General features: G+C 68.7%; 39 protein-coding genes and 3 pseudogenes (1 of these 42 running past the window's edge). 12 read left to right on the top strand and 30 right to left on the bottom strand.

From position 1 onward, the window contains the following. The 3 genes in view from FXN61_RS09525 to FXN61_RS09515 are tightly spaced (at most 10 nt apart) and all read left to right on the top strand, a layout consistent with a single transcriptional unit that may run on beyond the window. Positions 1-4,166, top strand: partial view of a glycosyltransferase gene (locus tag FXN61_RS09525; protein ID WP_167972338.1) — the 3' portion only. 3,796 nt of this gene lie to the left of the window's left edge; 4,166 of the gene's 7,962 nt are visible here — the last part of the coding sequence; the start codon falls outside the window, past its left edge; the stop codon is at positions 4,164-4,166. 2 nt (positions 4,167-4,168) lie between these two features. Next, positions 4,169-13,459, top strand: a complete 9,291-nt coding sequence (locus FXN61_RS09520; RefSeq protein ID WP_167972336.1) for a hypothetical protein — start codon at positions 4,169-4,171, stop codon at positions 13,457-13,459. 10 nt (positions 13,460-13,469) lie between these two features. Beyond that, complete coding sequence (locus tag FXN61_RS09515) at positions 13,470-14,315, top strand: XRE family transcriptional regulator (RefSeq protein ID WP_223165370.1); 846 nt, start codon at positions 13,470-13,472, stop codon at positions 14,313-14,315. Positions 14,316-14,383: 68 nt separating this feature from the next. Here the strand turns inward: FXN61_RS09515 and FXN61_RS09510 are convergent, their stop codons facing one another. From FXN61_RS09510 to FXN61_RS09450, 15 genes and pseudogenes are all read right to left on the bottom strand, one after another. After that, positions 14,384-15,193, bottom strand: coding sequence for an SCO2207 family protein (locus tag FXN61_RS09510; protein ID WP_512698742.1), 810 nt, complete (start codon positions 15,191-15,193; stop codon positions 14,384-14,386). Between the two features lie 327 nt (positions 15,194-15,520). Next, positions 15,521-16,150, bottom strand: coding sequence for a GntR family transcriptional regulator (locus FXN61_RS09505; RefSeq protein WP_167972332.1), 630 nt, complete (start codon positions 16,148-16,150; stop codon positions 15,521-15,523). Between the two features lie 41 nt (positions 16,151-16,191). After that, positions 16,192-16,560: a type 2 periplasmic-binding domain-containing protein gene (locus tag FXN61_RS50600; protein WP_223165369.1), complete on the bottom strand. Its 369-nt coding sequence runs from the start codon at positions 16,558-16,560 to the stop codon at positions 16,192-16,194. Positions 16,561-16,575: 15 nt separating this feature from the next. Beyond that, positions 16,576-17,529 (bottom strand): ABC transporter substrate-binding protein, encoded by a 954-nt coding sequence (locus tag FXN61_RS09500; RefSeq protein WP_223165368.1) that lies wholly within the window; start codon positions 17,527-17,529, stop codon positions 16,576-16,578. Continuing rightward, complete coding sequence (locus FXN61_RS09495) at positions 17,526-18,428, bottom strand: acetylxylan esterase (protein ID WP_167972330.1); 903 nt, start codon at positions 18,426-18,428, stop codon at positions 17,526-17,528. Before FXN61_RS09495 ends, FXN61_RS09500 begins: the two co-directional genes overlap by 4 nt. Beyond that, positions 18,422-18,673, bottom strand: a complete 252-nt coding sequence (locus tag FXN61_RS56215; RefSeq protein ID WP_376770610.1) for a glycoside hydrolase family 95-like protein — start codon at positions 18,671-18,673, stop codon at positions 18,422-18,424. Before FXN61_RS56215 ends, FXN61_RS09495 begins: the two co-directional genes overlap by 7 nt. Before the next feature lie 63 nt (positions 18,674-18,736). Beyond that, positions 18,737-19,390, bottom strand: a pseudogene (locus tag FXN61_RS09490) (glycosyl hydrolase family 95 catalytic domain-containing protein); the annotation flags it as partial. Next, positions 19,300-20,580, bottom strand: coding sequence for a glycosyl hydrolase family 95 catalytic domain-containing protein (locus FXN61_RS09485; RefSeq protein WP_167972326.1), 1,281 nt, complete (start codon positions 20,578-20,580; stop codon positions 19,300-19,302). The gene FXN61_RS09485 and the pseudogene FXN61_RS09490, both read right to left, overlap by 91 nt. After that, a complete protein-coding gene (locus FXN61_RS09480) occupies positions 20,577-21,458 on the bottom strand; it encodes a carbohydrate ABC transporter permease (RefSeq protein WP_223165367.1) in 882 nt (293 codons plus the stop codon). The genes FXN61_RS09485 and FXN61_RS09480 overlap by 4 nt, the downstream gene beginning before the upstream one ends. Positions 21,459-21,468: 10 nt before the next feature. Beyond that, positions 21,469-22,431 carry a carbohydrate ABC transporter permease gene (locus FXN61_RS09475; protein WP_223165366.1) on the bottom strand — a complete coding sequence of 321 codons (963 nt, stop codon included), beginning with the start codon at positions 22,429-22,431 and terminating at the stop codon, positions 21,469-21,471. A gap of 25 nt (positions 22,432-22,456) precedes the next feature. After that, positions 22,457-24,409, bottom strand: coding sequence for an alpha-galactosidase D (locus tag FXN61_RS09470; protein ID WP_223165365.1), 1,953 nt, complete (start codon positions 24,407-24,409; stop codon positions 22,457-22,459). Positions 24,410-24,428: 19 nt separating this feature from the next. Next, a complete protein-coding gene (locus FXN61_RS09465) occupies positions 24,429-25,517 on the bottom strand; it encodes a mandelate racemase/muconate lactonizing enzyme family protein (RefSeq protein ID WP_223165364.1) in 1,089 nt (362 codons plus the stop codon). A gap of 231 nt (positions 25,518-25,748) precedes the next feature. Further along, positions 25,749-26,204, bottom strand: coding sequence for an SRPBCC family protein (locus tag FXN61_RS09460; protein WP_167972320.1), 456 nt, complete (start codon positions 26,202-26,204; stop codon positions 25,749-25,751). 13 nt (positions 26,205-26,217) lie between these two features. Continuing rightward, entirely contained in the window at positions 26,218-27,078 is an 861-nt protein-coding gene (locus FXN61_RS09455) for an NmrA/HSCARG family protein (protein WP_167972318.1), read from the bottom strand. 41 nt (positions 27,079-27,119) lie between these two features. Further along, on the bottom strand, positions 27,120-28,052 hold the full coding sequence (locus FXN61_RS09450) for a D-2-hydroxyacid dehydrogenase family protein (RefSeq protein ID WP_167972316.1): 933 nt from the start codon (positions 28,050-28,052) through the stop codon (positions 27,120-27,122). Between FXN61_RS09450 and FXN61_RS56210 the strand changes: the two are divergent. Then, positions 28,051-28,470: pseudogene (locus tag FXN61_RS56210) on the top strand (DUF3291 domain-containing protein); the annotation flags it as partial. The gene FXN61_RS09450 and the pseudogene FXN61_RS56210 overlap by 2 nt on opposite strands. Before the next feature lie 60 nt (positions 28,471-28,530). On the opposite strand, the pseudogene FXN61_RS56205 reads toward FXN61_RS56210, so the two are convergent. Continuing rightward, positions 28,531-28,884: pseudogene (locus FXN61_RS56205) on the bottom strand (hypothetical protein); the annotation flags it as partial. A gap of 116 nt (positions 28,885-29,000) precedes the next feature. On the opposite strand from FXN61_RS56205, the gene FXN61_RS51760 reads away from it, so the two are divergent. After that, complete coding sequence (locus tag FXN61_RS51760) at positions 29,001-29,405, top strand: hypothetical protein (RefSeq protein WP_167972275.1); 405 nt, start codon at positions 29,001-29,003, stop codon at positions 29,403-29,405. Here FXN61_RS51760 and FXN61_RS09430 read toward each other — a convergent pair. The 5 genes from FXN61_RS09430 to FXN61_RS09410 all read right to left on the bottom strand — a co-directional run bounded on the left by FXN61_RS09430 (position 29,395) and on the right by FXN61_RS09410 (position 33,697). Continuing rightward, complete coding sequence (locus FXN61_RS09430) at positions 29,395-30,525, bottom strand: lipase family protein (protein WP_167972314.1); 1,131 nt, start codon at positions 30,523-30,525, stop codon at positions 29,395-29,397. The genes FXN61_RS51760 and FXN61_RS09430 overlap by 11 nt on opposite strands. An 86-nt stretch (positions 30,526-30,611) precedes the next feature. Continuing rightward, positions 30,612-30,920, bottom strand: a complete 309-nt coding sequence (locus tag FXN61_RS09425) for an FAD-binding oxidoreductase (RefSeq protein WP_167972312.1) — start codon at positions 30,918-30,920, stop codon at positions 30,612-30,614. After that, positions 30,917-32,017, bottom strand: coding sequence for an FAD-binding oxidoreductase (locus FXN61_RS09420; RefSeq protein WP_167972310.1), 1,101 nt, complete (start codon positions 32,015-32,017; stop codon positions 30,917-30,919). The genes FXN61_RS09425 and FXN61_RS09420 overlap by 4 nt, the downstream gene beginning before the upstream one ends. A 64-nt stretch (positions 32,018-32,081) precedes the next feature. Then, positions 32,082-33,179, bottom strand: a complete 1,098-nt coding sequence (locus FXN61_RS09415) for a calcium:cation antiporter (RefSeq protein WP_167972308.1) — start codon at positions 33,177-33,179, stop codon at positions 32,082-32,084. Between the two features lie 119 nt (positions 33,180-33,298). Then, a complete protein-coding gene (locus FXN61_RS09410) occupies positions 33,299-33,697 on the bottom strand; it encodes an SSI family serine proteinase inhibitor (protein ID WP_167972306.1) in 399 nt (132 codons plus the stop codon). Between the two features lie 245 nt (positions 33,698-33,942). Between FXN61_RS09410 and FXN61_RS09405 the strand changes: the two genes are divergently transcribed. The 4 genes from FXN61_RS09405 to FXN61_RS55195 all read left to right on the top strand — a co-directional run bounded on the left by FXN61_RS09405 (position 33,943) and on the right by FXN61_RS55195 (position 37,288). Further along, positions 33,943-34,530 carry a D-alanyl-D-alanine carboxypeptidase family protein gene (locus tag FXN61_RS09405; RefSeq protein ID WP_188134858.1) on the top strand — a complete coding sequence of 196 codons (588 nt, stop codon included), beginning with the start codon at positions 33,943-33,945 and terminating at the stop codon, positions 34,528-34,530. An 89-nt stretch (positions 34,531-34,619) separates the two neighbouring features. Beyond that, positions 34,620-35,237, top strand: coding sequence for a TetR/AcrR family transcriptional regulator (locus FXN61_RS09400; protein ID WP_167972304.1), 618 nt, complete (start codon positions 34,620-34,622; stop codon positions 35,235-35,237). 82 nt (positions 35,238-35,319) lie between these two features. Then, a complete protein-coding gene (locus tag FXN61_RS09395) occupies positions 35,320-36,744 on the top strand; it encodes a transferase (RefSeq protein ID WP_167972302.1) in 1,425 nt (474 codons plus the stop codon). A 40-nt stretch (positions 36,745-36,784) separates the two neighbouring features. Beyond that, positions 36,785-37,288: a COG4315 family predicted lipoprotein gene (locus tag FXN61_RS55195; RefSeq protein WP_167972300.1), complete on the top strand. Its 504-nt coding sequence runs from the start codon at positions 36,785-36,787 to the stop codon at positions 37,286-37,288. 212 nt (positions 37,289-37,500) lie between these two features. On the opposite strand, the gene FXN61_RS09385 is transcribed toward FXN61_RS55195, so the two are convergent. Together FXN61_RS09385 and FXN61_RS09380 are read right to left on the bottom strand one after the other, a co-directional pair. Next, a complete protein-coding gene (locus FXN61_RS09385; protein WP_167972297.1) occupies positions 37,501-38,145 on the bottom strand; it encodes a response regulator transcription factor in 645 nt (214 codons plus the stop codon). Continuing rightward, positions 38,142-40,031 carry a GAF domain-containing sensor histidine kinase gene (locus FXN61_RS09380; protein ID WP_167972294.1) on the bottom strand — a complete coding sequence of 630 codons (1,890 nt, stop codon included), beginning with the start codon at positions 40,029-40,031 and terminating at the stop codon, positions 38,142-38,144. The genes FXN61_RS09385 and FXN61_RS09380 overlap by 4 nt, the downstream gene beginning before the upstream one ends. Before the next feature lie 150 nt (positions 40,032-40,181). On the opposite strand from FXN61_RS09380, the gene FXN61_RS09375 reads away from it, so the two are divergent. From FXN61_RS09375 to FXN61_RS09365, 3 genes are all read left to right on the top strand, one after another. Further along, complete coding sequence (locus FXN61_RS09375) at positions 40,182-40,520, top strand: hypothetical protein (RefSeq protein ID WP_167972292.1); 339 nt, start codon at positions 40,182-40,184, stop codon at positions 40,518-40,520. After that, positions 40,517-41,101, top strand: coding sequence for a hypothetical protein (locus FXN61_RS09370; protein ID WP_167972290.1), 585 nt, complete (start codon positions 40,517-40,519; stop codon positions 41,099-41,101). Before FXN61_RS09375 ends, FXN61_RS09370 begins: the two co-directional genes overlap by 4 nt. A gap of 210 nt (positions 41,102-41,311) precedes the next feature. Further along, positions 41,312-43,546, top strand: a complete 2,235-nt coding sequence (locus FXN61_RS09365) for an exo-beta-d-1,3/1,6-glucosidase (protein WP_167972288.1) — start codon at positions 41,312-41,314, stop codon at positions 43,544-43,546. Here the strand turns inward: FXN61_RS09365 and FXN61_RS09360 are convergent. From FXN61_RS09360 to FXN61_RS09330, 7 genes are read right to left on the bottom strand one after another with little or no spacing between them, the layout of a single operon-like run. Continuing rightward, positions 43,543-44,319, bottom strand: coding sequence for a hypothetical protein (locus tag FXN61_RS09360; RefSeq protein WP_167972286.1), 777 nt, complete (start codon positions 44,317-44,319; stop codon positions 43,543-43,545). The two genes, FXN61_RS09365 and FXN61_RS09360, sit on opposite strands and share 4 nt — an antisense overlap. Next, positions 44,316-46,064 (bottom strand): class I SAM-dependent methyltransferase, encoded by a 1,749-nt coding sequence (locus tag FXN61_RS50585; RefSeq protein WP_223165361.1) that lies wholly within the window; start codon positions 46,062-46,064, stop codon positions 44,316-44,318. The genes FXN61_RS09360 and FXN61_RS50585 overlap by 4 nt, the downstream gene beginning before the upstream one ends. Next, positions 46,061-47,188, bottom strand: a complete 1,128-nt coding sequence (locus tag FXN61_RS09350) for a glycosyltransferase (protein ID WP_167972283.1) — start codon at positions 47,186-47,188, stop codon at positions 46,061-46,063. Before FXN61_RS09350 ends, FXN61_RS50585 begins: the two co-directional genes overlap by 4 nt. After that, complete coding sequence (locus tag FXN61_RS09345; RefSeq protein WP_167972281.1) at positions 47,185-47,952, bottom strand: alpha/beta fold hydrolase; 768 nt, start codon at positions 47,950-47,952, stop codon at positions 47,185-47,187. Before FXN61_RS09345 ends, FXN61_RS09350 begins: the two co-directional genes overlap by 4 nt. Next, on the bottom strand, positions 47,945-48,205 hold the full coding sequence (locus FXN61_RS09340) for an acyl carrier protein (protein WP_045315192.1): 261 nt from the start codon (positions 48,203-48,205) through the stop codon (positions 47,945-47,947). The genes FXN61_RS09345 and FXN61_RS09340 overlap by 8 nt, the downstream gene beginning before the upstream one ends. After that, on the bottom strand, positions 48,205-51,870 hold the full coding sequence (locus tag FXN61_RS09335; RefSeq protein ID WP_167972279.1) for a beta-ketoacyl synthase N-terminal-like domain-containing protein: 3,666 nt from the start codon (positions 51,868-51,870) through the stop codon (positions 48,205-48,207). The genes FXN61_RS09340 and FXN61_RS09335 overlap by 1 nt, the downstream gene beginning before the upstream one ends. Next, positions 51,858-57,641 carry a type I polyketide synthase gene (locus FXN61_RS09330; protein WP_223165360.1) on the bottom strand — a complete coding sequence of 1,928 codons (5,784 nt, stop codon included), beginning with the start codon at positions 57,639-57,641 and terminating at the stop codon, positions 51,858-51,860. Before FXN61_RS09330 ends, FXN61_RS09335 begins: the two co-directional genes overlap by 13 nt. Positions 57,642-57,671 lie beyond the last annotated feature (30 nt).

Below are 57,671 nucleotides of genomic sequence, written 5' to 3'. Positions count from 1 at the left end.
TCGAGGCCGACATCGAGGCCCAGGGCGGCAAGCCCAGCCCGAGCCAGACCAAGACCCTGAACTCGATCAACGCCGAGATCAAGGCCAAGGAGACCGTCGCAGCGGCCAACCCCGGCTTCGAGGCCGCGGCCCACCAGATCACCGTCGACTCCGCCATCGACGTCGACGCGCAGACGAACCGCAACCCGTTGCGCGGCGAGAACTTCACGAGCGACTTCGTCAACGGCGCGGTGGGCACCGACCTGTCCCGCCTCGCGCTCGGTTTCGCCAAGTCCGAGGGCAAGTCGTGGCCGCAGTCGCACGTCGCCCTCACCTCGGTGACGAACCGGATGTACGGCGGCGATCCCTCGTCCACCGACCCGAACGCCGACAGGGCGGCCAAGGCCGACGTCTCCGGCGCGAAGATCCGCGACGAGTTCGGGGACAAGAAGCCGAACAAGAACGGCACGCCGAACCCCAAGAACAAGCCGCACGACCAGCGCGAAGCCCAGCAGCTGATCGAGCACAAGTACGACTACGACCCCAACACCGGCACGCACACGCACACGGGCTCCGACGGCGGCTGGAACCCGTCGAAGCTCGACGCGCTGAAGCTCGGCTGGGAGGACAAGAACTCCCTCAACCAGGCGGTCTCCGCCTCCATCCCGGGTCACGGGACCGTGGGCATCGATCCGCAGACCGACCCCAGCACCGTCTACCCGCCAAAGAAGGAAAAGGTCAACGGGAAGGTCCCGCCCAAGACCGAGGCGGACGTGCAGCACATCGACCAGACGGCCAAGCAGCAGAAGATGGCCTCGATGCTCAACCTGGCGCTGTCGGCCAACCCGAGCAACGTGACCCGCACGTTCGGCACCCTGGAGCACGGCGTCCTTCCCATCGCGGCGGACCCGAGGTCCGACGGCCTGTTCAACGCCGTGCACGACGCCCTGGCCAACCAGCCCGGCCCCTCGAAGAAGGGCAAGGGGAAGGCCCCGGCGATCAAGGCGGCGGCGGACCTGCGCGCCGGCGCGATCCAGAAGGGTTCGATCGCGTCGCCCGCGATCACCACGCAGATCGCGAACTTCCGCCAGGAGCACGGCCTCGAGAACGGTCACCTGGTCAACGCGCTCATCGAGCCCGGCCCGGCGCCGCAGACCCGGATCCCGGCGGAGTTCAAGCCGGGAAGCGGCGACGTCGCCGTCGACAACACCAAGGAAGACCCGAACTGGACGCCGGTCACCGACGCTGAGGCCGACACCCACGCCCGGGAGAACGCCGCCGAGCAGAAGGCCGACAACGACAAGGCAGCCAAGGCGGAGGAACTGGCCGCCAAGCTGCTCGCGACCGAGATCGGCCGGCCGTTGAAGATCCACGGCCCGGACGGGGCCAAGACGATCGAGCCGTTCTTCGAGCCCAAGCCGGAGATCACGTCGAAGTCCTCGAAGGCGGACATCAAGAAGGCGGAGAACTGGAAGAAGCCGGCGTTCCCGCCACCGCTGGAACTCGACGCGCGCCCGAACCCGAACGGCAAGACGACCTTCACCCCGCACAACCCGTCGCGGTCCAACGACCTCGGTGAAGGTCCGTCCGGCACGTCGCACCGCGGCGCGCCTCCGGCACCGCCCGCACCGCCCGCACCGGAGACCGGCACGTCCACGCGGTCCGCGCCGGAGCCCGACGTCCAGACGCGTCCGGCGCCCGAGCCTGAGGTCCAGACGCGACCGGCGCCACCCACGCCGAACGCGCCCATCCCGATGGTCACCCTGACGCCGCCAGAGGTCGGCCAGGTGATGCCGGGGGCGCAGAACCTGCCGGAGTTCTTCCAGGACAACAAGGCGCTGGGCACGATCGCGCCGACGGACGTGCGCGGTGCCGAGAACGTCACCAACGCGATCCCGAACCTCAAGCCCGGTGACGCCGCCCGCATCCAGCAGGCGCTCAACGGCGACTTCGAGTCGTTCCTGGACAACGGCCGCAACTTCCAGGTCAAGATCGGCAACACCTGGTTCGAGGCGAACGTCCGCGCCACCATGCAGTCGCAGACGGACAGCGCCCCGGTGGACGCGCCGAACGTCAAGGTCGACGCGACCGCGCAGTCGGGCAACTCGTCCTCGACCACGCACGCCGTCGCCACCGCCAACGACATCGGCGGTTCGGCCTCCGCCGGTGTCGCCATGGGCCCGTACGGCTCGCTGGGCGGCAAGGCGCAGCTGGCCACGCCGGCGCAGTCGCAGAACATGTCGTCGTCCCTGACCGACCAGCGGGCGATCAGGGCGGGCGAGGGCTCGACCCAGGCCACCGTCCAGGTCAAGTACGACATCACGCTCACCGACGCCAGCGGCAACGTCCAGAACCTCGACCCGGTCAGCACGGGCACGGACGTCACGCTCCAGATCCCGAACGACCTGGCCACGATCACCAGCTCTGGCAACACGTCCGCCGCGGTCACCCCGCCGGACGTCCAGTGGGGCGCGAAGATCGAGCACCCCGCGCCGGAAGCGGTGTCGGTCGACAACCAGCAGAAGGCGTTCTCCGAGGTCGCGGAGAAGCTGCACCCGTCGATCACCAAGGTCGGCTCGCCCGGCCGTGAGGCGCTGCAGAACTTCCTGAGCCCCACCGAGATCCGCAACAACCTGGGCGCGATGCTCGGCGGCGCCTACGTGACGTCACCGGATCTGATCAGCCCGCACGCCGGCAAGGGCGCCGCGGTGCAGATGACGGCGAAGCTGCAGACCGCGGAACTGGTCGGCACGCACAACAGCTCGGTGCTGCGCCTGCACGACACCGCGTCGCACAGCAGTGGTGTGTCCTCGACGACCAAGTCCGGCGGCGGCGTCACCGCCGGGTTCGGCGGCAACATCGGCGTGCCCAACGCGGTGGGCGGTCAGGTCGGTGCCACGCTCGGCTTCTCCGCGAACATCGCGGAGAACGTGAACGCGGGCATCAACACCAGCCACAAGAGCGGCATCCAGATCAAGGGCGACACCGGTCTGTACAAGGTGACCGCCGAGGTCGAGGTCCGCACGCCGAGCGGGGACAACGTCAAGGTCCCGGTCACCACCTACATGCGGATGGGTCTGCCGGAAGCCGGTGCGCTCGGCCTTCCCACGCCGGACGGCACCAGGAACTCCACCGTCGACCCGAACACCGCGGGCACGAAGTTCGCGCCGCCGTACATGGCCGGCGCGATCGCCGCGGGCAACGCGAAGGTCGGCGAGTTCGCCCCGGCCGCGCAGGTGCAGAACCAGGTCGAGGACGCGTTGCGCGGCCTGCCCGGCTTCGAGAAGTTCCTGCCGAGCTGGAACGACCCGAACGCGAACCCCCGCAGCAGCAAGGACAAGAGCTTCGCCGACGTCGCCGAGCAGCTCGCGAACCAGCGCAAGCTGACCTCTCAGCTCTCACCGGCGGCGCTGAAGACCAACATGGACAGCCTGATGGGTCCCGGCGTCCAGGTGCAGCTGAAGAACAGCGGCAAGACCACCAACACCTACGTCAACGTCACCGTCAAGGCAAAGCTGACCAACCCGCAGCACCTCGGTCAGGCCGACGCGCGCAACGTCCGCGAGGCCTCGTCGACCGGTCCGAAGCTGGACAGCTCCACGACGACCACCAAGGGCTGGAGCGGTGGCGTAGAGGGCAAGGTGACGATCCCCGCGAAGACCGGGGTCGCCACGCTCACGCCGACGCCCCAGGTGGGCGTGAAGTACAACCACACGTGGTCGGACAAGACCGCGGCCGGTCCGACGGTCAACAGCACCTCGCTCAACGCCGGCAGCCCGAACGCCCAGGTGTTCCGGGGCGACGTGGAGTTCGACGTCGAGATCACCACGTTCACCCGGCCTCGCGCGTGGGTGCGGCGCATCGTGCCCGGCGCGCCCGGTTTCCACTCACCGGAGCAGAACGTCGTGGCGAAGACCGGCAACGGTCTGGACAAGATCGACGGCAAGGTGAACCTGTGGGTGTCGGACAGCTCCACATTGGACAACGACCCCGGTGACGGGTTCAAGCCCGGCGACCCTGAGCCGAGGAAGCTCAAGGACGCGCCGACCGTCAAGGACCTCCTGAGCTCGAAGCCCAAGGAGAAGTCGCCGGACTTCCTGCACGTGGAAGCCGTCGCGAACACGACAGCGCTGCGCGACCAGGCCATCGACGCGCTCAACCGCGCTGCGGGCGCGACTCCGCGCTGACCGTGCCAGGCACCGCGTCGCGCGCCCAGATCGACAAGATGTTCAGCCCGGAGAACATCAAGGCGAACCTGCGCAAGCTGACCGAGACCGGCATGCAGGAGCAGGGCCTGAAGTACGACCGGCGGGTCACCGACCGCACCGGCGCGATCGGCGTGTCCTTCCAGCTGAGCAACCCCAAGCTGGTGTCCATTTCGGACAACACGAGCACCGAGAACGCGTACACCGGTGGCTACAAGGCGGGCGAGTCGTCGTCGACCAGCAGGTCGGTCGACATCACCGCCGGCGTCAACGTCCCGATCAAGCCGAACGTCACCGCTCCGCCCAGCGGTGCCGGTGGTGTCGCGGTGGCGGGCAAGGTCACGCCGTGGTCCGACTCGAAGTCGTCGTCCAACGAGATCGGCGGCAGCGTCGACCGCAACTACGTGACGCCGGCCGGCGGGCGCACCGTGCTGGTGCAGCTCGACGCGGACGTCACCGTGGTCGGCGAGAGCCGTGCCGTGAACTTCGTGCACGGCAGCACGCCGCGCGCGGAGGGCGCGACGGTCAACCTGCCGAATTCGGTGTTCGTACGTGTGTCCGAGGACGTCGCGCGCGACATGGGCCTGCTGCCCGACGTGCAACCGAACGTGCCCAAGCCCGACTTCCCGAAGATGGCGCCGCCGTCGACGATCGCCAAGGACGAGCCCGGCGCTCTCGGTCTGTCCACTGTGGAGAGCGTGCCGGACCTGTCCAGCGTGGTCTCCGATCTCACGCAGAAGGTCAACGACAAGACCGCGAAGCGGTTCGGCGACTCGCTGCTGCCGGACTCGGTGCTCAAGGACTCGATGAGCAACCTGCAGCGCCTGGTCGACTTCAGCTCTCCCGCCAGCGTCAAAGCGATGATCGACAGCGCTATGGATGGCGGCGTGCCGTTGCTGGTGCACCAGCCAGGCACGTTCGGCAAGGACTCCTTCCAGGTCACGTTGCGGGCCAAGGCGGAGACGCCGCAGTTCCAGGAGGTCGTCAACGACGGCGTCGAGATGGAGTCGACGCTCTCCGGTTCGCAGAAGGTCAGCGACGGCCAGGGCCGCGGCACCGGCTGGGGCATCGGCGTCAAGGCACCGGGCCTGGCCTCGCCGGGCAGCGCGAACCCCAACGTGTCCGGCACCGCGGGTGTGATCGCGGCGGCGAACATCGGGCAGTCCCAGAGCAGCTCGGTCACCACCTCGACGACCGACCAGTTCAGCAACTTCCGTGCCGCGAGCGGACCTGCGGCGCGCTACACCGTGCCCGTCGAGTTCGAGCTCGTCGTGGAAAAGGGCAACAAGATCATCGCGTCCGCTCCCAGCGGACCGCAGGAGATGACCGTCCGGCTGCACGCGGACAACCAGAAGGTCAAGCTCGACGGCGGGCTCCCGCCGCTGCCGTACTCGCCGGACGCCCATTCCCGCACCGCCGACCAGGGCTCTCCCCAGGCCGCGTCCGACTGGCAGAAGGCCGGCGACCCCGCCACCTTGCCGCCGAGCGCGTCGGTGGAGAACCTGCGCGGTGCCAAGGACCTGCGTGAGGCAGCGGTCCAGGCGCTGAAGGACGCGGGCGCGGGCAAGGGTCTGACCGGCAAGGGCACGGGCTCGTTGAACAGCCTGCTGTCCACCCTGAGCCCGGAGAACCTGCAGCCGCACCTGCCCGGCATGCTGTCCGGCCCGCTGGACGTGCCGGGCCTGCACGAGGCTGCGCTGACGTTCGGGCAGGACGCCGACGTCAAGGTCTACGCCAAGCTGGTCGACCCGTCGCTGGGCTCGCTCAGCGACGGCGTGGCGCTCGAGAACCCGAAGTCGCAGGTCACCTCGACCAGCGGCGAGGCCAAGGTCACCGAGAGCGGTGACGTGTCCGTCGGTCTCGCGACCGGTGGCGCGGCGGTCAAGCAGAACACCGACCCGAAGGACAACGTCAGCGTCGGCGTGAGCGGCGTCGAGCTGCGTCATGCCGGCGAGGACTCCTCCGCGGTGTCCGGCGGCCCGACCGACAACAAGACCAACAACCTCAAGCCGAAGACCACGACCGGCCTGGTCCAGTTCGGCGTCGAGTACCGCGTGGTCGCCACGATCGGCGGCAAGACCGCCGTCGTCGACCTCTCCGTGCCGAACTCCGCCGCGGTCCGCATGCCGGCCGCGGACGCGGCAAAGGTGCTGCGCCAGGACTTCAGCCAGGACCTGACGGACGCGCAGACTCAGGTGAAGGCCGCCGCGGACGCCTGGCGCACCGCGGAGGTCGACGTCGACGCCAAGCGGCACGACGCCCAGCAGGTGATCAACGAGGCCGCCGCGAAGCTGGCCAAGAACGACTCCGAGTTCACCAAGGTCCAGATCGACTACAACTCCGCGATCGAGAAGCACCTGGACGAGCAGGCCAAGGTGCCGCCGCTGGAGGCTCAGGCGGAGACCGCGCGTCGTGAGGCCGCTCGCACACTGGACACCGTCGCCGAACTGACCCCTCGGGTCAGTGGCCTCAGCGTCCTGGCGATGAGCGCGCAGTTCGAGGTGGACGACGCCAAGGCCGATGTCGACGCCAAGGCGCAAACGGTGCTGTCACTGGAGAACCAGCTGGCGAAGACGCCTGATGCGGAAGGCCTTCGCGGGCAGATCGACGCGGCCCGCCAGGCGCACGCGGACGCGCAGACCGCGTTGCGGGCCGCCGAAACCGAGGCCAACGCCGCGATGACGGCGTTGAACCAGGCCCAGCAACAGCTTGACGACGCTCGTGGCGAACTGACCGTCCAGCGCGACGAGGCCGCTGCCCGGCGCGCGGACCTCACGGCGCAGCAGCAGGCCGTCGCTCAGGCTGACGCGGCCCGCACCGCCGCGGAGACCAGGTACGACCAGGCCGTCGCCGGCCTCACCGCCGACCGTGCGGCGCAGGAAGCCCTCATCAAGGACGCGGAGACCAAGCTCGACGACGCCCGCCGTGAGGCCGACACCAAGCAAAAGGAGTGGTGGGACGCGAAGGCGGTCGTCGACCAGAGGATCGCCGACTACAACAACCCGCCCGTCACGACGACTTCCAGCAGTGGCACGGACGGTGGGCCCGATCTCTCGAAGGCCCTGCCGCCCACTCCCCCGGCCGACACGTCCAAGGATCTGCCGCCCACGCCGCCCAGTTCGTCGAGCCACGCGGAGTCCAGCAGGAGCGCGGCGACCCGTCCTGCGCCGCCGCCTCCCGCTTCTTCGTCCACTGTGGACGCTTCGACCTCGGCGGACACTTCCGTACCGACCGAGGTGGACAACCAGCTCTCGGCGCTGACGGCGGACGCGATGTCCAACGCCTCACCGTTGGCGCAGTCGGTCGAGACCGCGCTGGGGTCGAACCCCGGCAAGTACGTGCAGTCCGAAGCGGGTCTGCACCTGCTGCACGCCTCGGTCGTGCTCGACACCAGGACCGACGAGATCGCCGCCATGATCCAGGCCCACGGCGTCGAGGCGGTCGCGAAGTCGTTCAACAAGGCGTTCGACCGTCCGATCATCGAGACGGCCCAGCTGCAGCAGTTCGCCGACCTGGGCAACCCGGACAACCGCGCCAAGTTCGACGAGTGGGCGCACCAGCTCTGGAGCACGGTCAACGGTTCCCCCGAGCTGAGCGCGAACCCGGACAAGGTCGCGGCCGACGTCTTCAACCACGACAAGGGCTACAACCGCGGGTTCAACTTCGCCCAGGAAGCCGCTCTCGCCGAGTTCATGCCGGCGCCGGAACTCACCGAGGCCATCGCCACGACGGCGGTGTACGGCTCCGACCCGAACAACCAGGCGCTGTGGACGCAGAAGGTCCTCGGCGACGCCAAGATCATCCCGTCCGCCGAGATCGTGAGCCCTGAGCAGTTCACGAAGGCGGTCAACGACAACAAGACCGTCCTCGGCAACGCCATGGGCATCACGCTCGACGACGCGAAGATCGCCGAGCTGAAGCACGAGCTGCAAGAAGAGGGCATGGTCGCGGAGGACGCTCCCGACGCCGAGACCCGAACGGCACCGCAGCCTCCCAACGCTCCGGCCACCGGCAACGAAACCTCTGGTGCCGACACCGACACGCAGGCACCCACGAGCGTGCCCAGCGTGGTGGTGGAGAGCCACCTCAAGGCGTTGACGGCGGACGCGATGCAGAACGCCTCGCCGCTGGCCAGGCAGGTGGAGACCGAGCTGCGGTCCAACCCCGGCACGTACCTCGATCACCAGGCGGGCCTCCACCTGCTGCGGGCGTCGGTCGTGCTCGACACCAAGGCCGACGACATCGCCACGATGATCCAGCGGCACGGCGTCGAGGCGGTCGCGCGGGCGTTCAACAAGGAGTTCGGCCGGCCGATCATCGAGACCGCGCAGGTGCAGCAGTTCGGCAACCTCAGCACTCCGGACAGCCGGTCAGCGTTCCAGGGCTGGGCGCACCGGATGTGGGAGACGGTCAACAACACGCCCACGTACACGTCCGACCCGGCCAAGCTGGCCGCCGACATCTTCAACCACGAGAAGGGTTACAACCGCGGCACCAACTTCGCCCAGGAGACCGCGTTCGCGGACGTGGTGGGCGCGCCGCCGTTGTCCGACGTCATCGCCGGCACCCCGGTGAACGGCAACGACCCGTACAGCCAGGCGGTGTGGGTGCAGAAGGTCCTGGGCGACGCGAAGGTCATCCCGTCTGACACACTGGTCACCGCCGAGCAGTTCACCAACGCCGTCACAGGCAACAAGACCGAACTCGGCGAAGCACTGGGCGTCGAGCTCGACGACGCGAAGATCGCCGAGCTGAAGACCACGCTGCAGGACTACGGCATGGTCGACGACGACCCGGACCCGGCTCAGCCGAGCACGTGGACGGAGCCGGACAGCCCGCGCTCGCACCACGATCCGGTCCCGCCCTCGGCCCCGGACGCCGACACGTCCGCGCCGACCGAGGTGGACGACCAGCTCACTGCGCTGACCGCCGACGCCATGGCCAACGCCTCACCGCTCGCGCAGTCGGTGGAGACGGCCCTGCGCTCGGACTCGCGGAAGTACGTGCAGTCCGAGGCCGGTCTGCACCTCCTCCACGCGTCCGTCGTGCTCGACACCCGGACCGACCAGATCGCCGCGATGATCCAGACCCACGGCGTCGAGGCGGTCGCGAAGTCGTTCAACAAGGCCTTCGAGCGCCCGATCATCGAATCGGCACAGCTGGAGCAGTTCGCCGACCTCGGCAACCCCGACAACCGCGCCAAGTTCGACGACTGGGCCCACCAGCTCTGGAGCACCGTCAACGGCGCACCCGAGCTGAGCGCGAACCCGGACAAGGTCGCGGCCGACGTCTTCAACCACGACAAGGGCTACAACCGCGGGTTCAACTTCGCCCAGGAAGCCGCCCTCGCCGAGATCATGGGCGCGCCGGAGCTCACCGAGTCGATCGCGAACACCCCGGTCTACGGCACCGACACGTACAGCCAGGCGCTCTGGACGCACAAGGTCCTCTCCGACGCGAACATCGTTCCGTCCAACGAGATCGTGAGCCCGGAACAGTTCACGAAGGCGGTCAACGACAACAAGACCGCCCTCGGCAACGCCATGGGCGTCACTCTCGACGACGCGAAGATCGCCGAGCTCAAGACCAAGCTGCAAGAAGACGGCATGGTCGACGACGATCCCGAGACCGCGAGCGAGCCCGCGCCGCCGTCGGCTCCGGAGCCTCCCACCGAGGTGGAGCAGCAGCTCTCGGCGTTGACCGACTACGCGATGGAGAACGCCACCCCGCAGATGAAGGCGGTGGAGGCGGCGCTCAAGTCGGACCCGCAGAAGTACGTCCACCACGAGGCGGGCCTTCACCTGCTGCGTGCGTCGGTCGTCCTGCACACGAGGTCCGAGGACGTCGCCGGGCTGATGTTCTTCTACGGCCTCGACGAGGTGACGAAGGCGTTCAACAAGGAGTTCGAACGGCCGATCATCGAGACCGAGCAGCTGGAGGCGTTCGTCCAGGAAGGTGGCGGCGAAAAGTTCGACAGCTGGGCGCACCAGCTGTGGAGCACGGTCGACAACACACCCTCGTACCAGGCGAACCCCGACAAGCTCGCCATGGACGTCTTCAACCACGACAAGGGTTACAACCGCGCGTTCAACCTGGCGCAGCAGACCGCGCTCACGGACCTGGTGGGCGCGCCGGCACTCGACGACGCCATCGCCACGACGCCGGTGTACGGGACCGACGCGTCCAGCCAGGCGTTCTGGGTGCAGAAGGTGCTGGGCGACGCGAAGATCCTGCCCGACAGCAGCGTGAGCGCCGAGCAGTTCACCAAGGCGGTCACCGACAACAAGACCGCACTCGGTGACGCCATGGGCGTCCAGCTCGACGACCAGAAGATCGCCGAGCTGAAGACCACGTTGCAGGACAACGGCATGGTCGACGAGGACCTGGCGCCGTCCGCTCCCCCGGCGGACACGCACGCGCCGGGTCGCCCGCCCGCCGACCCGAGTCCGTTGCACAGCACGGCGACCAGCGCGCCGTGGTTCGACCCGCAGAGCCCGGTGTCCTCTCAGGCCATCGCGGACGCCCGCGCCACGACACCGGCGAGCAGCTGGGTGCGCGGCGAGGACGGCGGTGTCCTCAACAACACCAAGGTCGGCCCGCACGGCATCACCATGCAGGCCTGGCGCGGCCCGATCGCCTACGACAACCGCGTGATGAACGTGGACGGCGTGCCCGTCCGGGACTTCACCGTCCGCCTGCACCTGAACAACGGCAACACCGACGTTCAGGACCGCACCCGCGCGGGCGTCGAGGAGATGTTCAACCAGGGCTACCGGCTCCCCAACGGCGAGCAGTTCCACGTCACCGTCGAGTTCACCGACAACCCGGCCGACGCGCACGCCACGGTCAACGTCACCAACGATCCCCAGGGCCGCGCCAACCAGCTCACCTGGCCCGCGCACACCGACTCGCGGCGGCTCGCGCACGAGGTCGGGCACTTCCTCGGGCTGCGCGACGAGTACCTCGAGACCGGCGACGTGAAGCCGGTCTTCCAGGACCAGGACGGCAGGGGCCGCGTCGTCAACGACAACTCCCCGATGACCCAGGGCATCGACAAGCAGGACGCGCAGCTCAAACCGCGCCACCTCCAGCTGATCGAAGACCGCATGACAGCGCTGCAGTCGCACAACCGGCCGCAGCCCAACGCCGATGTCGACACCGACGTGCCGGCACCGAACGCGCCCAAGCGCGACGCGACGCACATCGACGCCGACCCGGCAGCGGACGCCACCAAGCGCGCCCGCGACGACGACCACGTGTTCGACCCCGGCTCCGCTCCGTCCGATGTGGACAGCGATGTCGAGATGACCGATCCGGAAGTCCAGCTGGTCAACGAGAACGGCGTGCACAACGCGGCGTTCGCGAACCTGGCGAACGGCAGGACGCTCACCCCGATCACCGCGGACAACTACCTCGACCGCACTCGTCAAGGTATCGAGAACAACGAGCCGCCCTCGTTCGTGGTCAGCATGATCGTCCGGGCGAGCGAGCTCGACCAGCTCGACAGCGTCATCAACGGCGTCATGGCCAACACCAACAACATGAACGGCCGTGTGGCGTTCGTGCTCGGTGTGAACGCCTCGACGCAGGCGGACATCGACACCGCGATCGCCGCCGCCACACCGGTCGTCAACGGCCACGCGGAGCCGATCGCGCTGGTGAGCGTGCCGCACGGGCCCAAGGGCTTCAAGTTCGGCGAGACCCGCAACAGCACGTTGAACAGCAACGCGCACGAATTCGCCGTGACCGCGTTGGCCGCCAACGGGACGCACCCGTACGTGTCGGTCATGGACTTCGACGCGGGCGACCGCAGGACCAGGCAGGGCGGGCACGTCTTCGACCACGTCGCGCAGCTCATGGACAGCAGGGTCGGCGATGACGTCATGGAGCCGTCACGGCCGCTGATGGTCGGCGGTGGCTACCGCGTCACCACCACCCCACAGCAGCTGCACAACGACGTCCTGGCGCGCATCAACGGCGACACGAAGACCACCGAGACGCAGAGGCAGACCTTCCGGGACAAGCTCAGCGAGCCGGGCTTCCACGAGCGGTTCGAGCACGTGATCAACGCGGACATGCACGCGCGCCGCAACCAGCAGGCCATCCACCCGTTGCTGCCCTACACGCCGGAGCCGAACCTGTTCGTCGACGGTCTCGTGCCGCTGGCGGACCCGTCGGTGAGGTTCGGGGAGGGCCAGGCGGAGTTCGGGCAGCTCGGCCAGTCGCTGAACAGGTTCTACGCCAGGGAACTGGCGAAGCTGCACACGCCGGACGACCCCGCCGACATGGACGACGCCACCGAACGGGCCAAAGTGGACGTTCAGAACAACCGGCACCCGGTGCGGGGCCAGGCGTTCGCCACGGACTTCGTGGCGGGAGACACCGGCACCGACCTGTCCAGGATCGCGTACGGGCTGATCAAGGACGGGAAGCTGCCGCAGTCGCACACGGCGCTGCCGAACGTGAGCGAGCGGTTCCTCGATGGCAAGCCGGCCAAGGCGGGCACCAAGTTCGCCGAAGAGCGCGAACGCCTCGCCAGCGGCGCGCATTCGGTCGTCGAGCCGTTGCTGCCGCCGGCCAACGGGCAGACCACGAACACGTGGAACCCGCCCAGGAAGGTGGAGACCCAGCTCGGCGCACCGCAGAAGAACCGGATGAACCCGGCCGTGTCCGCGCCGATGCCCGCGCCGTTCAACCAGATGGCGGCAGGCATCCAGAAGGATCAGAAGCTGGTCGCGGCGCACGGGCTCGTGGCGTCCGATCACGTCAGCAACACGCAACGACAGCTGCGGTACCTGAACGAGGACGTGCTGGTCCGCCAGCCCGCGCCGCCGACCACGCCCAACGGGCTGTACGCCGCGATTGGGCAGGCCAGGAACGTCGACCCCGCGACGCTGCGGCAGCAGGTGGTGAGCCTGGCCGCGACCCACCAGGCGGTGACCAGGGCCGTGGCCGACTTCACCGTCAACCGGCCGATGCACCAGGGCCACCTGCACGGCGCGCTGGTGGAGAACGTCAACTGGCATATGCAGTCCGACGCCGGTGAGAACGCCGGTGCCGGCAACGCACGCGACCTGGTCGGGCACCTGATCGCGACCCAGCTGAACGTCAACGTGCGGATCCACCAGGGCGGCGCCAACCCGGTCCTGCTCCGGCCGATGGGCCCGCCGTTCGAGGAGACCGTCGACATCGAGATGGTGATGGACGGCCGTCAGGTCACCTACCGGCCGTACCAGGCGCCGGGAGGACTACAGCACGACGTGCAGATGCATTAGCGTGACCTGCGTGGACGAGTTCGCACAGGCGCTCCGGACAGCGATCACGAATCGCGGTCTCGGTCTGGAGCGCCTGCGCGAACACCTTTCGCAGCACGGCGTGTCGGTCTCCCTGGCGACGCTGAGCTACTGGCAGACGGGCCGCAGCCGTCCTGAGCGCAAGAAGTCGCTGCAGGCGGTCGTCCACTTGGAACACATCCTCCAGGTGCCGCCGGGCCACCTCTTCGAGCTGCTCGGCCCGCCTCGTTCACGCGGCCGCTGGCTGCGCAGGGCACCAGAGCCGATGTCCGCGTTCTGGCCGGAGCCCTCCCAGGTCGAGCACGCGCTGCACGACCTCGACACCCAGTGGGACGACCAGCTCATCCGGGTCAGCCAGCAGGACTTCGTGACGATCGGCGAGGACCGCACCGAGCGTTCGTTCCGGTCGCGGCAGGTCCTGTCGGCGTCGATGAACGGGCCCGACCGCTGGATCGTGATCATGCACAGCGACGAGTACGACCGGCCGTTGCCCGTGGTGCGCGCCCTGAAGAACTGCGAGATCGGGCGACTGGTGCGGGACGAGCCGCAGGGGTTCCTGGTCGCGGAGCTGCTGTTCGACCGCGCGCTGCGCAAGGGCGAGAGCATCGTGATCGAGCACGAGCTCGTCAACGAGGAGCTGTGCCCACTCGCTTTCAGCTACGAGCGCAGGTTCCGGCTGCCCACGCGGGAGTACGTGCTGGAGGTGACCTTCGAGGGATCGCCGCCGGCTTCTGTCGTCCAGCTCGCCGACAACTCGTCCGTGGAACCGGGCCGGACGCTTTTGGACGTTGCCTTGAACGTGCAGCCCGGGGTTCGCGGATTTCGCTGGGATTGGTGAACGGCCAGAACGGATGTCCCCCCGCGCCAGGGGAACATCCGTCCTAGTCGTCCTCAGTGGACTTCGGATCAGCCGATCTTCTCGATCCGCGCGTTGCGGATCAGGAACTTGCCGGGCTCACGCACCTGTTCGAAGGCCGCGTTGTTCAGCAGCGCACAGCTGCCGGACACCGACGCCACCTTGACGGTGGTGGACTTGTTGTTGTCCAGGTTGGTGACCTTCAGCGTGGTGCCGACGGGGAACTCACCACTCGACGCGGCGGGCTCACCGCCCTCACCGGACAGCGTCACGGTCGAGCCCTTGCAGACCTGCTGGCCGGCCGCGTCGCCACCGGCGTTGCCCTGGTTCGCATCGGGCTGCTGCGGTGCCGGCTGGGCCGTGGGCTTGGCCGTGGCCTGACCCTGGTCGCCGGCGTTGTTGCCCTGGTCGGCGTTGGCTGCGCCGCCCTCACCCTCGCAGCCGGCCGCCTTGCGCCGCTGCTCGATGAGGTCGACCACGGCCTGCCGGTTCGCGATGCGGGCCTCGGACTGCGCGTCCGGGCTGGCCTTCTGCCCCGCGATGAAGTTCAGGTTGTTCTGCAACGCCTTGTCCAGTCCGCCGCAGTCCTCGCCGGACGTGGCCGCCTGCCCCTTCTCGGGCTGCGCCTGGACCTTGTTGCCACACCCAGCGGCCGCACGGCGCTGGTTGATGAGGTTGACGACCGCCTGCCGGTTGGCGATGCGAGCGTCCGACTGCGCGTCGGGGTTCGCCTGCTGACCGGCGATGAAGTTCAGGTTGTTCTGCAGGGCGGTGTCCAGTCCGCCGCAGTCCTCAGCCGCTTTCGAGTCGGTGCCGCTGAAGGCGAAGATGCCACCGGCGACAGCAGCGACCGCGAGCATGGCGCCCGCGCCGATCATGGCGGGCTTGCGGTGTCGAGCGCCCATTCGATTCTCCTCGGGGGTCGATCGGTGTTGTACCGATGACTACGGGGAGGTCACGGACGGGGTTCAAATCGGACTAGACCACGTGCGTTTTAAATATGTTTAAGCTTAGGGGATTTCGGCGTTGTTGCTGATCAAGTGGCATTTCGCTCAGGCCTTGGCTCGACAGTTCCGTTGCGACGCGAATGGACCAGGCCGGTCGGAGCGGCGGCCGGTTCGAGGGTCGATCCACGCCGTGCTGTTCGACGGTGTTCGACGCCGTCGGCCCTCGCCGTTCGACTGCGCCTACATGCGATCCAGGAGACGGGCCCGCGCCACCTCGAGGTGCGCGGTCATGGCGTCGCGAGCCGCGACCTCGTCCTGCGCGATGAGCGCGTCCACGATCGCGCGGTGCTCGGTGATGGTCTGAACCCCGAAAGGCTGCTGGAAGTTCAGCCGGAACAGGTGCAGGTGGCAATGCGTCTTGGCGAACGACTGCAGGACCGCGTCATTGCCCGCTATCCGCAGAATCAGCTCGTGCAGACGCTGATCGTGGGCGGTGAGGTTCTTGTAGTCGTCATAGGCGTCGTCGGCGGGGGCCGCCGGGCAGGTGGCCAGTTCCTCTTCGATCAGGACGACGTTCTCCGGGGTCATGCGGCCCGCCGCCAGAGCCGCGGAGGGGGGTTCCAGCAGCAGGCGCAGGGCGTAGAGGTCGTCGACCTGTTTTCGGTTCAGCAGGTCCGTCACTCGGTAGCCGCGCAACGGCAGCCTGCTGACCAGTTCCTCTGACTCAAGACGTGCCAGGGCTTCTCTGACGGGCGTTGGGGACACGTCGAGCTGGCGCGCGATCTCGTCGATGTTCACGCGGGCGCCCGGCGCGATGCCGTCGCTCATGATCAGCGCGCGAATCTGCTCGTAGACGTCATCCGCGAGCACGCGTCTGGCCGGTATCCGCAACACCACTCCTGAGACTCCCGTCAGTTCTTGGCCAGTATCTCCCGTGAAACGCGTTCCATCTCGGCGAACACGTCATCGGAGCGCTGGCCTGCGAAGTAAGCCTCGAAAAGCGGCTGTTCAGCGGACTGCACCGCCGAGCCGTTGGCGTAGGCGGTGGACGGGTAGAGGACGCCGTCCTTGACGTACTGGTTGAAGACCGAGAGATCCACACCCTGCGACTTCATCGAGGTCACGGTGCTGTCCATCGCCGCGGGGATCGACGGGAAGAACGTGCCGGTGGCGCCTGCCTTGGTCTGGCACTCCTCGCTGCCCATGTAGCTGACCCACTTCCAGGTAAGCTCGGGATTCTTGGTGCCGGCCCAGATGTTGTTGCCGTTGGAGTTCGACAACACCGAACGCTGCCGTCAGGCCCGAGAACCGTCGGCGCGATGCCGACCTTCACACCGGGGATCTTGCCGAACGACGCGGCCGACCAGGAGCCGCCGACGGTCATGGCGACCTTGCCGGAGCCGATGAGGTCGACGTCGGAGATGGTCGACTGGTTGCCGGTCGTGAAGGTGCCGATCTTCGGCGAGAAGCCGCGGTCGGTCAGGGAGGTGACCCACTTCATCGTCTTGGTGAAGCGGGGGGTCGGTGTAGTTGAACTTGGTGGGCCACTGGTCCTTGTCGCCCAGGCGCCAGCCCAGGGTCGAGACGAACGGGGCCCACGTGGTCTCGCCGATGAAGCTGCGGCCCGCCATGGCGCCGATGCCGTAGGTGGCGATCTGGTTCTTGTCAAAGCCCGGCTCGTCACCGCGCCTGCCGTTCTTGTCGACGGTCAGCCTGGCCACGATCTTGTCGAACGTGCCACCGTCCTCGGGGTTCCAGGTCATCTTGGCGACGTCGGCCTCGGACACCCCGGCCTTCGTCAGCGCGTCGACGCTGTAGTAGATGCCGGCGGCGGCCCAGTCCAGCGGGAGCGCGTACTGCTTGCCGTCGGTGAACTTCCACGTGTCGACGCCGACGGAGTACTTCTTCATGTCCAAAGAGGACTTCGCGATGAGGTCGTCCATCGGCATCAGCTGGTGCTGGGAGGCGTAGGACTGGAGAAACTGCACGCTGTTCTGGAACGCGTCCGGCGCGGTGCCCGCCACGAAACCGGCGGTGAGCTTGGTGAAGTAGTCGTCGACGTTGTAGCGGGTGATCTTCACGTCGACGCCGGCGTTGGCGGCCTCGAACGCCTTCTCGCACTCGCCGTAGGCGACTGCCTGTTTGTCGTCCCAGGTCCACCAGTTCACGGTGTTGCCGGAGCCCGTGTCGGAACTCCCGCAGCCCGCGACGACCAGCGCTGTCACGGCTGCCAAAGCGGCGATTTTCATGGCATCTCCAGTCGGGAACGGAAGGCGTCGAGTGCGATGTCGAGGTCGTCGGAGCCACCCGCCTCGTGGGCGCTGTGCTCCCAGACCGCGATCTGGCGTGGGCCCGCGTAGGCGTGGTAGGCGCCGAACACGGTGGACGGCGGCACGATGTCGTCCATCAGGCCGATCGAGAACCAGGCAGGGGCGACGGCTCGCGTGGCGAACCCCACACCGTCGAAATAGGACAGTGTCGGGAAGATGCCGGAACGCCGGTTCTCGGCGATGTAGGTCGTCAGTTCGGTGTAGGGCGGGCGGGCGCAGACGTTCAACGCCCGGCGGAAGTCGCACAGGAACGGCGCCTGCGAGTGCACAGCGGCCAGGTCCGGCACCAGACCTGCCACGGCCAGAGCGATACCGCCGCCCTGGCTGTTGCCGATGACAGCGACGTCAGGGGAACCCAGCGCTCGCACCGCATCCACCGCGCGAACGGCGTCGGTGAACACGCGACGGTAGAAGTAGGTGTCGCGATCGGCGATCCCGCGCGTCATGAACCCGGCGCCGCCGCGCTGGTCCCGCACCTCGACCTGCAGGTGCGCGAACCCGGCGCTGGCCCAGGTCAGGTTCTCGACCGCGCTCCCCCTGTTGCCGCCATAACCGTGGTACTGCACCACCGCGGGCAATCCCGTTTTACCGCGGGGAGTCCGCAGCCAGGCATGGATCCGGTCACCGCCGAAGCCGGAGAACGTCACGTCGTAGACGTCGAGCGTCCGCAACGGCGTGTCGACCGGCACGGCCTCGACCTTGAGATCGAGCGAACGAGCCTCGGCCAGGGTCGAGTCCCAGAAAGAGTCGAAGTCGTCAGGCCGGACGTACGTGCTGCGGTAGTCCCACAGCGCGTCCAGGTCCAGGTCGGTCAGCACGAAACCCTCCCGCGCACTTCCACGACATCGCTCACCACGACCTCGGTGACCTCACCGCCGATGCTCACCGGCACGAACTCCGAGGCGTCACCGGACAACCGCCGCAGTAGCACGGAGACCTCGCCCTCCTGCCACGAGACGTCGACGGCCAGCCCGCCACGGCAACGCAGGCCACGAGCCGAGCCGCGCGTCCAGCCGCGCGGCAACGCGGGCAGGATGTCGATCACGCCGGTGTGGCTCTGCACCACGACTTCCGCGAGCGCGGCGGTGAAGCCGTAGTTGCCGTCGATCTGGAACGGCGGGTGCGTGCTGAACAAGTTCGGCAGCAGGCCGCCCCACTCCGAGCCGTCGAACGGCGCGTCCCGGTGCCTGTCGCCGGTGAACGCCTGCGAAGCCTCGGACAACAACGACCGCACGGTCTCGCCGTCACCCAGCCGGGCCCGCAGCGCCATCTTCCAGGCCCACGACCAGCCCATCGCACCGTTGCCGCGCCGGTCCATCGCAGCGACCGCCGCGTCACCGAGGTGAGTGCCTGCGACGATCTGGCCGAGCGGGTAGACGGACACCAGGTGGGACATGTGCCGGTGCGCCGGGTCTTCCTCCGGCAGGTCGGCGGCCCACTCCCCCACCCGTCCGCTGAACACCGGAACCGGCCGCAGGCGGGGCAGCGCGGCCGAGATCTCCGCGACCACCGGATCAGCCCTGCCCGATGCCAGTGCCAGCGCCAGAGTTCGTTCGAACACGGCCCGGATCAGCATCACGTCCATGGTCGCGGACAAGGTCAGCGCCTGCGGCTTGCCTGCGGCGTCGAGGAACCAGTTCTCCGGCGAGGTCGACGGGCACGTGTCGAGGTAGCCGTCCGGTCCCTCGATCAGCCAGTCGAGGCAGAACTCGGCACAGCCGCGCAGCAACGGCCACGCTCGCTCCAAAGTGGACCACGTTCGGGCGAAGTCGTAGTGGTCCCAGGCGTGCTGGACGAGCCACGCGCCGCCCATCTGCCAGATCGCCCACGACGGCGCGCGCGACCCATGCCGACCGGCAGCGACCAGCCCCACGCGTCGGTGTTGTGGTGCGCCACCCAGCCGCGCGCCCCGTACAGCTCCCGCGCCACGTCGGAGCCGGTCACCGCGAGCTTCTCCAGCAGCTCCAGCAACGGTTCGTGGCACTCGGCGAGCGCGGTGACCTCGGCCGCCCAGTAGTTCATCTGGGTGTTGATGTTGATCGTGTAGTTGGACGACCAGGCGGGCCGCAGTTCGCCGTTCCAGATGCCCTGCAGGTTCGCGGGCGGCGCGCCGGGCCGTGACGACGAGACCAGCAGATAGCGGCCGAACGCGAACAGCACCGAGGCGATGAGCTGCTCATCCTTGCCGGACAACAACTCCGGCACGTCGACGAGGTCCGGGAGGTCGCCGAACCGCACGTCGCACGCGTCCATCAAGGTCGCGTGGTCGCTCTTGCGCCGGCTCTGCCACAGCATCTCGGTCGTCGTGGAGCTGGTGAGTGTGAGCAGCCAGCGGTCGCCGTTCTCGACCTCGACCGACACCGTGCCGCGCTCACCCGAGCCGTAGACCGGTGCCTCGACCTGGGGTTCGTGCTTCGGCGCCGAGTCGACGGGGATGTCGATCACGAGGTTGAGGCCGTCCCGCGAGACCTCGCGCAACGGAGTCGTCAGCTCCACCTCGACCGGCACCGCGCCGGTGATCTCCACGCACAGCGCGGTTTCCGACGCCCACACCCGCCGGACGACCTCCGAGCCGTCGATGGTCAGCCGCTCGGTGACGACACCGGTGCTCAGATCGAGAGTGCGGCCGTGCGACTCGCCTTCGGGCAGGGTGATCCACAGGTCCACGTACGGCAGGAACGTCTGGCTGTACGGGCCTTCGAAGGACATCAGCAGCGAGGTCGCGCGCTGCAGGTCACCCGAGAAGATCGCTTCACGGACCTGCGCGAGCCGCCCCGGACCCGCACCTGCGGCAACCACGTCGGCCAACGCTGTGGACGGCCCGTCAGCGGTACCTGACCAGACGGTCGCGTCGTTGACCTGCACGCGGGACCGGCCGGCCCCGCCGAACACCATCGCGCCAAGGCGTCCGTTGCCCACGGGCAACGCCTCGGTCCACTCCGCCGCCGCGGACGGCCAGTGCAGTCTCACTTGATCCCCGTGAAGCCGATGGAGTTGACCAGCCGCCGCCCGAAGACCACGAACAGCAGCAACATCGGCAGCGCCGCGACCAGCGTCGCCGCCATCAGCCCCGCCCAGTCCAGCGACGCCTGCGGTGAGGACTGCTTGAACACCGCGAGCGCGAGGGTGAGCGGGCGGACCGACTCGTCGTTGGTGACGAGCAACGGCCAGAAGTAGTCGTTCCATGTGGTGATGAACGTCAGCAGCGTCAGGGTCGCCATCGGCGCGACGCTCATCGGCAGCACGATCCGGAAGCACACGCGCAGCGGCCCGGCGCCGTCGATGATCGCGGCCTCCTCCACCTCGTTGGAGAGGCCCAACATGAACTGCCGCAGGAAGAAGATGTTGAACGCGGAGAAGAACGCGCCAGGAAGGATCATGCCGCCGAACGTGTTCAGCAGCCCCAGGTCCTTCATCAGCACGAAGTTCGGCAGCAGCGTGAACACCGACGGCACCATCAGCGCCGTCAGCAGGACCCCGAAGACGACGTCACGGCCCCTCCACTGCAGCCGGGCGAACGCGTACGCGGCCAAAGCAGAGAACACGACGGTGAAGAGCGTCAGAACTCCCGCGTACACAATGGAGTTCCACAGGGCGAGTGCCAGATCGATCTTGGCGCCCGATCCGCCCTCCGCGGCGGCCTCGGCCGGTGTGGCCAGGCCCAGAGCACGCTTGAACGGGCCCCACGTGAAGTCCACCGGCAGCAACGAGGACGGGTCGGTGGACATCGCGAAGTTGTTGGACAGCGCGGTACGCAGGATCCAGTAGAACGGGAAGATCGTGATCAGCAGGACGACCACCAGGTAGCCCCAGGCCACGCCCCTGCCGAGTTTCATCGAGAGGTTCACCGGCGCCCCTTCAGTTGGTGTCGGACTCGCCGGCACGGGCCATCCGCATCTGCGTGAAGGTCACCGTGACGAGCAGCAGGAACAGGGCGAGCGACATGGTGGCGGCGTAACCGAAGTCGAACTGGCCGAACGCCTTGTCGTAGATGTACATCTGCAGCACCAGCGAGGCGTCCGCGGGACCGCCCTTCGTGCTGACCTGGACGATGTCGAAGACCTGGGTCGCGCTGATCACGTTGAGGATCACGACCATCACCAGGATCGGCCGCAGCAACGGCAACGTCAGCGAGCGGAACATCTGCCACTCCGACGCGCCGTCGATCCGTCCGGCCTCGTAGATCGACGCGGAGATCGTCTGCAGGCCCGCGAAGATGAGAACCGCGTTGTAGCCCATGGACTTCCACACGTTCAACGCGGCCAGCGTCGGCACCGCCCACCCGCCGGAGCCGAAGAACATGACCGGTTCGCCGGTGACCCACGTGATCAGCTGGTTCACGATGCCGAGCTGCGGGTCGAGCATCCACGTCCACACCAGCGCCGTGACGACACCGGAGATGAGGAACGGCAGGATCATCAGCCCGCGCACCGTCGTGTTGACTCCCAGGCGGTGCAACACGACCGCGGTGATCAGCGAGACGCCGACACCCAGAACCACTGACAGCACGACGAAATACGCCGTGACACCGAGCGAATGCCAGAACCTGCCGTCGTTCACCAGCTGCTGGACGTTCGCGAGTCCCGTCCACACCGGCGGGGTGAGGATGTGGAACTCGGTGAAGCTCAGGTAGACGCCGCGCAGCATCGGGTAGGCGAAGAACACGCCGAACCCGAGGACGGCGGGCGCGACCAGCAGCCACGCGACCCACGTGTCGTTGCGGCGCGAGGCGGGGCCTTTGCGCCGGCGACGTGCGGGCGGAGGCGCCGTGGTGGCAGGTCCACGCACGACCTGGGCGCTGGAGTCTTGCACGGTTGTCACCACGACGCCTCCTGGTCTCAGCGGGTCAGATGCGGATGCTGTCGACGTCGAACACGGACTCGTCGGGGTTGCCGAAGCGAATCGTGTTGTTGCCCGCCAGCAGGTAGATCGGAACGGTGACCTTCTGCGGCGCGTTCCAGTTGTCGTCGTTCGAGCCGGCGACGGGCAGCTTGAAGCTGGTGCCGTTCACCGTGACGACGCCGGTCCGGCTGGAGCTGGCGTCGATGTAGGACAACTCGACGAGGTAGGTGCCCTCGCGAGGTACGTTCACCGTCGGCATCGTGAGAACGCCGCTACCGCCGATGAACCCGACCTTGGAGCCGTTCGAGCACGCGCAGCCGTAGACGGTCGCGCCGCCAGCGGGACTGCCCTTCTCCGCTTCGTACGTCACCGTTTCCTTCGGCGTGACGAAGGAAACCGGCTTCGAGCGGTTGCCGTTCTGCACAACGGTGAACTCGTAGGAGCTCGCCGGGGTGAGGCCGGTGACGGTCGCGCTGGTGCTGGTGGTGGTCGCGACCTTCTTGTTGCCCGCGTAGACGTCGTAACGGACACCGGACTTGCCCTGCCACTTCAGCGAGACGCTGGTCGGCGTGGCCGCGGTGCCCTGCACGACGGCGGGTGCGACGGCCGATCGTGGGGTGATCTTGAGCAGTTTCGTGCCGTGCACCGGAAGTTCCGCGCTGAACGAGCCGTTCGCCTGGCCGATGTCCTTGCGCTCCCACACGTCGCGGACCCTGGCGTTGCCGGAGATGCCGAGCCGCGCGAAGTCCGCGGTGACGCTCGCGGGCCTGGAGCCGAGGTTGAACAGCGCCACGGTGTAGCTGCCGTCGGCGTTGCGGGCGTACCAGACCTGCTGGTCGGAGAACTGGTCGACAGGACGGGCGGGGATGCCGGCCTGGTTGATGGCGATGACCTCGTCGTTGGTCAGCAGCTTGTAGCCGAAGTCGTCGATCTTCGTCAGGTCGTCGCCCATGTACAGCGGCGAGTTCGAGATCGCCCACAACGTCATGTAGCTGCGGCGCTCGGCCTCGGTGATGCCGTCCATCTGGCCGTTGCCGACGTTGATGCTATCGAGGTTGTTCCAGCGGCCGGGACCGGCGTCGTCGATCCACTGCACGACGTCGTTCCAGCGGATCTTCACCGAGTTGTTCCAGGTGACGAGCGTGTCGCAGTAACACTCGACGTCGGTGTCGACGCGCCAGCCGTTGGTGTTCGCCTTCCACACGTCGGCCTGGCGATGCGACAACGCCCACGAGATGAGGAACTCGATCGGGCGGCCGGTCCGCTTGAGCGCGGTGTTCCACGCCTTGACGTCATCGGTGTTGTCGTAGTTCTCGCCGCCCTTGAAGCTGCCGGGGCCGACGCCGTCGAGCTTGAGGAAGTCGACGTCCCAGCCGGCCAGCACCTTCGCGATCGAGTCGAGGTAGGCCTGCGAGCACGGGTTGGCGAAGTTCATCTTGTAGGCCATGTCCCACCCGTTGGTCTTGCGCAGGTCCGGGTAGACGAGGTCCTTGGTGGTGCAGCCGGGCGCGTTGTGGATCGGCGTCTTGCCGTCGTTGTACGCCTTGAGGCCCAGGCCGACCGCGAGGTAGGAGCCGAGCTTGAGTCCCTTGCCGTGCACGTAGTCGGCGAGCCACTTCATGCCGTGCGGGAACTTCTTCGCATCCACGACAGGGCGCCCGTACTCGTCGAACGAGCCGAGCCAGCCCGCGTCGACGTTGACATGGTTGTAGCCGTGCTTCTTGAACTTCGCCGCGAGCACGTCCGCCTGCGCCACGACGTTCTTCTCGTTCAGCCAGCTCGCCGGGCCGTCCGGGTTCACGCCGGGGTAGTTGGTCGCCTGCAGGCTCCAGCTGCTCCAGCCCATGTAGGGCTTCTCGGCGATCTTCTGAACCTGTTGTGCTTCCGGCGCTTGGGCTGACGCAGGGACCGCGATCAGCGACGCGAGCAGGCCGGCAACGACACCTAACGCTCTCAAGACCACTCCTTTGTGATTCTCAAATGACCCGAAGGTCTTCCATCGCATCGCGATCCCAGTCGATGCCGAGACCTGGCGTTTCCGGGGCGAGCGCGTGTCCGTTGTGGACGGTCATCTCGCTCTTGGTGATCGCGCGCAGCTGCGGGATGTGCTCGACGAACTTCCCGTTGGGCAGCGCGGCGGCGAGGCTGACGTGCAGCTCCATCAGGAAGTGCGGGCAGACGTCGGCGTTGAACGCCTCCGCGACGTGCGCGACCTTGAGGAACGGCGTGATACCGCCGATCCGCGCCGCGTCGACCTGGATGATCGAGGCGGCACCGCGTTCGAGGTACTCGCGGAACTGCGCCACCGAGTACAGCGACTCCCCCACCGCGATCGGGATCGTGGTGGACTTCGCGAGCCGTTCGTGCCCGCTCACGTCGTCGGCGGGCAGCGGCTCTTCTAGCCAGGTGAGGTTGACGTTCCGGAAGGCGTCCGCACGCCGGATCGCCTCGGCGGACGTCATGGACTGGTTGGCGTCGACCATGATCGCGAACCGCTCGCCGACCGCTTCCCTGACAGCCTCGAGGCGTTCGACGTCCTCGGTCAGGTCGGGCTTGCCGACCTTCATCTTGATGCCCTGCCAGCCCTGCGCCGCTGTTTCCTTGGCGCCAGCGACGAGCTCCTCCGTGGACAGATGCAGCCAGCCGCCCTCGGTGTCGTAGAGCGGCACCTCCTGACGGAAGCCGCCTGCCATGCGCCACAACGGTTCCCGGGCGCGCAGACAGCGCAGGTCCCAGAGCGCGGTGTCCACGGCAGCCAGTGCGAGCGAGGTGATCGCGCCGGCCGTGGTGGACCGGGTGTGGGCGAACAGGTCCCGCCAGACGTGCTCGATCCGGCGCGCGTCGGCACCTTCGACCCTCGGGAGCAGGTGATCTTTGAGGAGCGCGAGAACGGAGCTGCCGCCCGTGCCGATCGTGTAGGCGTAGCCGAGTCCGGTGAGGCCGTCGTCGGTCGTGATCTCGACGAAAACCGTCTCCTGCTTGATGAACTGCTGGACCGCGTCGGTGCGCAGAGTCTCGACCGGAACGTCGACCTGGAACGCCTCGGCACGCAGGACCTTTGCCACGCCAACTCCTCGGATCTCTGATCCTATAGGATATTTGACGAGCATTGAACGCAGGCGTTACGAGGGTGTCAACCGTCGTTTGGACACGCTCTCACGCTGTTCAGAGCGTTTACAACGGGTCAGAGCGACCGGTCTTGTTCCGGTCCTCCGATGTTTGCAGCTCGCGGCCACAGTCCGCTGATCAGCGACTGTGTGGTGCTGTGTTTAAAAGTGAGCGGTTCTGTCCGATTGTCAGACGGACTCGGCGGCCCGCTTGAGCCGCTCCAGCGTCGCCTCGATGTTGCGCTGGTTCGTCACCGCGCGGTCCTTCACTCCGGTCGCCAGCACGGTGATCGGCTTGTACCAGCCCGGCCGGCGATCCCAGGTGGACTCGGTGACGCGACAGCCGGCGTCCGTCTCCTCGATGTCGTACTGCCAGCGCGACACCGCCATCCCGAGCGACTTCACCTCGAACGCGAACCTGGTCGCGGAGCAGTCGGTCACGGTGGAAGTCGTCGGCCACACCCGCCAGCCGCGCTTGTTGACGCCACGGAACCGGGCGCCGACCTGCGGGCCGGAGGCGTTGAGCCACTTGCCGCCGGAGTACTCCTCGGCGCAGGTGCTGAGCCCACGCAGGTCACTGACCAGGTCGAACACCCGTCGCGGTGAGGCGGCGATGTCGATGTGCGCGGAGGCGTCCGGCGTCATGCCGCCGAACTTACTACGAGTAGGTTCGGCGCACCAGCCATTCACGGACGGCCAGGACGGACGGTGCGACCGCCTTCGTGGCGGCGAGGTCGACCGGGACGGGATGGGTGCGCAGCCATCGCCACATCTTGATCAGGTCGGGGCCTACGAACTTCTCGAACAGCCAGATCGGCATCGGAATGCCTCGCGGTGAGCGGCCGGCCACCTCTCTCCAGAGCCGGCGGCACTCGTCGATGCTCTGCACGTCCGCGCACAGAGCCAGGTCTTCCGAGACGAACCGGTCCGTCTCGGCAAAGGCACGCGCCGCCACGGCACCGACGTCGTCAGCGGAGAACCACAGCAGCGGCCGGTCGTCACCGATCAGCTTCGGCATCAGGTGCCACATGGACACCGGTGGATAGAAGTCCTTGTCGGTCATCAGTTCCATGAACGCCATCGGGCGCAAGACCGTCAACGGCAGACCGAGCGACTCCAGATGTGCCTGGATCACCAGCTTGTTGTCCCACTGCCCCACGCCGGTCTCCGGCACGCCCGGTCCCGCCGACCCGTACACCACGTGCCGCACGCCCGCCTCTGCCGCGGCATCGCCGACCGTCAGTCCCTGCTGGACCTCTCCGTCGAGCCCGCTGATCATCGGGTTCTGGACGCTGAACACCCCGTGCGCGCCGGAAAAAGCAGGGCGCAGCGAATCGAGAGAGGCCATGTCCGCGCGCATCACCTCGGCGCCGGCCGAAGCCAGCCTGAGAGCAGCGGGTGACGAGGGATCACGCGTCAGCGCTCGCACCCGCCAGCCGTCCGCGAGCAGGTGCCGTGCGACCGAGCCGCCCTGGCGCCCGGTCGCGCCGGTGACCACCACCAGCCTGGTGCCGTCCATAGCGGACCTCCTGGCTGTTTATCGCCAGGCCGCGGCATCGGTTACGTCAGCTCGCGGATCGGTTCACCCGCGATGAAGGCATGGACGTCCTCCACAGCCTCCTGGAAGTACGTGCGGTAGTTCGCCTCGGTGACGTAGCCGAGGTGCGGGGTGGCGAGAACGTTCGGCAACGTACGGAGCTCGTCCCCCAACGACAGCGGCTCCACCTCGAACACGTCGAGCCCCGCACCGGCGATTCGCTTCTCCCGCAACACCTCCAGCAGCGCGGGACCGTCCACGATGGCGGCACGGGAGGTGTTGATCAGGAACGCCGAGGGCTTCAGGCACGCCAGTGCCGCCGCGTCGACCAGTCCCCGGCTCCGGTCGCTCAGGACAAGATGGACAGACGCGAAGTCGCTCTGCGCCAGCAACTCGTGCAGGCCGGACGCGAGCCGGACGCCCTCGGCCTCGGTCCGGTCGACCGTGAGGTTGGGGCTCCACGCCACCACGTCCATGCCGAACGCCTTGCCGATGCGGCCGACGGCCTTGCCGAGGTTGCCGAAGCCGACCAGGCCGAGCGTGCGGCCGGCGAGGTCGACGCCGACGGTGCTCTGCCACGGGCCGCCGGAGTGGAACGCCGCGTTCTCGACGACCAGATGGCGAGCGAGGCCCAGGATCAAAGCCCAGGTCAGCTCGGTCGGCGGGGTCTTCGCGCTGCCGGTGCCGCAGACCGTGACACCGTGCTCCCGAGCCGCGGCGAGGTCGATCGAGGCGTTGCGCATGCCGCTGGTGATCAGCAACCGGAGCTTCGGCAGCAGAGCGAACAACTCGGCCGTGAACGGGGTCCGCTCGCGCATGATCACGACGCACTCGGCGTCGGCCAGTGCCGGAGCCGGGTCGTCCAGGTGTTCGCGCAGCACGGTCACGTCGAGGCCCGACCAGTCCGCATTGGCGAGCGCCACGCCCTGGTAGTCGTCCAGCACCACACACCTCATGGACCGATCATGTCAGAGTGGGGACATGGGGGACTTCCACCTGGCACAGGCCAACATCTCGACCGGGCGGTGGGCGTTCGACCACCCGAGGATGCGCGGGTTCACCTCGAAGATCGACCCGATCAACGAGCTGGCGCAGCGGGCTCCCGGTTTCGTGTGGCGGCCGAGCTCGGAGCGGATGACGACCGACCTGAACCGGCTCGGGCTCGACCCGTGGCGCGAGGCGTTCAACCTCAGCGTGTGGGAGTCGGTCGAGGCGTTGTGGGAGTTCACCTTCAGCGGCCTGCACCTCGATGCGGTCAAGGGCAGCGCCAGATGGTTCGAGGCGGAATCCTCCCTGGACGTGATGTGGTGGGTGCCCAGGGGACATCAGCCCAGCACCGAGGAAGGGCTCGCGAAGCTCGACCTGGTCAGGACGAACGGTCCGACGCCGGACGGGTTCACGTTCCGGAGGAGGTTTCCCCACCAGAGCACCTCGGACGATGATCTCCAGCAACGGCCGGGGATCCACCTCCTCTCCGCGCGCGAACCGCTGCAGGAACACGCCCTGGACACACGCGCCGATCGTGTCGGAGGCCGCCAGCGGATCCCGCGCGCCGAGGCTCGCCAGTGCCGGGATGAGCATCGACGACATCGTGGCCCGCCCGCGCAGCAACGCCTGGCGCACCTGACGGTTGGTCGCGGCCTCCATCCACAGCACCATGCGCGCGGTGGCTGCGACGACGTTCGGGCCGGTCATGTAGTCGTAGAGCCGGCACAGCTCGTCCACCAGTTCTTCGGCGGACCTGGGCTTCAGCGTCGCCGCGACCTCCGGGGTCTCCTTGCGCACCATCCAGTCCACCAAGCCGTCGAGCAGTGCGGCGCGCGTGCGGAAGTAGTTCGACGTCGATCCCTCGGGCAGGTCTGCGCGATTGTCCACGCGCGTGCGTCAGGCCGCGTAGTCCTTCCGTGCCGAGCAGATCGATCGCCGCAACGAGCGCGCGGTCCCGGTTCGAGGTCGGGTTGGTCATGCTCGTGCGCCTGCTCAGAGCGCGAAGACGGGTTCCACCGCTCGCGTACTTCCACCTCGCCACGGCGCTTGTCAGTCTCGGGTTCTGGATCGGCTTCGTCGCCGCGGGCCCTGTTGTGCTGGCGTGGATCGGGTGGGCGGTGCTCAACCTGACCAACGGCCTTGGCGACACTCTGCTGACGAAGGGCTGGCGAAAGCGCAATCCCGCCGCAGCGGGGAACGCCTACCTCAAAGCAGCCACGGAAGCCGTCTTCACCACGAAGAGGCCCCTCCCGCTGGTGCACGGCATCCTCGCGGGAGGGACCTACTTCACGGCTCTCGCCGCAGCGTTGATCAGCAGTTAGGACGCGTGCTCTTGCCGGCGAAACGGTCGCCCAGCCAGTTCAGCGCGTTCGTGCCCCACGCACTGACCGCGGCGACGTGCCCGAGCAACGGCAGCGGCGTCCACTGCACGTCCGCGCCCAGCGAGCACCACTGCGAGCGCAGCTTCTGCCCGACGCTGAACGGGATCAGCTCGTCCAGTGTGCCGTGGTAGAGGTACACGGGCGCGGCCGGCTTCACCGAGCCGAGCATGTTCTCCGTCAACCTCTTCTGCCACAACGGATCCAGGATGACGTCCGGTCGCGTGGTCAGCGAGTTGAGGCGCGCGAACGGTGCCACCAAAGCGATCTCGGCGACGCACGAGTTGCGGATCTGGTCGATGACCTGCGTGCCACGGGCGTTCAGCACCGACGACAACGGCAGCTCGGGATAGGCCTCGGCGTACCCCGCGGCCGCCGCGAACACCAGTCCGGAACCGGCGTTGCCGTCGTTGAACTTCGCGACCGCGTTCAGGTCGGCGGGCACGCCACCCGCCGCGACACCGACGACGTTCAGCGAAGGCGCGTAGGACTTCCACTGCTCGGCGGCCGATGACGCGGCCTGACCGCCCTGGGAGTAGCCGAAAACACCGACAGGGGCGTCAGCGGACAGGCCGGGGATGTTGCTCGCCGCCCGTGCCACGTCCAGCAGGGCGCGTCCCTCCGAACGGGACACCGCGTAGGTGTGATCCCCTGGCGTGCCAAGGCCTTCGTAGTCCGTGACCGCGACCGCCCAGCCCTTGAACATGGCCTGCGCGAGGAACGCGATCTCGGGCTCGGTGCCGTTCTGCAGCTGCTGCGACGGCGCGCAGCGGTCGGCCATGCCCTGGGTGCCCATCGCGTAGGCCACGATCGGCCGCGGACCGTTCGTCCACGGCAGCGGGGGCACGAGGACCATGCCGGACACGACGTTGCCCGCGCCCTTCGCGGACGTCGAGCGGTAGCGGATGTCGTAGGCCTTCACCGGGGCGGGCAGCAGTCGGAGAGGCTCCGGGTGCCACGCCACCTCCCTGCTGCTGACCAGATCGCCCGGCGCGGCCGCCACAGCGGGTGTGACCAGGGATAACAAGAGGAAAACGGCGGCGAGCACGGCACGGAGCGGCATCGTTGGACCCCTTTGTGGTAACCGGCGTTACCGCAATGTAGGGCCGAACGTCGTAACGTGGCAATACCCGGATCGGCTTTAAGGGTTCACACGAGGCCCTGGGGGAACGCGAAGACGCGATCGGGGTCGTACTTGCGCGCGACCTCCCTGAGCCTGGTCAGCGACGAGCCGTAGTAGGTGCGTGCCCAGTCCGGCATCTGCGGGTCGAGGTAGTTGACGTAGCCGGTGGCGCCGAACATCTTCGCGAGCTCGTCCCGCGCGACACCCATGGCCCGGCGGGCGTTGGCTTCGCCCGCCTGCAGGGTGAGCTCCACCTGGATGCTCGCGAGCGCGGACCGGTGCGGGAACGCGGACGCCGGGCCGCGTGCGATCGCGCCGCCCATCGCGTCGATCATGTTGTAGGAGTTGGGGGTGTTCTTGAAGATGTCCGCGAGCCGCTGCGGGTCGTGATCGGGCGCGTCAGCATCCGGGACGTCGCGACGTAGCTCCCGCGCGGCTGCGTTCCGCCGCCGCCGTTCCAGCTCGGGCGGCACGAGCCGTCGATGCTCTTGCACCACGCGAACCGTTCCATCGCGGCGAGGAAGCTCTGCTCCTGCTCGCGGCGCGACGCCGGTTGCGAGCCGACGCGGCGGACCAGGTCGTCCAGCAACGATTTCGCGTTCGCCGGTGCGCCAATGAAACAGCCGGAGACCTCGACGTGCGGGTTCGGCCCGCTGCCGACGCCGACCGTCGTGGTCATGGCGTCCGGTGCTTGGCCTTGCCAGTCCGGCCACACGCTGAGCAGCGAAGCCAGCGCCGCCGACGGGAACGTGAGGGTGAACGTCGTCAAGCTCCGCGCGGGTTCGGTGCGGAACACGAACGACGTGACGATGCCGAAGTTGCCGCCACCGCCGCCGCGCAGCGCCCAGAACAGGTCGGTGTGCTCGGTCGCGGAGACCGTGCGGTGCACGCCGTCCGGCGTCACGATCCGTGCATTGACCAACCGGTCGCAGGTGAGGCCGAACTGCCGCGCGGTCACGCCGATGCCGCCTCCCAGCGTGAGGCCGGAGATCCCGACCGTCGCGCACGTGCCCGCCGGCATCATGCGGCCCGCATTCGCCAGCACGATGTAGAGGTCCATCAACAAGACACCCGCGCCGACCTCCACCGTGCCGTCGGGCCGCACGTCGATCCGGTCGAGACCGCGCACGTCGACGACGAGGGCACCGTCCGCCGTGGAGTAACCGGGATAGCTGTGGCCGCCGCACCTCGCCGTGATCCGCGTCTTGTCCTGGCGCGCGATCTCGATGCAGCGCTGGACGTCCGCGGGAGTCGTCACGCGAGCGATCGCGCTCGGACGTTGGCCGTCGTAGTGCGTGAAGTAGCCGAGTTTGGCGTCGCGGTAGGCGGCGTCGCCCGGCCTGATCAGCTGGACGTCCATTGTGGACCTTCCGAGCCACGCTGACATCGCTCCGAGCGCGGCCGACTGCAGAAGTGCCCTGCGACGCAACATGTCACGAACGTAGGAGTCTGGCGATCAGGCACACAACGGATCGGCGGACCGGTCCTGATCCCGGCTACGGGTTCACAGCGAGGAACAGGAAAGCCGCCAGCAGCAGGAGGTGCACGCCACCTTGAAGCCGAGTCGCGCGGCCCGGCACCACGGTGAGGACGCTGACCAGAACCGTGAGCAGCAGCAGGATCATCTGCATCGGACCGAGGCCGAGCAGCAGCGGACCGTCCAGCCAGATGGTGGCGAGCGCGATGGTCGGGATGGTGAGGCCGATGCTCGCGATCGCCGAGCCGTAGCCGAGGTTCAGGCTGGTCTGGATCCGGTCGCGCAACGCGGCGCGTGCCGCGGCGATCGTCTCGGGCAGCAGTACCAGCAACGCGATCACGACGCCGACGAACGACGGCGGGAAGCCCGCAGCCTTCACTCCCGCCTCGATCGCGGGTGACTCGATCTTCGCGAGACCGACCACCGCGACCAGCGCGACGAGCAGCAGGCCGAGCGAGGCCAGCGTGGCCTTCGACGACGGCGCCTCGGCGTGTTCCTCGGCCTCGATCACGCCGTCCTCGGTGACGGGCAGGAAGAAGTCGCGGTGCCGGACGGTCTGGGTGAAGACGAACAACGCGTACAGCACGAGGGAAGCGAGGGCGGCGAACGCGAGCTGCGGACCGGAGAACTCCGGGCCGGGCGTGGTGGTGGTGAACGTCGGCAGGACCAGCGTGAGCGTGGCGAGCGTCATCACGGTGGCCAGCGCGCCGCCGCTGCCCTCGGCGTTGAAGAGCGTGGTGCCGTGCTTGAGAGCGCCGAGAAGTAAGGCGATGCCGACGATGCCGTTCGTGGTGATCATGACTGCCGCGAACACCGTGTCGCGTGCGAGCGACGACGCTTCGGGCCCGCCGGACGCCATCAGCGTGACGATCAGGGCCACCTCGATGATCGTCACCGCGACCGCGAGAACCAGCGATCCGAACGGCTCCCCCACCCGCAACGCGACCACCTCGGCGTGGTGCACGGCGGCAAGCACGGTCACGGCGAGAACCAGTGCGACGAGCGCGACGAGCACAGGCGCGAGGTCACGTCCCCAGGTCACGGCGAGCAGCAGCACGCCGAGCACGGGGGCGATGGTCGTCCAGGACGGCAGCGTGAAGCGCGAGACGGCGGCCATGATCACACCTTCGCACGCCCGACGGCCTGTCCGCCATTCGGCTCAGCATGCATTTCGGGACAATAAAATGTGGAGCGGAGCGCCCCTGCCGCGCCCCGCTCCACATTTATGTCCGGTGCCTAGAAATCGAACAAGGCACCGGTGTGCGCCAGCATGACGCACGAGTTCGGGTAGGTGTGAACCTCGTTCACGGGCTCGCCCCGCCAGAAACCGAACATCGAGACCTCGACGGGCGCGTAGATGAACGTGCAGGCCCTGCCGTCGGACTGCATGGCCTGCAGGTCGGCACCGGTGGACGCCAGCGTCGCGCAGGCGAGGGCCCTGCGCGGGTGGCTGTCACCTCGTTCGCAGGTCAGGACGGTCGCCTTGAAGGCGTTGTCCTCGACATCCGAGTACTGCACCGACAGCACGAGCGCGGTCCCGCCCCTGGAAGAAGTGGGCTGGGCGGCCTGCGCGGTGCCGGCGAAGGCGAACAGTGATGCGAACAGAGCAACGAACGCAAGAATGCGGCCGGACATGAAAACGGTCCTCCTGAGACCTCACAAAAACGGGCCGGTTCTCGGCCGCCGCAGATGTTGCCACCATGTTTCGTCGCAGCGAAAGGGGCCAGCAACTGTTCACCGATCACATTTACCCGACTCGGCCAAAAGCGTGATTGGGCCGAACGGATGTGTTGCGCGCCACGTTCGCCGGGACACAGCTGCCGACGGACTGTTACGGGTTGCTGACAGACGCCGTTGCCCTCAGACGTATTATTCGAATCATGTCCAAGACCTCCAGACGCGTCGTGTTCGGCGTGCTTCTGATCATCACACTCGTGGTTTCCACCGGCGGGGCGCTGGGATACCTGGGCAGATTGACGCTCGTGTTCGACCGGCATCCGGGAAAGTCGCTGGCGATTGTCGAAGAAGTGCCAGGACCAGAGGACGGGCCGAAGTGCCCGATTGACGCCCGCTACCTCGACGAGGCGCCGGACGGCTTGCGCCCTGAGGTACTGCAGGCATGGAAATCGTTGCGCGCCAAGGCCGCTGACCAGGGCGTTCAGCTCTGCCTGAACGACGGCAAGCGCAGCCGCCAGCAGCAGCAGAAGGAGTTCGACGACGCCGTGCAGAAGTTCGGCTCCGAAGAACTCGCATCGAAGTACGTGCTGAACCCACCGGACAGGTCGATGCACGTGATCGGATTGGCGGTCGACATTCAGCCGATCGAATCGGCGAAATGGGTCGAGAAAAACGGCAGCACCTTCGGCTGGTGCCGCCGTTACCTCAACGAGCAGTGGCATTTCGAATACAACGCCGGCTACTCCACGGGAGGCTGCCCCGCGCTGGTTCCGAGCGCGACCGGCAGCTGAGGGCCCGCGTAAAGGTCTAGACGCCTGGGGTGCGCGCGAGGTTGCGCCCACGTAATCTGACAACACCAGTTACCAGATTGGAGCACCCGGTGGCACGTGCCTACGGCGGCATCTCACCCGAGCAGCGCAGGGCGGAACGCCGGGCTCGGTTGCTGCAGGCCGGCCTGGCGCTGTTCACCAGTACGGGCTTCGCCGGCACCAAGATCTCCGAGCTGTGCACAGAGGCCGGCGTCTCCACGCGCAACTTCTACGAGGAGTTCGCCTCCAAGGAAGACCTGCTCCGCGAACTCCACGACCTCATCAACGCCACGGCGTTCAACGAGGTCCGCACGGCACTGGCGCAGCTGGAGACCTCGGACGTGGCCACCCGGATCACGACGCTGCTGGACGTGTTCGTGCGCAGCGTGACGGCAGATCCCCGTGTGCCGCGCCTCAACTACGTCGAGGCCGTCGGGGTGAACGCGGAGATCGAGCAGCAGCACGTGCGGTGGGTGAACACGTGGGCCGAGTTCATCGAGTCCGAGGCTTTGCGGGCGGCTGCCGCGGGGGTGGCGCCGCAGCGTTCGTACCGGCTCACGGCGATCGCGTTGGTGGGGGCGACCACCGGGGTTCTGCGGGAGTGGCAGGCGCACGAGCCGCCGCTCGCGGTGGACGAGATCGCCGCCGAGATCCGCGAACTCATGCTGGCGGCGATCACCCGGCCGTAGCCGGCTGCTCGGTTCGGCCCATCTGCACGGTGAACCGGCCTGGCGAGGCGGGCGGCCGTGATCAGATGACGGTGTGCGGACGTTGACCAGGCTCGTCACGGCGATCGCTGCCGTCGTCGGCTACGTGGCGTTGATGCTGGCCATCACGGCGGGCATCGAGCTGAGGGAGCGCAACGCCTTCCACGACGCGCCCACCCAGTACGCCTCCTTCGTCGCTGCCCTGGACAGCGGTTCGGCCACCGGCACCCGCGCGGTCGCCCGCTGGTTCCGCGAGCACGCGCCGTCCAGCAGCAGGGCGAGCGCGTCGATCTCCCTCGGTGCCGATGCCGCAGAAGACGGGGAGACAGACCTCGCCCGCCGGTTCACCGACGACGTGGCCGCGAAGATCGAGCAGGACCAGCGGGCTCTCGACGAGAAGTCCGCCAGGGCCTGGTCGCGGGCGGTGCCGTGGCTGGTGGCCGGCGCGATCCTCACCGCGGCAACGCTTTTCCTGCGCCACCGGCGACGCGCGGCCAACGCCGAGGTCGTCGAGCTGGTCGACCAGTACGTGCCGCCCCGGCCGTTGTGGCGGCGTCCTGTCTTCCTGGTCGTCAGCGGCATTGGCTACACGCTCCTGGTCGGTGGCTTCTTCGCGGTGGTGGCGGCGACCCGGGCCAACGAGCTCCCTTGGGCCGCAAGAGGATTCCTCCTCGCGGGCGGAGTCGTGGCCTTGCCGGCCGCCTACTTCGTTCTGCGGTACTCACGCCCACGGGCGGCGCGGGGTGCGGCGCAGGCACTGCGGGCCGACTGGCGCAAACCGGTGCTGTACCTGCGCGGCTTCGGCGACGACCCGGACGCGGCGGTCGTCGACGAACTGCCTGGCGCACTGTCGGCGGGGCTGCTGAGCATCCACTCACGGGAGGAACACCTCATCGGTGCGCTCGGCGCGTTCGGTCCCGTCGTCGCGGTGGGCAGGCCTGGCGAACAGCTGCCCCACCTCGGCGCGGCGCGGTTCTACCTGCCCGGCGACGACTGGCAGTCCGGTGTCCTGCGGCTGATGGAGCTGTCCCAGCTCATCGTGCTGCGACTCGGCGACGGCGAGGGGGTGTGGTGGGAGGTCGACCAGGCACGAGCCACCCAGCCACCGCGCAAACTCGTCCTGCTGATCCCCGGCGACCGCCCCGACCTCGCCGAACGACTGGACGCCCACCTGCCCATCCCCGCCAGGCTCGACAAGGCCGGCACGCTGCCCGGCCGGTGGACGTCCGCCGTGGTCGTCTTCGACACGGACTGGACCCCGCGCGTGCAGCCCGTGGGGCCGTTCCCCGGCGAGAAGAACAGGAACGGCGCACCGGTCTTCTACGTGGCCCGCGCGATGCAGCAAGCGCTGAGGTCGATCGGTGCGCACAAGCGCGCCATGGGACTGCGGATCAACAGCCACATGCTCGCGGTCTACGGCAAGGTCCTGCTGCTGGTGCCGGGGCTGTTCCTGGTCGTGTACTTCCTGCGGCTGATCTTCCTCTGGTGACCGTGAACCACACCCGGTGCGCTGTCCGTAATCCCCCTACGTGAGCCGATTCGCCGTTCTCGCTCTGATCGCCTGCCTCGGTGCCTGCTCGTCACCGCCGGAGGAGACCGCCTCGCTGGAGGCGCTGGAGGCCGCGTCCGGTCCCGTCGCCGGTCCTACCAAGGTGCTGCCGGGCGACATCGCGAAACTGCAGGTGGAGCAGTCGCCCGCGGTCGGTCCTGTCGTCGCCGACCGCCAGCACTACACGCTCTACTTCAACGCGAAGGACGGCACCAACCCGCCGTCGTCGACCTGCCTCGAACCCGAGTGCACCCTGGTGTGGCCGCCGTTGCTGGCCGCGGGCGGCAAGGTCGAGGCGACCGGTCTCGACCAGAAGCTGGTCGGCACGATGAAGCGCCCGGACGGGCTGGAACAGGTCACCATCGGCGGCCGTCCGGTCTACCGGTACGTCGACGACGAGCAGGCGGGCGACGCCGCCGGACACGGTGTGGACGACCGCTGGTTCGCCATCGCGCCGAACGGCGCCAAAGCCTCGCGGCCTTGATGGCGTCTGCAAGTACCACCAACTCAACATCAACAGGCGTGCAACTACACCCAACAGCGCCTCTCGAGCCCGCACACACGAACGCCGGCTCGGCGGGCGACGACCAGGTTGGGTGTAGTTGGCGGCGATTCGATCAAGAGTTGGTGGTACTTGCAAACGCCCGTTGGCACCAACGAAGCCCGATGTACCGGACAAGATTCTGAGCCGGCTGCTCAGGACCGGCCCAGTCCGGCGTCACGGGCGCGGATGATCGCCGCCGCCCGGTCGGCCACCTGGAGTTTGGCGAAGATGGCGGAGACGTTGTTGGCCACCGTCTTCGCCGCCACGCCCAGCTTGGCAGCGATGGCACCGTTGGGCAGGCCGGCGGCGAGCAGGTCGAGGATCTGCCGTTCGCGCCCTGTGAGCTCGGGGAAGGGAACGTCCGGTGTAGACGGTCCGGTCAGGAACCCGAGCACGCGTTTCGCGACTGCCGGTCCGAAGATCGCCTCGCCGGCCGCCACCGCGCGGATGGCCCTGGCGATCTCGTCCTGCTCGGCACCCTTGACCAGATAGCCGCGGGCACCCGCACGCATGGCGGCGAAGACCGAGTCGTCGTCGGAGAACATCGTGAGCACCAGGACCGCGACGCCCGGTGCCGCGCGGGTGATCTCCTTGGTCGCGGCGATGCCGTCGAGGTCGGGCATCTGGAGGTCCAGCACAGCGACGTCGGGGCGGGTCATGACGACCTCGCGGACGGCCTCGCGTCCCGTCGCGGCCACGCCCGCCACGACGAAACCCTCCAGCGAGGTGAGCAACGCGCTCATGCCCTCCCGGACGATGGGGTGATCGTCGGCGATCACGACTCGGATGTCGGTCATGGCACCTCCACCGGCAGGCGCACCCACACCCGTCCCCCACCGGCCGTCGGTCCCGCCTCGAACCCGCCGCCCAGTTCGGCCGCCCGCTCCCGCATCGCCTGCATCCCGACGCCCGCACTCCACGGCCCGTTCGGCGGACCGTCGTCGGTGACCTCCACCTCGAGCTCCTCAGCGCACCTCAACCGCACCACGACCGAGGAAGCGCCGGAGTGCCGGACCACGTTGGTCAGCGCTTCGGTCGCGATGCGGTAGGCAGCGACCTCGACCGCGGCGGACAACGACGGCACCGCGTCAGGAACGTCCAGCCGCAGCTGAAGAGGCGTGCGCACCAGGTGTTCGGCGCGTTGGCGGAGGGCGCCGAGCAGTCCGAGCTCGTCCAGTGCCGGCGGGCGCAGGTCTTCCACGAGCCTGCGCACGTCGGCGATCGCCGTGCGCACGTCCGCGCTCACCCCTGTGATCAGGGTGCGGGTGCGGTCCGGGTCGGTGGCCAGCAGGTTCGTTGCAGCGTCGGCGCTCAGCGCTACGCCGGTCAACGTGGGACCCAGGCCGTCGTGCAGGTCGCGGCGGAGGCGGCGGCGTTCTTCTTCGCGGGCGGTCACGAGGCGTTCTCGGGAGGCCTGCAGCTGCGAGGACAGCAACGTCGCGTGTACGGCCACGGCCAGAGGAGCTGCGACCAAGCTCAAGACGTTGCGGTCGGCGGCACCGAGCGTGCTCTCGCCGGTGCGCACACCGACGTGCAGTTCACCCACCACCTCGCCGTTGTACTCCAACGGCACGACGACGACGTTCTCCGCCCGTGTGCCGTCGCTGGCCAACGAGACACCAGAGGCCGTCAAGGCAACGTGCGGCACACGCAACGCAACCCGCACCGCCGACACGACGCCCGCGAGACCGGAGCCCGCCAGGTGTTCGCTCACGCGCGAGACGACGCGAGCCGGATCGCCGCGGTCGCCGTAGAGCGCGCGGTCGACGAGACGTTGCAGGCGGGGCAGCACCGGCGCGACCAGCAGCGCTACCACGACGGTGGCGACGACCGAGCGGCCGAGCTGGGCGGACACGAAACGGTCCAGGAGCGCGACCAGCAGACCGTAGACGACCAGCACCACCGCGGACAGCAGCAGCCACGCCAGCACCCTCGACACCACGAGCCGGATGTCCAGCAGCTGATGCCGCACGATCGCGATGGTCACCGCGATGGGGATCAACGGGATGGCGAACAGCACGAAGACCGGCGTGCCCGAGACGAACGACCACGGCACGACGAACGCCGCGGCCACCGAAGCCGCCAGCAGCAACCACAGCACCGCGTCCTCGCCCCGCCGGTAGCGGACCGCCAGCGCGACGATCCCGGCGAGCAGCGCCGCCAGGGTCCTCACCTCCGACACGATCCACAGTGGACCAAGCTCCGCATGCCATGGCAGGGTCAGGTACGCGGAACCCGCCGGATCCGCGGCCATCTCGACCACGAACAACGGCGCAGTCACCACGATCGCGACGACCACCGGCCGCCAGCGCGGTGACGGCAGCCGCCCGTCCGGGAAGAGCACCAGCGCGAGCGGCAGGAACAAGCCGATCGACCACGGCCACGCGTACGCCGCGATCGTCGCGACCAGCGGATCGTCCGTGAACGGTGCACCCAGCGCGGTGGTGGCGTGCCCCAGGCCGTCGACGAGGAACAGCCAGCCGATCGGGTTGCGCGGCCGATGCCAGGCCAGGACGGATCCGCAGACCGCGAACGCCAGCGCCATCGCGGAGTTCGTGACGACGAACGCGTCCAGCGCCTGCTGCCAGGTCCAGCCAAGCCGCCACACGACCACGACAGCGGCACCGGTCCCGGCCACCACCACGGCACCGAGACCGGACGCGAGCATGCGGCCGAGGGTCATGCCGGTAAGTGTGGGCCGCCGGGCGCCCGATGTCCCGGGAACACGATCCCGCCATCTCCCGGGAAACCTCCCGCCCGCACCGGATCGCGCACCGCTGTGCGAGGAACACCCCCGGCCCCACAGTTGCCTCCACCCAACCTGGAGGTGCCCATGTACCGCGCCGGACTGCTCATCCTCGGCCTGCTCTCCGTGGCAGATCTGCTGCTGCCGCTGCTCACCGACGGCGAAGCCCCGCCGATGGCGATCGCGCTGGTCGCCGCCGCCCTCGGCCTGGCGAGCCTGGTGCTCGTGATCTCAGCCTGGCGGGGCGCACGAAAAGCCGTCCTGCCGCTGATCGTCATCCGAGCCCTGTCGGCGGCCGCCGCCCTGCCCGCGTTCTTCGAGGCAGGAGTCCCCGCACCGGCGATCGCGGCGGCCGCCGCCACCGTGGCGCTGACCGCGGCGGGCGCGGCTCTCGTGCTCAAGGGACGCACGGCGGTGGCGCGATGAGGTGGCTGCTGCCGATCGGACCTGCGGCGATCGCGATCCTCCGGCTGATCCTGCCCTACGACACGACCGACGACACGGCCACAGTCATGCAGAAGGTGGCCGCGGCACCCGACACGCAGAACTGGGTTGTCTGGCTCGGCCTCATCGGCATGCTGACCCTGGTCCCCGCGGTGATCTGGATCGCGAACGTCACCCGCGAGCAGGCCCCGAGGACCACGACAGCCGCCGTCGTCCTGCTGGTTCCCGCCTACCTGTCGCTCGGTCTGCTCGTGGCCCAGGACGCCGCGGCGATCAACGGCGACACCATCGCCCACCCCGCCCTCGACACCGCCGCCGCGATCTTCGTGGCCGGCCACGTCATCGGCACGGTCCTGCTGGGTGCCGCGATGTGGCAGGCAGGCCTCCCGCGCTGGGCCGCGGCGGCCACGGCCATTTCCCAGCCGTTGCACTTCGTGGCCGCCGTGGTCATCAGCAGTCACGAGCTCGACTTCGTGGCGTGGGGCCTGAACGCCGCCGGGTTCGCGGCCGTGGCGATCACAGCACGGCACCGGGTCCTGGCCGGATTTTCGGCGCGCGGCTGAGACAGCAAGGCGTCACGCCAAGACCACACACTGGAACCGGCTGCTCGAAAGGGCAGCCGGTTTGCCGCGTTCGGGCTAGTTGCTCCGTTACGGAACCGATTCGTTCGTACCGGAAACCCTGAAACCGGTTTCGCCCGGAACCGGTTTCGGCTATCTATTGTGAGAGCGCTCCCACAGACCTGACGCCGCACGAGCCCTCCCGGAGACCACATGGATCGCGACGACGTGCCCTACCTCGACGCCACGCTGCCGACCCCGGAGCGGGTCGCGGACCTCCTGGGCCGCATGACGCTGCCCGAGAAGGTCGGGCAGATGATGCAGCTGGACTCGAGGGAGGACCTGGACGACCACGTGCTGCGCAAGCACGTCGGCTCGATCCTGCACACCTCGCCCGAACGGGTCCTGCGCGCGCAGGACCTCACCACGCAGACGCGTCTCAGGGTTCCGCTGCTCATCGCCGAGGACTGCATCCACGGTCACTCGTTCTACGAAGGCGCCACGATCTTCCCGACCCAGCTCGGCATGGCCGCGACCTGGGACCCCGAGCTGGTCGAGCAGGTCGCGCGTGTCACCGCCGTCGAGGCCGCGGCGACCGGCGTGCACTGGACGTTCTCGCCGGTCCTGTGCATCGCGCGGGACCTGCGCTGGGGCCGCGTCGACGAGACGTTCGGCGAGGACCCTGTGCTGATCGGCGAGCTCGCGGCTGCCATGGTCCGCGGCTACCAGGGCGACGGGCTCACCGACCCGACGACGATCCTCGCGACGGCCAAGCACTTCGCCGGCTACTCGGAGACGCAGGGCGGCAGGGACGCGAGCGAGGCCGACCTGTCCCGGCGCAAGCTCCGGTCGTGGTTCCTGCCGCCGTTCGAGCGGGTCGCCCGCGCGGGCTGCGCGACGTTCATGCTCGGCTACCAGACCACCGACGGCGTGCCGATCACGGTCAATTCGTGGCTGCTGGACGAGGTGCTGCGCGGCGAGTGGGGCTACAAGGGCACGCTGGTCACCGACTGGGACAACGTCGGCCGCATGGTCTGGGAGCAGAAGCTGCAGCCCGACCACGCCCACGCCGCCGCGGCCGCCGTCAAGGCAGGCAACGACATGATCATGACGACCCCGCAGTTCTTCGAGGGCGCGCTGCAGGCCGTCGAGGACGGGCTGTTGGACGAGAAGGACCTCGACCAGGCGGTCACCCGCATCCTTACGCTGAAGTTCGACCTCGGGCTGTTCGAGAACCCGCGCAGGCCCGACACCGAACGCCAGCGCGTCATGATCAACCACGACGACCACAGGGCGCTGAACCTCCAGGTTGCGCGGCGTTCGCTCGTGCTGCTGCGCAACGACGGCGTGCTGCCGTTCCAGAAGGGCAGGATCGCCGTCGTCGGTCCTCTCGCCGACGACGCCCAGACCCAGCTCGGCGACTGGGCGGGTTCGTCAGGCCAGGCCGACTGGCTGCCCGACGGCCAGCCGCGCGACATGATCACCACGGTCCTCGACGGCCTGCGCGAGCTGTCCTCGCAGGAGGTCACGTACGCGCGCGGCGCCGACATCCTCACGCTCGAACCGGACCCCGCCGGTGAGACGTTCCCGGACGGCCAGCCGCGGCCGCCCGTCGTCCAGCCGTGCCCGCCGGACGCGAACCTCATCGCGGAAGCCGTGGCGGCAGCGGAAGCCGCCGACTACGTGGTGGCCGTCGTCGGCGACCGCATCGAACTGGTCGGCGAGGGTCGTTCCACCGCCACGCTCGAGCTGCTCGGCGGCCAGATCGCCCTGCTGGACGCGCTCGCCGAGACCGGCAAGCCGCTGGTCGTGGTGCTGCTCGCCTCGAAGCCGCTGGTGCTGCCCGAATCGGTACGCAACGCCGCCGCGCTGCTGTGGGTGGCCAACCCCGGCATGCAGGGCGGCAGGGCGATCGCCGAGCTGCTGCACGGCCTGATCGAGCCCAGCGGCCGCCTGCCGATCTCGTTCGCGGCGCACGCCGGGCAGCAGCCGACGTACTACAACCAGATCCGCGGCCAGCACGGCACCCGCTACGCCGACCTGACGCAGGAGCCGGCGTTCGCGTTCGGCGAAGGCTTGTCGTACACGACGGTGGAGTACGGCGGCCTGCACGTGGAGACGGCGGTGTTGCGTCCGGACGAGACCGTCGAGGCCTCCATCACGCTGACGAACACCGGCGCGCGGCCCGCCCGCGAGACCGTGCAGGTCTACGTCAGCGACGCCGTCACGTCGGTCAGCTGGGCGGACAAGGAGCTCAAGACGTTCAAGCAGGTCGACCTGGAGCCTGGCGAGACCGCGAAGGTCGAGCTCGAGCTCCCGGTCGCCGCGTGCACGATCGTCGACGCGCAGGGCTGCCGGGTGGTCGAGCCCGGCGAGTTCGTCCTCCTGGTCGGTCCTAACTCGAAGGATCTCCGCCGGGCGGAGTTCACGGTGAAGCCTCAGTTTTAGACAACACTGAAGGTATTGAGAGAACGAGGAACGATCGTGAGATAGCGGGGAGGAACCTCCACCGCCTTCGTGATCGCCTTCTTCACCGCCGGGACCAGGTCCGCGTCGACCAGCGCGACAGCGGGCCTGCCCGGCGGGTCGATCAGCATGCTCGCACCCCGCGCTCCTGCGGCCAGCGCGGCGTGGACCACCGCGTTCTGTTCGGGATCCGGGTCCTGAACGTGGTGGTACGCCGTCAAAGCGGCGCCGAGGTCCGTGGTGTGCGGGGTGTACGGCCGCTCCTCCTGTGGTTCCTGGCGCCGGACTCGTGTGTCGACGACGAGCAGCCGTTGGCCTGGCAGGTCGAGCTCGACTGCCGGTGACTCCTCGAACTGGCCGCCCGAGAGGTCACGCAGCGCCAGCCCGACCGCCGTCCTGAGTGCCTCACCGGCCGACAGACCACTCCCCTGCGGCAGATCGACGCTGCACATCAGCGTGGCGCCACCGGAACTGCAGGCCAGCGGCGCCGCCCACGCTGGAATCTCCTCGGACGGCAGCAAAGCACGTTCGGTCGGGCGGTTCACCGACACCAGTTCGAGCTTGCCGTCGTCACGCCGATCCCCCGCGACGATGGCGCCCCACTTGGCCTGCACCCGCACTGCCCCGCCGAGCAGGTTCAGAACGCCTGGGGCGTACCAAACTCCTTCGGCGGGTCGTCCGAACGTGCGCCGGAACGCGTGCGGTACCAGCCTGAGCTCCGGCGCGATCTCAGGCCTGTCGGCGATGTCCATCATGCTTGCTGTGCCGATTCCTTTTGGGCAAGCAGCCGGTAAGCGTTGCCGCGGTCACTCCGATGAGCCAGGAACCGGTTCACCGTCTGGTCCAACGCCATCGCGACGAAGAACGCGGGAATTCCCAGCGACCACACCAGGAAGCTGCGGGTCCTGCGCAGACGCACCCGCTCCGGCCGCCACGGCGCCGGCGTGCGAGGTGCGATGTTGCCGAGGAACAGCAACAACGCCAGCGTGAAGTCGTTGCAGAGGTGGGCTTTCGACCGTTCCTTGGCGACCGTGGTCAGGCCGCGGTCGGCGAGCGCGTGTTCCAGGTTGCCGATCGGCATCATGTGCTGGTGCTGCGGCTGGAACCACGGCATCCAGTACTGGCCGAACAAACGCCCGAGCCGCCACTCCGGGTCCGGCAGCTCGATCAGCAGGTAGCCACCGTCGGGCAGCACGTCCGCTGCGATGTCCAGTTCCTCCCACGGATCGCGCACGTGCTCCAGGTAGTGGTGCATGCTGATCACGTCGTAGCGGCCCTTGAGCTCGCCCGCGAACTCCTTGAAACTGCCCCGGTAGGCCTGCTCGATCCGTCCGAGCCGCGCGGCGTCCTCGATCGCAGCACCCTGGTCGAGCCCGTCGAACGTCGTGTCCGGCAGGACTTCCTTGGCTCCCAGGCAGAAGTGCGCGTGCCCGGAACCGACGTCCAGCCACCGTTGGGGCTTCGTGAACGGCTCGACCATCCGCGCCCGGCCGTAGTAGGGGTCGGTCTTGCCGGAGAACACCGCTTCCGCCGACGTCTCACCGAGGCCGTCGTAGAAGTCGCGGTAGTAAAAACCGAGGCCTTCCTCCGACAGTCGCGGGTTCTGCCAGACGTGTCCACATCGGACGCAGCGGTCCATCGTGAACGTGCCGGGCTTGCGCTGCACCAGGTCCGTCGCGGTGACCCACCGGCGCAGGTCCTGGCAGCCGCACGCCGGGCAGGTGTCCCGTCGTGCCTCGTGGAAGTCGCGGTCCCGGTTCTGCTCGTACCAGGGCGTGGCCTGCTTGAGGTGCTCTGCCTGGCGGCGTTCCGCCGTGGACTTCTTGCCACCGGCGGTCTTGAACCACAGGTAGGGCGTGCGCAGGAACCTCGGCACCCACAGGTCGCGCGGCTTGAGCGGCGTTCCCGCGAACACCAGGATCGGGTGGGCCCAATAGGCGGCCAGCGCCACAAGTCCCCACGGCCAGGCGGTGATCAGCGCGGTGACAACCGTCGCGTACCCGATGACCGAGCCCGCGATCCACAGCGACGGCCGCTTCCCGAACTGCCGCAACGTCGCCGCGCGGTAACCGAGGTCGTACGGCCCTGCCTTGAGCCCCGGCGCGACTGCGATGTCGACCTGCGCCCGCACGTGGTCCTTGACGCGCCGGACGTACGCGACGAACTCGGTGGGGTCGTCCGAGTTGATCTCCTCGACGTACTTCTCCCGCACCAGGACGGCCTGCGACGCGCTGATTCCGCGCGCCCACTGGTCGTTGCGGTACTTGGCCGGATCAAAGGATCCGAGCAGGTCCAAAGCCGCGACCGTCGGCAGGTCGCGCGGCACGAGGTCGACCAGATCGGCGTCGCTTTCCCACGAGCCCTCGGGATGGACTCCGGTGGCGGTGAGAAGCGAGTGCTCGCCCGCGCCCGTGGCGAGCACTCGCAGCTTGGACGCGCGGGAACGCAGGCGCAGCACGTCCAACAGGACGACGAGCACCACCAGCACGGTCAGGATCACCCGGCCACCACCTTCTCCAGTCGGTCGGCCGCGGCCGCTGCGCCGCCTGCCGCCAAGAACGACTCCCGCACCAGCTCCGCTGCGGCCGCGTACTCCGGCTCGGTCAAAACGGATTCCAACGCACTTCGGACATCTGCGGCACGCGCCCGCGAATAGGTCAGCCGCACCCCGGCCCCCGCCGCCACGACCTGGGCGGCGACGGTCGGCTGGTCGTCCCGGATCGGTGCCACGACCAGCGGCAACCCGTGTGCCAGCGCCTCGCAGACCGTGTTGTGGCCGCCGTGCGTGACGACCGCGTCCAGATGCGGCATCAACGCGAGCTGCGGTACCGACGGCAGCATCAGGACGTTCGGAGGCGCTTTCCGCGGTGGCGCCACCATGATCACCTGCACGTCGAGGTCGGTGACCGCCTCCAGCACCTGGCAGAAGAACCGCTCACCTGCCGGGCCGTTCAACGTCCCGAGCGACACGAGGACCCGCCGTTGCCCGGTCAGCCGCTCCCACGGGAACTCGGCCCGTTCAACGCGGTGAGTCAGCGCCGGCCCGACGAAGGCCACCTCGTCGCCGAACTTCTCCTCCACCAGCGCCGTCGAGCTGTAGACCAGCACCAGCAGATCCGAGAACCTGATGTCGCCACCCGCGAAATCGTGCAGCAGATCGCGCACCCACGCGTCGACCTTCGGCATCGTCCTCAAAGGATTGATCAGCTCGGCGGACGTGCTCGCCGACGTCACCCACGGCAGGCCGGCGTGGCCCGCGACCACCGGCCCGGCAAGTGCCTGCTGGTCAGCGATGATCACGTCCGGCGCGAACTCCCTGACCGCGTCGGTGACGCCGGGAACCATCGCGTGCCCGAGCGGGATGAGGAACTCCTCCCAGAAGAACTTGAGCACCGCCATCCCGCGCAACGCGAGCCACCGCTCCCGTTTCGCCCGGATGTCCTCCTCCAGGAAGTCGTCGATCGCGGGGAGGACGAGCGCGTTGTCCGGCAGGAGAGGCGCGAGCGTGCCCGGATGCCCGACCCACGCCACGTCGTGCCCGCGCGTCAGCAGCTCGCCGCCGACGGAGGCGGTCGGGTTGACGTGGCCGGTCAGCGGCGGCACCACGAACAGGAACCGGCTCATGACGGCAACCAGTCCAGCAGTACGTCGAGCAGCTCGGCCGTGGCTTCGCGCAGCACCGTGTGCCCCAGCCCGGACACCACGTGCAGCCGGCACGACGGAATCCGTTCCTGCAGTTCCGCCGCCGCCCCGATCAGCTCGGACTCGGCGCCGTAGACCCCGAGCACCGGGCACCGCACCTGCGTCAGGTCGAGCTTCGCCGCCGAGCCGAGGTCGTCGATCAGCGTCGTGCCGTTCAGCAACGCGTTGGCGTTCACCGCGAGCTTCGCGATCTTGCGCTGGCCGAGGGCCATCAGCTGGTCCTGCGTCCTGTCGAACTCCAGTCCCAGCGCCGCGACCGTCAGCGTGTTCGTGATGTCCTCGAACCACGCGTCGCCGACCACTCCCCCGCAAGCCGACTCGACGAGCACGACGCCGCCGATCCGTTCGGGAACCTGAACAGCCGCGTGCATCGCCACCACACCGCCGTAGCTGTTGCCCAGCAGGAACACCGGCTCGGTGACACCGATCTCGTCCAGCACCGCGACCAGGTCGAGCGCGCTTTCCTCCGGCGTGTACCCGGATGGCGGCCGTTCGGACAGGCCGTGCCCGCGCAGGTCGAACAGCACGGTGCCGAACCCGCTCTTCGCCAGTGGTGCCGCGAGCGTGTAGTAGAAGCTCGACAGGTTGTCCATCACCAGGCCGTGCACGAACACGACGGTGGGTGCGTTCTCCGGCCCGAGCCGTTGCACGTGAAAGCGCAGCCCTCGGGCGTGAACCTCAGACACGAGCCGTGATGTGGTCGACGAGACGGCCGACGGACATCGCCATGATCTCGTCGATGTCCATGTCCGCGAGGAACGCCACCAGGTCGACGCCGTAGTGGGCGTTGAGCTTGTCCGCCAGCGCCACGAACTCGATCGACTCCAGACCCAGGTCATCGCTGAACGTGGTGTCGCGGGTGATCTCCACGCCCAGCAGGAAGTCAGGCCCGACCACCTCGGTGATCATCTTGGCGACCTGTTCCAGCACCTCGTCCATCAGTTCTCCGTTCGCACTCGGGCGGCGGCGCGCCCTAGTTCAGCTACGACCTCGGTCCGGGGCACCGCAAAGGCGCCGCGCACCCGCATGTCGGCGTCCACGGTCAGTTCCGCCGGGTAGACAGGCCCGGCCCCGCGGTCCCACAGCCACGCGCGCACGGCGTCCTTCACCGCGATCACGCACAGCAGCCAGTCCCGTTGGGCGGGCACGTCCAGGCCGCCGTAGTGCAGTCGTTCGGCGGAGTTCAGGTAGCGGCGCATGATCAGGTCACGGGTGGCGCTGTCGGACCAGTTCTCGGTGACGCGCAACCACTCGTCGTCCCGAACGGACAACATTTCGGTGCCCGGCTTGAGCTTGACCTGCCAGATTCGGTCGTCCGTGGTGAACCGGCGGGTGGTCCAGCCGGTGATCCGGCACCACAACGAGCCGTTCACGGTCAGTTCGGCGTCGGCGACCATCTCCTGGGCGGTCACCGAACGGATCCAGGCCGTGCACTGAACATCGCCCGTGGGTGCGGGTCCGTGGAACGACACCTGTTCGATCCCGGTCGGCAGCACTGTCTGGTCGACGGTCTGCGTCACCTGCATCCAGTGCCCGATCAGCTGCCCAGCGCTGTCCAGCAACGCACCCGGCGCTGGCAACGGCGTCAGCACACCGGCGATTCCGTTGTCCGCCAGGCAGTCGATCTTCGTCACGCCCGCGAACGCCGGGCCGTGGAACATCCAGTTGTCTTTGTACAGCTCGTCGGCGGACACCGGTGCCTCACGGACGCCCTGCAGTTCCTTGCCGACGGGCTGCACGGCCACCGGCGCCATCAGCACGATGCCCTCGGCGTAGTCACCGACCTTCACGACGACGCGATCCGGGCCTTCCGCGCGGGCGGAGATCTTCACGGTCGTCGCGGGCAACGCCGTCAACCAGCGCTTCGCCTTGACCTGGGTGAACCCGTGCACGGTTCCGCCGGTGAGCCTGCGCGCGGCGTCCGCGAACACCTCCAGCAGGCCGGTCGCGGGCACGATCGGGAACCCGTCGGCGAGGTCCGGCCAGCCGGGCGCCTGCGGGAACACCGAGTGGTCGACCAGCTCCGGCATGGTGCGCAACGAGAACTCGCGGGTGAACCCGGCCTCGTTGGGCCTCAGCGCACCGACGACCTCGCGCGCCACGGCGTTGGTGTGGGCCAGAAGCCTGTTGACCGCGGCTGACATCGGGCTGTCGCCCGCGACCAGCACCGGTTCGGTGCCGAGCGGGTCGACCTTGATCCTGGGCGTGCCGAGCTGCAGCTTGACCCTGTGGGCCGTGCCGCGCTTGAGCCCGAACGCCCACAGCGCTTCCGGCGCGATGTCGGCGTTCACCGCGATGTGCGGCCGGTCGGACAACGTGTCGCCGACGAACCCCGGCAGACTGCCCTGTCCGATTTGGACGAACGCGCGGAAGCCCGCGCCGTGCAACCGTTCCAGCAACGGACGGAACCGCACGGGCTCGACCAGGTGCCGCAGCACCAGTTCGCGAACCTCGTCGGCGGCCATGGGTTCGAGGGAGTTCGCCGACCACACCGGGATGTCCGACGCACGGACCGGCAGCTGATCGAGCATCTCCTTCGCCCGGCCCAGGTACGGGGCGAGCGCCGGGGTGTGGAAGCCGGTGCGGAACGGCATCAGCTGAGCTATGACACCGTTGGACTTCAACGTCTGCAGTACCGCTTCGAGCCGGTCGATCGGGCCGCAGATCACCGATTGGTGCGGGCAGTTGTCGTGACTGATCGTCACGCCGTCGATGAGGTACCGCTCGGCGGTGTCGGCCGAGCAACCCAGTGCCGCGTAGGCGATGTCGACGACCGCGACCGCGCCGGGGCCGAGCGCGGCGACGAACTCGTCGATCGTCGGGTAGATGCCGCCGACGACCATCGCCGTCCACTCGCCCATGCTGTGCCCGGCGAGCGCGCCCGGCGTGATGCCGAGCGCCATCAGCTCGCGGGCTTCGCGGCGGCCGTCCTGCAGCAGCCCGACGGCGTGGTCGACGACCTCGCCGCTGAACTCGCGCTCGAAGCCGGGGAACACGAACGCGACCTGGTCGGTGCTGGTCAGCAGCGGTTGCGGGGAGAACCAGATGTCGTGTCTGCCCGGCCACGCCTTGCCCTGGGCGAGCACGCGTTCCGCGAGCTTGAGCTTGCGGTCGTCCGGGTTGCCGATGGCGAGCCGGAACGCCCGGTCGGCGCTGGAACACCGGCGTTCCTTCAACGCCCTGGCGAGCCCTTCCGCGGTGTCGGCGGCGAAGGTCATGACGGACTTGCGCGGCTTCGCGATCGAGTGACCGTCGAGCACGGCATGCGCGTTGATCCCGCCGAACCCGAACGCGTTCACGACCGCGCGGTGCGGGCCGGTCCACTCACGGGCGGTCGTCACCGGCGCGAACCTGGTGCCCTGCAAGGCACTGTGCGGGTTCTCGACGTGCAGGGTCGGCGGCAGCGTGTTGTGGTGCAGGGCGAGCGCGGCCTTGATCAACCCGGCCATTCCGGCGGCAGGCATCGCGTGGCCGATCATCGACTTCACCGTGCCGATGCCGATCTCCTCGCCCTCCGCGCCGAACGCGTTGATCATCGTCTGCAGTTCGGCGGCGTCACCCGCGGGCGTGGCGGTGCCGTGCGCCTCGATCAGGCCGAGCCCGGCTTCGCGGGGATCGAGGTCCGCATTGGCCCAGGCCCGTTGCACGGCAAGGAGCTGGCCCTCGGGGTTGGGCGTCATCATGCTGGTCGCGCGGCCGTCGCTCGCGGTGCCGATCCCGCGGATCACCGCGTAGACGCGTTCGTCGCCGACGTCTTCCAGTCGCTTCAACACCACCATGCCAACGCCTTCGGACAGCAGCGTGCCGTCCGCGTTGGCGTCGAACGGCCGGATGCGCTCGCTCGGGCTCAATGCGCGGAGCTGGGTGAAGACGCTCCACAACGTCGGGTGGTGGCAGACGTGCACGGCCCCGGCGAGCATGGCGTCCGCGCGGCCCTCCTGGAGCTCGCGGACGGCGTGCTCGACGGCGACCAGGCCCGACGCGCAGGCCGCGTCGACGGTGTAGGCGGTGCCCTTGAGGTCGAACCGGTTGGCGATTCTCGACGCCGCGAGGTTCGGCACCAGGCCGATCGACGACTCCGGCTGCTCCGGGCCGAGGCGGTCCCGGATGGCTTGGCGGACCGTGTTCAGGTCACTGCCGGCCAGGCTGGGGAAGAGATCGCGGACCACCGACACCACCTCGTCGGCGAGCCTGACGCGCTGGTCGAGACGCGCGCAGCCGGGCGTCAGGTAGCCGCCGCGGCCGACGACCACACCGACGCGGTCCCTCGACGGCAGCGTCGACTCACCACCCGCGTCGGCGATGGCTTCCGCGGCCGTGGCGAGGGCCAGCAGCTGGTCAGGCTCCGCACCGTCCACTGTGGACGGCATGATGCCGAACCTGGTCGGGTCGAACTCCGCCAGGTCGTCGACGAAACCGCCCCTGCGGCAGTAGAACCTGTCGCCGGTCGTGCTGTCCTGGTCGTAGTAGGTGGCCGGGTCCCAGCGGCCGGGCGGGATCTGCCCGATCGCGTCGACGCCGGCGACGATGTTGCGCCAGAACGTCGTCGCATCGGGGGCACCGGGGAAGACGGCGCCGATCCCGACGATCGCTATGCCTCCCATCGGTAGACCACCTGCACGTCCTCACCGCTGGCGATCTCGTTCAGCAACGCGTCGACGCCCTGCCGCGGCTCGATCATCGGGATGCCACGGCGCGCGTACTCGCCGGCGAGCCCGGCCGCCATGCCCGCGCCTGCCCAAGGACCCCAGTCGACAGCGACGACCCGCCGCTGCGTGCCCCAGAACCTGGCCATCCGGTCCAGCGCGTCGTTCGCGGCCGAGTAGTCGGCCTGCCCACGGTTGCCGAACACCCCGCTCACACTGCCGAAGAGGATCAGGAAGCCCTCGCTGAACGCCTTGGCAGCGTTCACCTTCGTCGCCCAGACGCGCTCGAACGACTCCTGGGTCTTGTCCGCGATCAGCTTGTCGTCCAGCACGCCCGCACCGTGGATGACCCCGTCGATCCGGCCGAACCTGGCCTTGACGTCGTCGAGCACCGCGTTGATGGCTTCGGCGTCGGTGACATCGCACGCGTGGTAGCGAACGCTCGACGCCTTGGCGCGCAACCGTTCCATGGTCCGGCGGACCTCACGTTCGGCGAGCACCTTGCGCGCCTTCGCGGGTACGTTGTCCTTCTCACCCAGCTCGAACAGCGCCTTCACGAGCTCGGGCTCGGTCGTTGCTTCCGCGAGTCGATGATCTTCCGGGGCGATCGGGGTGCGGCCGATCAACTCGACGTGGCAGCCCGTGCGTTCGGCGAGCTCTGCCGCGGCCAGCGCCGTGATGCCGCGGGCACCACCGGTCAGCAGCACGACGCTGTCGGCGTTGAGGTTGAGGGTTCCGGCGCCGAGTTCTTTCCGCACGGCTTCGATGACCTGCCGCTTGCCCGCGTGGTAGCCGACGACAGCCGGTCCGGGACCGATCTCGGCGAGCAACGCGGTGGCGATGTCGCGGTGGCTCTCCTTGGAGTTCACGTCGACCGCGCGCACCACGAGGTCCGGGTACTCGAGCGCGGCGGTGCGGATCAGACCGTGCAGGCCGATGTCCGCGGGCAGCTCGTCGGGCGCGTGGTCGAAGCCGAACGTGCCGCCGCCCGTGGTCACCACGAGAAGGTTCACTCCGGTGGTCACGCAGGCCTTGACCTCGCTGAACGCCTCCGGCAGCCGTCCGCCCAGCCGCACCACGACGTCGATGCCGCTGAGGTCGGCCGGGAACTTCGGTTCGACACGAGGCCGGGCGGTGTGGCGTTCGAGCAGGTCGGCGAGCTCTAGACCGATGCCGTTGTCGTCGATGATCAGCACGGTTTTGGCGGTGAGGTCTACGGGGTGCGCGGGGTCGGCGGCCACGACCTGCGGCACCAGTCGGACGAGGCGGCCGGGCTGGGTGGCCGATGCTGGGGTGAGGGCTGGCGCCTGGGCGAGTGCCGACGCCGGGGTGAGCTTCGGCGTCGGAGTGAGGGCCGACGCCTGGTCGAGCGTCGGGGCGAGCGTCGAGGCGGAGGTGTGGGCCGGGATCGGGGCAAGCGTTGGCGCCAGGGTGAAGGCCTCCGCCGAGGCGAGGCCCGGGGACTCCCCGAACCAGCCGACGATCCCGTCGATCGTCTTCAGCTGCGCCAGCTCGTCGACCTCTCCCACCGCACCCAGCTCCTGGGCCAGCTCGCCGACGATCTCCGCACGCTTGATCGAGTCGATCGACAGGTCCGCTTCCAGGTCCAACCCCGGCTGCAGCATCTCCACCGGGTAGCCCGTGCGCGTGCTGATCGTCCGGAGCACGACCGCCCGCACGTCCTGCGCCTCCGGCCGCCCGGTTGTCAGAATGTCAACATCCGCATTGTTGACATGCGGGTTGTCAACGTTCAGACAATCGGCGGCCCCGAGCCAGTCGACGATGCCCTCGATGGTCTTCACCTGGGCCAGTTCGTCCACCGAACCGGTCGCGCCCAGCTCGGCAGCCAGCTCGGCGACGATCTCCGTCCGCTTGATGGAGTCGATCGAGAGGTCGGCTTCCAGGTCCAACCCAGGCTGCAGCATCTCGACCGGGTAGCCGGTGCGGGCACTGATCGTCCGCAGCACGACCGTGGCGACGTCCTCCTGCGGCTTGATCTGCGGCCTGGCCTGGGCATTCTCGACAACAGCCGCCACGTGTTCGAGCGTGGGCATCGGAGCCGGAGCGGCGGGAGCGTTGCCGAGGTAGCTGAGCAGGACGTCGCGCTGAGCGCTGACCGCGTCCCGCATCCCGTCCAGGAACTTCTCGACGATCTCGTCGCGCCCCAGCCCTGATCCCATCCTCAAGGTCGGGAACTCCGTCGCGGGCCGCAGCCCGCCGGGCAGTGCGTCGCCGTTCGCGTCCCGCACGAGACCTCCATCCACGTACCAGCGCGGCCGTGGCGGCACTGCCGTCGCCGGTTCGGCCCTGTCCTCGAACAGCGGCGCGGCGTCCACTTCGACGCCGGCGACTGCTAGCTCCGCGAGCGTGCGCAGGAACGTCACGTGGTCGTCGCATCGCAGCGCCTGGTGCGGGCGGTCGCCGAGGGTCTTGCCCACGAGCGACGTCAGCACGCCACCCGGTCCCGCCTCGACGAAGATCCGCGCGCCCGCCGCATACATCGACTCGATCTGGTCCACGAACCGCACCCGGCCCGCGAGTTGCGCGGACAGCCCGTCCCGCACGTCGGCGTGAGGCGCCGCAGACACGTTTGACCAAACCGGGAAATGCATCTCACCGATCGACATGGCCGCGAGACGGGCCGCGAACCGGTCGCGGGCACCCGCCATCAGCGGACTGTGGAACGCGGCGGCCACCGGGATGTTCTTCACCGTCAGCCCGGCTGCACGCAGGGTCTCCACGGCCTTGTGCACGGCCTCGGTCGGACCGGAGATCACGACCTGGTCAGGTGCGTTGTGGTTGGCCACCACGACGTCCGGCGGCAGCAGCGCCTCGACCTCGGCCACCGTCGCCGTCACCGCGGCCATCGTGCCGGGGTCCTCGCCGACCGCTTCCAGCATCGCCTCGGCACGGGCGGCGCTGAGGTCTAGCAGCTCGGCTGGCGCGAACACACCGGCCGCGGCCAATGCGACCAGCTCGCCGTAGCTGTGGCCGCCGGCCAGATCCGGCCGCACGCCAACCGATTCGAGCAGCGCGGTGACCATGAGCCCGGCGATGCCGAGCGCCGGCTGGGCGTTCCGGGTGTCGGTGATCTCCGCGCGTTGCTTCGAGACGTCCTCGGCCGTCAGTGCCGCCGGCGGGTACATCACGCGTTCGTACCGGGGATCCACGAAGTCCTGCAGGCGTGGGAACGCGGTCACGAGGTCGAGCAGCATGCCCGGCCGCTGGCTGCCCTGGCCGGGGTACAGGAACGCGATCTTCGGCCGCTCTCCGTCGCGCAGCCGGACGGTGTCGCTAGAACGCCAGGCCTCGACCTCGGCGAGCGCCTTCAGCAGGCTCTCGTGATCGCTCACCACGAACGCCGCCTGAACCGTGCCAGTGCCGCAGGCCGCTGCCAGCGAGCGCAACGGTGCGCGCTCGTCGACCAGCGCGGTCAGCCGAGCGGCTTCCCGTTGCGCGGCAGCCTGATCATCGCCGCGGATCAGGAACAGCTCGGCCGGCCACAACGTCAGGCCGTGACGGGGCTCGTCGGCACCGGTGTAGCCCGCCAGCACCGTGTGGAAGTTCGTGCCGCCGAACCCGAACGCGCTCACGCCGGCGACCCGGTTCTTGCTCGCCCACGTGCGGTGGCCGAACGCGAACGGGCTGGTCTGCGCGTTCCAGAAGGCATTGGGCTGCTTGACGTGCAGCGTGCCGGGCCGCACACCGGTGTGCACGGCCAGCGCGGTCTTGATCACGCCGGCCAGGCCCGCCGCGCACTTGGTGTGCCCGATCTGCGACTTCACCGAGCCGATCGTGCAGGTGCCGGGCTCGACGCCGGAGAACATCTCGGTGAGCGACGCCAGCTCGGTCCTGTCGCCCACCACGGTTCCCGTGCCGTGCGCCTCGACCATCCCGACCGACGTGACGGGCAAGCCGGCTGAGGCGTAGGCGCGACGCAACGCCCGCTGCTGACCTTCCGGACGCGGCGCGGTGAGACCCAGTGACCGGCCGTCGCTCGACGCGCCGATGCCCTTGATCACCGCGTAGACCCTGTCGCCGTCGCGTTCGGCGTCGGCCAGACGCTTCAGGACCACGCAGGCCACGCCCTCGCCGAGCGCGATGCCGTCCGCGGCCGAGTCGAACGTCGCGCAACGTCCCTTGGCGGACAAGGCTTTCACCGAGGCGAACATCTGGTAGTCGTGCGCGCTGTTGTGCAGGTCGACGGCGCCGCACAGGACCATGTCGCTGGTGCCGCCGAGGAGTTCCTTGCACGCCACGTCGAGCGCGGCGAGGCTGGACGCGCAGGCCGCGTCGACGGTGTAGTTCGCGCCGCCGAGGTCGAGCCGGTTCGCGACGCGGCCCGCGATCACGTTGCCGAGCACGCCTGGGAACGAGTCCTCGGTCAGCGCGGGCAGGTGGTCGTCCAGGCCGCGAATTCCCAGTGCCGGCAACGCGGTGCGGATCGTGTAGGCGTTCGCGAGGTCGGCACCGGCCTCGGCACCGAAGATCACCGACGTGCGTTCGCGGTCGAACACCCGCGTCGCATAGCCGGCGTCGGCCAGAGCGCGGGCCGACACTTCCAGCGCCAGCAGCTGCGCGGGTTCGATCGAGGTCAGCGAGGCGGGCGGGATGCCGTACGCGAGCGGGTCGAACGCCGTGCGCGGGATGAACCCGCCCCACTTGAACGGGCTGCCGTAGCGTTCCGGCGACCAGCGGTCCGGCGGGATCTCGGTGATGGAGTCGGTGCCGGCGAGGACGTTCGCCCAGAACTCCGCGACGTCGCGCGCGCCCGGCATGATCGCCGCCATGCCGACGATGGCGACGTCCAGCGGTTCGGCGACCGTACCGTGCTGGGCTCCCTCCGGCAGCACGCCGGAAACGATGTCCTCGTGCAGTTCGGCGATGGTGGTGCGTTCGGACCTGAGCGTCGCGACCTGGCCGATCATGAACATGCCTTCGCGGCGCTGCTCGTCCTCGCCGACCTCCTTCAGCCCGTCCTCGTCGCGGACAAGACCGCGGCTGGCGAGCCGGAGCCGTCCCAGGTTGAGCTGTTCGAGCTGCTCCCAGCTCTCCTGCTTCGGCAGACCGGCGAGCTCGGCGCGCGCCTGCTCGAAGGTGTCCACATAGGACGTCTGGGCGCAGCGGACCGCGTGGCCCGGCGAGGTCTCCAGCAGTGCGGTGTCCTCGCACTCCAGCGCGACCTGCTGGAACACCGGACGGATAGCGCCGTGCGTGACGGCTTCCTCGGTGAACAGGTAGGCCGTGCCGACGAGAACGCCGATCGCCGCACCCCGTGCCGCGAGCGGTGCGGTCATCGCGGAGATCATCGCGGCGGAACGAGCATCGTGGATGCCACCGGCGAACAACGCGACGACGTCCTTCTCACGGCCGCGCAGGACGTCGATCTGCTGCTGCCACAACGTGAAGCTGGATCGCGGGCCGGTGTGACCTCCGCATTCCGAGCCCTCGAAGACGAACTTGCGCGCGCCCTCGTCGAGGAACCGGCGTAGCAGCGCGGGCGAGGGCACGTGCAGGAACGCCTCGATCCCCGCGTCCTCGAGCTCGCGCGCCTGCGTGGGCGTGCCACCGGCGACGATCGCGTACTTCGGCCGGACCGCCAGCACGGCCTCCAGCTGCTTCGCCCGCAGCTCGGGCGGCGCGAAGCCGAGCAGGCCAACGCCCCACGGCCGGTCGCCGAGCTTCCCGGCGGTGTGCTCCAGGAGTTCGCGGACCGCCGGGCCGTCCATCAACGCGAGCGCGAGGAACGGCAGCGCACC

This window comes from Lentzea indica (genome assembly GCF_012184385.1).
Taxonomy (GTDB): Bacteria; Actinomycetota; Actinomycetes; order Mycobacteriales; family Pseudonocardiaceae; genus Lentzea; species Lentzea indica.
Note: the sequence above shows the minus strand (reverse complement) of the source record. Positions and strands in the feature narration are given on the sequence as shown.

What these genes read in the sequence shown, in the direction of transcription:
- FXN61_RS09410 (WP_167972306.1), bottom strand. Translation starts at nt 33,697, where the DNA reads ATGTCCGGCCGCATTCTTGCGTTCGTTGCTCTGTTCGCATCACTGTTC.
- FXN61_RS09425 (WP_167972312.1), bottom strand. Translation starts at nt 30,920, where the DNA reads ATGATCGACGCGATGGGCGGCGCGATCGCACGCGGCCCGGCGTCCGCG.
- FXN61_RS09340 (WP_045315192.1), bottom strand. Translation starts at nt 48,205, where the DNA reads ATGGACGAGGTGCTGGAACAGGTCGCCAAGATGATCACCGAGGTGGTC.
- FXN61_RS09415 (WP_167972308.1), bottom strand. Translation starts at nt 33,179, where the DNA reads ATGGCCGCCGTCTCGCGCTTCACGCTGCCGTCCTGGACGACCATCGCC.
- FXN61_RS09405 (WP_188134858.1), top strand. Translation starts at nt 33,943, where the DNA reads ATGTCCAAGACCTCCAGACGCGTCGTGTTCGGCGTGCTTCTGATCATC.
- FXN61_RS09455 (WP_167972318.1), bottom strand. Translation starts at nt 27,078, where the DNA reads ATGGACGGCACCAGGCTGGTGGTGGTCACCGGCGCGACCGGGCGCCAG.
- FXN61_RS09375 (WP_167972292.1), top strand. Translation starts at nt 40,182, where the DNA reads ATGTACCGCGCCGGACTGCTCATCCTCGGCCTGCTCTCCGTGGCAGAT.
- FXN61_RS09365 (WP_167972288.1), top strand. Translation starts at nt 41,312, where the DNA reads ATGGATCGCGACGACGTGCCCTACCTCGACGCCACGCTGCCGACCCCG.
- FXN61_RS09380 (WP_167972294.1), bottom strand. Translation starts at nt 40,031, where the DNA reads ATGACCCTCGGCCGCATGCTCGCGTCCGGTCTCGGTGCCGTGGTGGTG.
- FXN61_RS09460 (WP_167972320.1), bottom strand. Translation starts at nt 26,204, where the DNA reads ATGACGCCGGACGCCTCCGCGCACATCGACATCGCCGCCTCACCGCGA.
- FXN61_RS09350 (WP_167972283.1), bottom strand. Translation starts at nt 47,188, where the DNA reads ATGAGCCGGTTCCTGTTCGTGGTGCCGCCGCTGACCGGCCACGTCAAC.
- FXN61_RS09430 (WP_167972314.1), bottom strand. Translation starts at nt 30,525, where the DNA reads ATGCCGCTCCGTGCCGTGCTCGCCGCCGTTTTCCTCTTGTTATCCCTG.
- FXN61_RS09500 (WP_223165368.1), bottom strand. Translation starts at nt 17,529, where the DNA reads ATGAAAATCGCCGCTTTGGCAGCCGTGACAGCGCTGGTCGTCGCGGGC.
- FXN61_RS09335 (WP_167972279.1), bottom strand. Translation starts at nt 51,870, where the DNA reads ATGGGAGGCATAGCGATCGTCGGGATCGGCGCCGTCTTCCCCGGTGCC.
- FXN61_RS09385 (WP_167972297.1), bottom strand. Translation starts at nt 38,145, where the DNA reads ATGACCGACATCCGAGTCGTGATCGCCGACGATCACCCCATCGTCCGG.
- FXN61_RS09370 (WP_167972290.1), top strand. Translation starts at nt 40,517, where the DNA reads ATGAGGTGGCTGCTGCCGATCGGACCTGCGGCGATCGCGATCCTCCGG.
- FXN61_RS09420 (WP_167972310.1), bottom strand. Translation starts at nt 32,017, where the DNA reads ATGTTGCGTCGCAGGGCACTTCTGCAGTCGGCCGCGCTCGGAGCGATG.
- FXN61_RS09330 (WP_223165360.1), bottom strand. Translation starts at nt 57,641, where the DNA reads ATGGACGGCCCGGCGGTCCGCGAACTCCTGGAGCACACCGCCGGGAAG.
- FXN61_RS09360 (WP_167972286.1), bottom strand. Translation starts at nt 44,319, where the DNA reads ATGATGGACATCGCCGACAGGCCTGAGATCGCGCCGGAGCTCAGGCTG.
- FXN61_RS09510 (WP_512698742.1), bottom strand. Translation starts at nt 15,193, where the DNA reads ATGCTCGCGGTCGCTGCTGTCGCCGGTGGCATCTTCGCCTTCAGCGGC.
- FXN61_RS09450 (WP_167972316.1), bottom strand. Translation starts at nt 28,052, where the DNA reads ATGAGGTGTGTGGTGCTGGACGACTACCAGGGCGTGGCGCTCGCCAAT.